This is a genomic window from Ruegeria sp. BHSA191 (genome assembly GCF_059613325.1).
This window is the reverse complement of sequence record NZ_JBXWSH010000013.1, coordinates 55,915-103,735: the sequence shown is the minus strand read 5'-3', so window position 1 is coordinate 103,735 and position 47,821 is coordinate 55,915. Positions and strand designations below refer to the sequence as shown.

Below are 47,821 nucleotides of genomic sequence, written 5' to 3'. Positions count from 1 at the left end.
CTCGATCGCGCAGGTCCACAAGGCCAAACTGGCCAGCACAGGCGAGGACGTGGCCGTCAAGGTCCTGCGCCCCGGCATCGAACGCGCGTTCCGCAAGGATGTGGATGCGTTCTATTTCGCCGCCCGGATCGTCCGGCTTTTCGCCCCCGGTGCGCGCCGTCTGCGCCCGATGGAAGTGATCGAGCATTTCGACGGCGTCGTCCGCGGCGAACTGGATCTCCGGCTCGAAAGTTCGGCGGCTTCGGAATTTGCCGCCAACACGCAGAACGACGAAGGCTTCTGGCTGCCGCCCGTGGTTTGGTCTCTGTCCGCGCGCCGGGTCATGACGCTCAGCTGGGCCGATGGTATCCCGCTGGGTGACAACGCCGCGCTGGACGCCGCCAATCACGACCGCCGCGACCTGGCCAACCGCGTGCTGCGCCTGTTCCTGCTGCACGCCCTGCGCGACGGCTTCTTCCACGCCGACATGCACCAAGGCAACCTCAAGGTCGCCGCGAATGGGGACATCATCGCCTATGACTTCGGCATCATGGGCCATATCGACGAATACACCCGCCGCGTCTATGCCGAAATCCTCTTCGGCTTCATCCGCCGCGACTACAAGCGCGTGGCCGAGGTGCATTTCGAAGCAGGCTACGTCCCGGCCGACGAGGACGTTGATGAATTCGCCCGCGCCCTGCGCGCAGTGGGCGAGCCGATTTTCGGCATGGATGCCACCCATATCTCGATGGGCCGCCTGCTGAACTACCTGTTCGAGGTGACCGAACGCTTCGGCATGGAAACCCGCACCGAACTGATCCTGCTGCAACGCACGATGGTGGTGGTCGAAGGCGTCGCCCGCTCGCTCGACCCGCATATCAACATCTGGGAAGTCGCCCGCCCCGTGGTCGAGGACTATATCAGGCAGTCCATCGGCCCCCGTGCCGCCCTACGGGATTTTGGAAAAACAGCGCTGGTTCTTGCGCGATTCGGCCCACGCCTGCCTGATCTGGTCGAGAACGCCCTGATCGCCCAGACCCGCAACGGTGATCCATCCGGTTCAGATTTCTGGCCCAAGGCCATTCCCGCCGCGATCGGAGCAGCCGCCGGGGCAGTGGCCGTCCTGATCCTTTCGGGCTTTGGCTGAAAGGCGCCGTCGCTTCATCTGGCCAAAAATATCCTCGGGGGGAATCGCGCCCCGGCGCGATGGGGGGCAGACAGCCCCCCTGCCCAGCCCAGGATCAGAGCCGTTCGATGGCGATGGCAATCCCCTGCCCGCCACCGATGCACATGGTGATCAACCCTTTCGACCCGCCGATGCGTTCCAACTCGTACAGAGTCTTCAGCGTGATGATCGCCCCGGTGGCCCCCACCGGATGACCCAGGGCGATGGCCCCGCCATTCGGGTTCACCTTTGCCGGATCCAGCCCCAGTTCCTTGTTCACCGCCAGCGCCTGGGCGGCAAAAGCCTCGTTGCTTTCGATCACGTCGAAATCGCCCGCCGACAAGCCGGTCCGTTCCAACAGGTTGCGCACGGCCGGAACCGGGCCGATTCCCATTACCTCGGGACGAACACCAGCATGGGCATAACCCAGGATGCGCGCCTTGGGCGTCAGGCCGGCTTTCTCGGCGGCACCCGCCGTGGCCAGAACCATTGCCGCCGCACCGTCATTGATGCCCGAGGCGTTGCCCGCGGTCACACGCCCATCCTTCTGGAACACCGGCCGCAGCCCGGCCAGGGCCTCGGCCGTGGTGGCCTTGGGATGCTCGTCGACCTTGAAATCGACCATGTCGCGCTTGACCTTGACCTGCACCGGCGCGATCTGGCTGTCGAAATAGCCCGCCTCGATCGCGGCCGCGGCCCGTTGCTGGCTGGTCAGCGCAAACGCGTCCATCTCCTCGCGCGTGATCTGGTGCTCATCGGCCACGTTCTCGGCGGTGACGCCCATGTGCCCGGTACCAAAGGGGCAGTTCAGCGCGCCCAGCATCATGTCCAGCGACTTGATGTCGCCCATCTTGGCACCCCAACGCGCCTGCGGAACGATATAAGGGCTGCGCGACATGTTCTCGGCGCCGCCGGCCACGGCAAACTCGGCATCCCCCAGCATCAGCGACTGCGCCGCTGACACGATGGCCTGCGCACCCGACCCGCACAGCCGGTTGACGTTCATCGCCGGGGTGCCGTTCGGAATGCCCGCCTGCATCGCGGCAACGCGCGACAGGTACATGTCGCGCGGCTCGGTGTTGATGACATGCCCGAACACCACATGCCCGATCTGGTCGCCTGCGACGCCGGATTTCTCAAGCGCGGCCTTAGTCACGACGGTGGCCAGATCGATCGGCGCGGTCGCGGCCAGCGACCCTCCGAACGTACCGATTGCGGTGCGGGCACCATCCAGAATCACGATGTCGGTCATGTCTCTCTCCTCTTGGATTTGCGCGCAGTATGCACCCGCAGTATGGGCCTGTCGCGCGGGACGTTCCGTCATCGGCGGAATTGACAATTCCCGCCCGGACGCGCAAAAAATTCCGCCATGACGGAAAACTCAGACGATATCCTGACACGCCTGCCCGCCCGACTGAAAGAGGCCCGGCGCGCCAAGGGGCTGTCACTGGAAGCGGTGGCCAACCTCAGCGGCGTGTCCCGGTCGATGGTCAGCCAGATCGAACGCGGCGAAAGCAGCCCCACCATTGCGACATTGTGGAACCTGACACGTGCGCTGAACGTAGACTTTGCCGGGCTTCTGGATGAAGAGGTTCAGGGCGACACAATCGAAGTACTGAAACAGTCCGATGTGCCCAGTATCGACAATATGGGGTATGGCTGTCGGATCGGAATCCTTTCCCCGCCAGAAGATGCCGGTGGGCACGAAGTGTACGATATCTGGTTCGAGCCGGACGGAAAACTGATCAGCCAACCGCATGCAAAAGGCTCTCGTGAACATTTGACTGTTTTGATGGGATCGGTCGAGATTGAATCCGGCACTGCAACTGAGGTTCTGCATCAAGGCGACACAGGGCGTTATGCAGCGGATGTTGCGCACTCGATCACTGCGCATAATGGACCGGCACGCGTTTTTCTAATTGTGAAAACCGGTCGATAGGATCGACCGGCCGCCTGAACAGGCGGCCAGTCCGGATTGATAAATTATTCCTCGTCGGGTAGGTCGTTTGCGCCGCGGGTTCCTCCACGGTTGGAAACCTGGCCGTCTGTACCGGTAATGCTGCTGAGGCTGCTTCCAACATTGCCCCAGCCGCCATTTCCGCCGCCGCTCACCGCCGAAGCGGTTCCTTTGCCTTTGCTTCCAAAGTCTCGACCAAGCGTGGCCGCACCACCTGAAACAGCCCCGGCCATCGACTGAGCAAGCCCACTGTTACCACCACCGGTATTGCCTTTGCCAGGCCCCGCGAAAGCCGCTGTTGCACCGAACATCAGAGCCAGCGCCGCGGCTGATGAAATCTTAATCATATCGTTTCCCTCCCAGTTGATATGCAAATGAATACGCGGCGTGGAAAAAAGCGGATCACATTGAGTTCAGCAAAAAGTTATCACTTAAAGCTTCCTTCAATCCGTAATGTAAGAAAATTTTCCGTAATACTGAAATTCTCCTATTTCGGAAACACATCCGCTATGATAGACACCCGGGAGCTATGGAGGCCCAGATGGCAAATGCATTCCTATCTCACATCACGGACACCCTCTCGCAGATCAAGGCGGAAGGCCTGTACAAGACGGAACGAATGATCACCTCGCCCCAGGGCAGCGAGATCACGGTGGGCGGACGTCAGGTCATCAACCTGTGCGCCAACAATTACCTGGGTCTGGCCGACCATCCGGCGCTGATCGAGGCCGCGAAGAGTGCGATGGAGCCCAAAGGGTTCGGCATGGCCTCGGTCCGGTTCATCTGCGGCACGCAGGACATCCACCGCGAGCTTGAGCATCGGCTGGCCAAGTTTCTGGGCAAGGACGATTCGATCCTGTTCGCGGCCTGTTTCGACGCCAATGGCGGGTTGTTCGAACCCCTGCTGGGACCCGAGGATGCCATCATCTCGGACAGTCTGAACCACGCCTCGATCATCGACGGGATCCGACTGTGCAAGGCCAAACGCTATCGCTACATGAACAATGACATGAACGACCTCGAAGCCTGGCTGAAACAGGCGCGCGAGGACGGTGCCCGGCACATCATGATCGCCACCGACGGCGTGTTCTCGATGGATGGCTACCTGGCCAACCTGCCCAAGATCCGCGAACTGGCCAACAAATACGACGCGATCGTGATGGTCGATGACTGCCACGCCACCGGCTTCATGGGGCCGCGCGGCGCAGGCACGCCGGATCATTTTGGCGTGGACGTGGACATTCTGACCGGGACATTGGGCAAGGCACTTGGGGGGGCAATCGGCGGTTATATCGCCGGGCCGCAGCCAGTGATCGACCTGCTGCGGCAGCGGGCGCGGCCCTATCTGTTCTCGAATTCGCTGCCGCCGTCCATCGTCGCTGCCGGGCTCGAGGCGATCCGCCTGGTCGAAGACGGCGACATGCTGCGCAAGCAGCTGTTCGGCAATGCCAAATACTGGCGCGCCGGGCTGGAAAAGCTGGGGTTCGACCTGCTTCCGGGTGAACATCCGATCATCCCCGTAATGCTGGGCGAGGCGCAGTTGGCGCAGGACATGGCCGCCCACCTGTTCGACGAAGGGGTCTATGTCTCGGGCTTCTTCTTTCCGGTGGTCCCGCGTGGCCAGGCCCGCATTCGCACCCAGATGAACGCAGCGCTGACCCGCGACGAGCTGGACCGCGCCTTGGCGGCCTTTGGCAAGGTCGGCAAAGAATTGGGGGTGATCTGATGCGGCCCAACACGATGAAGGCGCTTGAGAAGTCCAAGCCCGAAGAAGGGCTGTGGATGGTGCAGGCCCCGGTCCCCGAGATCGGCCCCGACGAGGTTCTGATCCGCGTGAAGAAGACCGGGATCTGCGGCACCGACATCCATATCTGGAACTGGGATGAATGGGCGGCGCACACGGTGCCCGTCCCCATGATCACCGGCCACGAATTCGCCGGCGAGATCGTCGAGCTGGGCCGCAATGTGACCGGGTTGAAGATCGGCCAGCGCTGCTCGGGCGAGGGCCACCTGATCGGCACCGACAGCCGCCAGAGCCGCGCGGGCAAGTTCCACCTCGACCCGGGCACGCGCGGGATCGGGGTGAACGAACAGGGTGCCTTTGCCCAATATCTCAAGCTGCCGGCCTTCAACGTGGTGCCCCTGCCCGACGACATTCCGGACGAGATCGGCGCGATACTCGACCCGCTGGGCAATGCGGTGCACACTGCGCTGAGTTTCGATCTGCTGGGCGAGGACGTGTTGATCACCGGCGCGGGCCCGATCGGGATCATGGCCGCCGCGGTGGCCCGCCATGCAGGCGCACGGCATGTGGTGATCACCGACATCAACCCCGATCGGCTGGCGCTGGCGCAGCATGTCGTACCCTCGGTCCGGGCAGTGAATGTGGCCGAGGAAGACCTGCAATCGGTGATTTCCGACCTGGGCATGAGCCAGGGTTTTGACGTGGGGCTGGAAATGTCGGGCTCGCAGGCGGCGCTGGACCAGATGGTCGAGGCGCTGGTGATGGGCGGCAAGATCGCCCTGCTGGGCATTCCGCCCGGCAAATCGCCCGTCGACTGGAGCCGCATTGTGTTCAAGGCGATCACCATCAAGGGCGTCTACGGCCGCGAGATGTTCGAGACCTGGTACAAGATGATCGCGATGCTGCAGAACGGGCTGGATGTCAGCCGGGTCATCACCCATCGCTTTGCCGTCGATGATTTTGCGCAGGGCTTTGCCGCCATGAAGTCGGGAAAATCGGGCAAGGTGGTGCTGGATTGGACCTGACCCTCTGGATAGTTGCCAACGCACCTTCTAGACAGGTGCGCACACATGCCGGGGAGGAAATGAGATGGCCGACAAAGCCAAGGGCGACCGCCCGCTGGAACGCGGAATCGAAGACACGCTGGTGACCGATTTCGCGGATACCCACCGCAAAAGCTATGGCGACTTCCTGCAGCTCAAGACCCTGCTGAACCTGCAAAAAACCTTTCAGGACCCGGCCCAACCCGATGAAATGCTGTTCATCATCATCCACCAGGTCAGCGAGCTGTGGCTGAAACTGATGCACCATCAGCTGGTCGAGGTGCGCCGGTTCCTGCAGCAGGATGAGTTCGGCCCTGCGATGAAGAACCTGGACCGGATCAAGGCGATCCAGCGGCAGTTGATCGCCGCGTGGGAAACCCTGCTGACCATGACGCCCGCTGACTATATGACCTTCCGCAGGGCGCTGGGCAATTCATCCGGCTTCCAAAGCTATGGCTATCGCCAGATCGAATTCATCCTGGGCAATAAGGACACCGCCACTCTGAAGGTGCACGAGCACGACCCCGAAGTGATGGAGATGCTGACCGCCGCCCTGGTCAAGCCGTCGCTGTATGACGAGGTTTTGCACATACTGGCGCGGCAGGGGTTTGACGTGCCGCAGGACCTGTTGGACCGGGACTATTCAAAGACCTATTCAGGTGATCCGCGCATCGTGAAAATCTGGGCCGAGATCTACCGGAACACTGGCCGGTACTGGGACCTGTATGCGCTGGGCGAAAAGCTGATGGATGTGGAATCGCTGTTCCAGCGTTGGCGCTTCGACCATGCGACCGCCGTCGAACGTGTGATCGGCATGCAGCCCGGCACCGGCGGCTCCAGCGGCGTGGCCTTCCTGCGCAAGGCGCTGGACTTGCGGTTTTTCCACGATCTCTATGACGTACGCAGTGACCTGATGTATGGCGGACAGGGCTGAGCCATGCTGTATCGCGGATTTCCCCAAAGCGAGCTGGAACGCGAATACGCGCCCAGTTCGATGATCGGCGGCGACCTTGCGCCCTATCTGGCGGCCTATTCGGCGCTAAGCGCACAGGCACGGTCGCAACTGACGGTGCAAGAGAACCTCGGCTATGGCGAAACGCCCGCGCAGGTGCTGGATTTCTTTCCCGCCCGAACGCCCGGCGCACCGCTGCATGTGTTCATCCATGGCGGCTATTGGCAGGCGCTCAGCCAGCGCGATTCGGCGATGATGGCGCCCGCGCTGGTCGAAAGCGGGCAGGCCTTTGCAACGGTGAACTACACGCTCGCCCCCGACGCGCGGCTGGGTCAGATGGTCGATGAATGCCGGACCGCGCTGCTATGGCTGGCCACCCGGGCCAAGTCGCTGGGGTTCAACGCCTCGCATGTCACCCTTTCCGGGCACAGCGCCGGCGCGCATCTGGCGGCGATGGTCATGGCGACATCGGCCGACCAATTCGCCCGGATAGGCTTGCGGGTGCGCGAAGTCATCCTGATCAGCGGCGTCTACGACCTGGAACCGATCAGCCTCACCCCGGTCAACGATCCGCTGCAGTTGACCCCGGTCGAGCTGCACGACCTGTCCCCCATCCTGAACCTGCCGGCGCCCGGGCCGCGCTATCGGGTCACGGTGGGCGAGCGGGACACCGGCGAGTTCATCCGCCAGAGCCGCGACTATGCCGAAGCGTTGCGCAAGGCCGGCCATGCCGTCAGCTTTGATCTGCAGCCGGGCACGCACCATTTCGACATCATCCTCAAGGACGCGACGTTTCTGAACGACCACCCCTGAAAACGAAAACGGCGGCCCCTGGGGACCGCCGTTTCTTTCGATTTCGGCCGGATCAATCCAGCGTGCGGGTCACTTCCTCGCGCTCGAAGATCTCGATCACGTCGCCGGGGCGGATATCGTCGTAGTTCTCGAACGCCATACCGCATTCCTGACCCGACTGAACCTCGGCCACTTCGTCCTTGAAGCGTTTCAGAGTCTTCAGCGTGCCTTCGTGGATCACCACGTTGTCGCGCAGCAGACGCACGCCGGCCGAACGGCGGGCAACACCCTCGGTGACCAGACAGCCGGCAACCTTGCCGACGCCGGTGACCTTGAACACTTCCTTGATCTCGGCATAACCGATGAACTTCTCGCGGATCTCGGCGCTCAGCAGGCCCGAGGCGGCGGCTTTGACGTCATCCACCAGGTCGTAGATCACCGAGTAGTAGCGGATTTCCACACCCTTCTGGTTGGCGGTGTTGCGCGCCGAGGCATTGGCCCGCACGTTGAAGCCAAAGACCGGAGCCCCCGACGCTTCGGCCAGGCCGATATCGGTTTCGGTGATGGCGCCGACGCCCGAGTGCAGCACGCGCACGCGCACCTCGTCGTTGCCGATCTTCTCCATCGCCTGCACGATCGCCTCGGCCGAGCCCTGCACGTCGGCCTTGACCAGAATGGGCAGCTCGGCCACGTTCTCGTCTTCCTTGGCCTTTTGCATCAGCTGTTCCAGCGTGGTCGCGGCACCGGCGGCGGCGCGCTTGTCCTTGGCGACCTGCGCACGGTACTCGGCGATCTCGCGGGCCTGCGCCTCGGTCTCGGTCACGTTCAGAACGTCACCGGCCTCGGGCGTACCGTTGAGACCCAGGACCTCGACCGGAACCGAAGGCCCGGCTTCCTGGACGCGCTCGCCTTTGTCGTTGATCAGTGCGCGGACCTTGCCGTACTGCTCGCCTACGACGAAGATGTCGCCTTGGCGCAGCGTGCCCTTCTGGACCAGCACAGTCGCAACCGGGCCACGGCCCACGTCCAGCTGCGCCTCGATCACGGCACCTTGTGCGGCGCGGTTCGGGTTGGCCTTCAGCTCGAGGATCTCGGCCTGCAGCGCGATGGCTTCCAACAGATCGTCCAGGCCCTGGCCCGTGATGGCCGAAACCTCGACATCCTGAACGTCGCCGGACATCTTCTCTACGATCACCTCGTGCTGCAGCAGGTCGGTGCGCACCTTGTCCGGGTTGGCTTCGGGCTTGTCGATCTTGTTGATCGCCACGATCATCGGAACACCGGCAGCCTTGGCGTGATTGATCGCCTCGACGGTCTGCGGCATCACCGCGTCATCGGCGGCAACCACCAGAACCACGATATCGGTCACCTGTGCCCCGCGCGAGCGCATCGAGGTAAAGGCCGCGTGGCCCGGCGTATCCAGGAAGGTCAGCGTGGTGCCGTCGTTGGTCTGCACCTGATAGGCACCGATATGCTGGGTGATTCCACCGGCCTCGCCCGACACGACCTTGGTGTTGCGGATCGCATCCAGCAGCGAGGTCTTGCCGTGGTCGACGTGACCCATGATGGTGATGACCGGCGGACGCGGCTGCAGGTCTTCTTCCTTGTCCTCGATATCGGCGATGACGTCTTCGACATCGGCGTCGGACACGCGCACGACCTTATGGCCGAATTCCTCGATGATCAGTTCGGCGGTGTCGGCGTCGATGCTCTGGTTCTGCGTGACCATCATGCCCATGTTCATCAGCGACTTGACGACGTCAGCCACACGTTCCGCCATACGGTTGGCCAGTTCCGAGACCACGATCGTCTCGGGCAGCTGAACCTCGCGGATCACCTTTTCACGCTCGACCGATCCCCCCATGGCCTTCTGGCGCGCGCGCTCCTGCTTGCGCTTCATCGCGGCCATGGACCGCTGACGCCCACCTTCGCCGCCCGAAAGCGCCTGGTTCAGGGTCAGCTTGCCTGAACGGCGGCCATCGTCACGGCCTTTGCCACGGCTCTGGCGCTGTTCGCGCTCGCGGTCGGTCTTGCGCGGCGATTCGGCAGGCGCCTTGCCCGCCGGCGCGGCCTTGGCCTTGGGCGCCTCTTTCGCTGCGGCGGCCTCGGCGGCCGCACGCTGAGCGGCCGTATCGGCCTCCTTGCGCTGGCGCTCTTCTTCTTCCGCCTTCTGGCGCGCCTTTTCTTCGGCCTCGCGCTGTTCGCGCTCCTTGGCCTCCTGTTCGGCGCGACGGCGCTCGCGCTCTTCGGCGCGCGCCTTTTCTTCGGCCTCACGCTTGGCGGCCTCTTCGGCCTCGCGTGCCTTTGCGGCCTGCAACGCCTTCAGGCGCCGCGCCATTTCGGCGTCGGAAATCCCGGCCGGCCGACGCGAAGGATCACCCGCCGGCGCAGCGCCGCCGCTGGGTTTGGTCGCTCCCGGCTTGGGAACCACCACGCGTTTGCGTTTGGTTTCCACCACGACATTCTTGGTCCGTCCGTGGCTGAAACTCTGTTTCACGTTCCCGGGGCGTGCCCCGCCACGCAGACCCAATGTCTTTTTGCCGTCACTATCGCTCATAAAGCTTCTTACCCTTCCGCGCGGCTCTTGCCGCCGTCATCCGTTTCGCGCAAGCCACGCAGGCGCTGCGCTTCCTCTACAACACGTTTGGCGAGTCCGCCAGAGGCGAGCGCCGCATGAATCACCGTTTGGCGCCCAAATGCCTGTCCAAGCTCGTCCGCGGTCAGCCAGCCGATGTATTTGCCGAAATGCGGCGTGCTCAGCTTGGACTTGCCGCGCCCCGACCCGTCAACCGCCTGGATCAGCACCCAGGCCTGTTCCCGGTCCAGCCAGGTCTTGACCTTTTCATAGCCCGCGACCGCGTCACCCGACTTGCGCGCCAGACTGATCAGCTCGACCACCCGGCGCGACAATTGTCGTTCGACCTCGTCCACCAGGTTCTGCGGCACGGTGACCTGCGCCTTGAACCCGCGCGCAAACAGCTTCTTGCCGACAGCCGTATCCAGCGCCTTGCGATCTGCCGAGACATAGACCCCACGCCCCGGCAGTTTCGCCGCGACGTCCGGAAACACCTGACCGTCCGGGCCGGTTACAAAGCGGATCAGGCCGAATTTCGGCTGCACCTCGCCCGTGGCGATGCATTTCCGCTCTGGCCCGTCGGACCGATCTTTATGGACGCCACCGCGACTCATTCACGTCATCCGAGGCCCGAGATCAGGCCTCGGCCTCCTCTTCCACCGTTTCGCCCTCAGCGTCTTCCTCGGGCTGCTCCAGCTCGGCGGGATCGACCCAGCCCAGCATGACCCGCGCGGTCATGACCAGATCCTGCGCCTCTTCCAGCGACACGCCGAAGGGTTCCAAGATACCGTCATCTTTGACCCGCTGGCCATCAACCGTGGTCCAGCCGCCGGCCAGTTCCCAATCGGCGCAGGTGGCGAAGTCCTCGAGCGTTTTCACGCCGTCCTTGGCCAGTGCCTCAACCATCTGGGGTGTCAGGCCTTCGAATTCAATGAGGCTGTCCTCGGCGCCCAGCGCGCGGGCGTTGTCCAGCGCCGCCTTGGCCTGGGCCTCGATAACGTCGCGGGCGCGTGCCTGCAGCTCATGCGCGGTGCCTTCATCGACGCCGTCGATCACCAGCAGCTCGTCCAGTTCGACATAGGCGACCTCTTCGAGGTTGGTGAAGCCTTCCGAAACCAGAAGTTGGGCAAAGAATTCGTCCAGGTCGAGGCTGTCCATGAACAGCTTGGTCCGCGTCTCGAACTCCTTCTGGCGGCGGGCCGATTCCTCGGCCTCGGTCATGATGTCGATGTCCAGACCGGTCAGCTGGCTGGCCAGTCGCACGTTCTGACCACGCCGGCCGATCGCCAGAGACAGCTGTTCCTCAGGTACGACGACCTCGATCTTGCCGGCTTCCTCGTCCAGAACCACCTTGGAAACCTCGGCCGGCTGCAGCGCGTTCACCAGGAAGGTCGGCTGATCCTCGTTCCACGGAATGATGTCGATCTTTTCGCCCTGCAGCTCGTTCACGACAGCCTGCACGCGGCTGCCGCGCATACCGACGCAGGCACCGACAGGGTCGATGGAATTGTCATACGAGATCACGGCGATCTTGGCGCGCGATCCGGGGTCGCGGGCCACGGCCTTGATCTCGATGATGCCGTCATAGATTTCCGGTACTTCCATCTTGAACAGCTCGGCCATGAACTCGGGCGCGGTGCGCGACAGGAAGATCTGGTGACCGCGCGGTTCGCGACGGACCTCCTTGATGTAGGCGCGCACCCGGTCATTGGGGCGATAGCTTTCGCGACCGATCTTGTCGTTGCGGCGCAGAACCGCCTCGGCCCCGCCCAGATCGACGATCACGTTGCCGAATTCCTCGCGCTTGACGGCGCCGTTGATGATGGTGCCGACACGATCCTTGAAGTCTTCGTACTGGCGGTCGCGCTCGGCCTCACGGACCTTCTGCAGGATGACCTGTTTGGCCGACTGCGCGGCGATCCGGCCCATTTCCACGGGCGGAACCTCTTCCTGGAACACGTCGCCCACCTGCGGACCGGTCGAGAAATCCTCGATCGGCTGTCCGTCGCGCAGCCAGACCGCGCGGCCACCCTTGCTGGGCTCGAAATAGGCGCGCGCCTGATCGACGGTCATCTCGGCCTGATAATTCTCAAGCTCTTCCTCATCGACCACGGTGCGGACGCGGGTAAAAGTCGCCTTGCCGGTCTTGCGGTCGATCGACACGCGGATGTCCATCTCGGCGCCGTAACGGCTCTTGGCGGCGCGGGCGAGCGATTCCTCCATCGCTTCGACGACCAGACCGGGGTCGATCATCTTTTCGCGGGCCACGGCCTCGGCGGTCTGCAACAGCTCAAGCTGGTTTGCTGAGGTGATTGCCATCAGTTCGTCTCCTCTTCGGACCCTTCGGTCTCAATCTCGTCGAAAGCGTTTTCGTTCAGGGCGCCGGCATCCTTGCGCTGGCGCAGCATTTCCTTGATCAGGTCATCGGTCAGAACCAGCTTGGCATCGCTCAGCCAGTCGAATTTCAGACCGATGGTGATGGTTTCATCCCCTTGCGGGATGTTGATGAGAACCTCATCCCCCTCGACGCCTGCCAGTTCCCCCTTGAAGCGGCGGCGGCCGTCGATCAGCTCGGCGGTTTCCAGCTTGGCCTCGTAGCCCTCGAACGTCTCGAAATCCTTCAGCCGCGTCAGCGGGCGGTCGATGCCGGGGCTGGACACCTCGAGCGTGTAGGCGTCAAGGATCGGGTCCTCGACATCCAGCGTGGCGCTGACCGCGTTCGAGATCTCGGCGCAATCATCCACCTCGATGCCACCATCGGGCTTGTCGGCCATGATCTGCAGCGTGGTCTGCTTGCCGCTCATCAGGCGGATGCGGACCAACTCATACCCCAGATCCTCGATCACCGGAGTGATGATCTCGGCCAATCGTCGGTCGATCGCCGCCTTGGCTATCAGGTCGTTTGTCATATGGTGCTCTACCCTTCGATCGGGCACAAAAAAACGGGCGCGCGGCCCGTCGAATTTTCCGGTGGAGCCTCGGACCAGAAGTCCGACACGCCGCTGTTGCAATTGCATATACGCAGGACGACCCGAGTCTGCAACCCCTGCCGTCAACCAACCGACAATCGGCGTCGGTTTTCAGGCCGGGTTCAGGCTATCCACCAGCGTTCCGCGATTCGCCCATCGTCCAATGGCGCGCCCCGCCCGATCCGGCGCGGCAGGCCAACGGAGCCGGAGATCGCCAGCGACATCTCCGATTCGCTGGGGAAGAACCGCACATCACCCAAACCACGCAGCCCTTGCGCCGCCGGCAGCACCGACACGTCCACATAACGGTCGCGCAGCGCCTCGGCGCGCACGGCCGGGTCGGGGATCACGATGATGTCGACCGCCTCCAGCCAGCCGGCATGACCATCCTTGTAGTGGCCATCTACCCGGCGCCCGCGGAAATGGCGCCCGTCTTCGGCGCGTTCGACCCGGTAACACCCGGTGCCGTTCGCCTGCTGCAGCGGCGAAACGCTCTGCCCATCGCGGGTGATGACAAACCGGGTATCGGCCAGCAGGAAAGGCAGGCCGGGGTTGGCCTCGGCCAGTTGGATCTGGATGCGGTCCGGCGCCAGGGCTTCGGTGCGCCCGACCTCGGACAGGACCGCAAGAACATCCTCGGCCGTCAGTGCCGCACCGTCGTGAAACACCGCATCCGCACGCAGGTCGAACGTCCAGACCCGGGCCTCGGAATCGGTCTGCCAAGCGGTTGCCAACTCGCCGCGCAGAGTGCCGTCCGGCGCGATCTCGGTCAGGGTGTCGAACACCGCACCCCGGGCCAGCCGGTCCAGGCTGTCGTCACGCGGCACGGCGATGCGCAGCACGCCGCCCAATTTCGGCGTATCCGCCAGCGAGGCCCCCGTCGCGGCCAGCAGGGCTGCGGCGGCACCCGAAGTGAACAGAGCACGGCGGTCGATGCGGGTCATGCCACCTCCTGCGCGGCTCGGTCCATGACGCGCACCAGTTCGGCGCTGATCCCGGGTTCCGACAGGGCGTGACCAGCCTGCCGCACCATCTTCAGCTCTGCCTCGGGCCATTTCTCGGCCAGGCTCCAGGCCGCCTGCGGGGGGCAGATCATATCGTAACGGCCCTGCACGATATGGCCGGGAATATGCGCGATCCGGTCCATCTGATCCAAAATCTGACCGTCATGTTCCAGAAACGCCTTGTTGATGAAATAGTGATTCTCGAGCCGCGCGAAGGTGCGGGCATATTCGCCGGGGCTTTCACCGACGGCCCCGTTCGTGTGGATCGAGGCCAGCGCGTTTTCCCAATGCGACCAGGCGCGGGCGTACAGTATCTCGGTCGCCCGATCGCCCGAAAACAGCCGCTTGTTGTAGGCGCCGATGGTGTCGGACAGCTCCGAGTCGCGCAGCAACGAGGTGAAGCGCGCCCATTGCTCGGGCCAGAACTTGCCGGCCCCGCCGCCATAGAACCAGTCGAGCTCCGCCTGCGTGGCCAGAAACACGCCGCGCAGAACCAGGCGGGTCACCCGGTCGGGATGGGTCTGGGCATAGATCAGCGCCAGCGTGGCGCCCCAGCTGCCGCCGAATACGATCCAGTCGTCGATCTCGAACAGTTTCCGCAGACGCTCGATATCGGCCACCAGGTGCCAGGTTGTGTTGTTCTCGACCGAGGCCGTGGGCCGCGACCGGCCGCAGCCGCGCTGGTCGAACAGAATCACCCGGTAGACCTCGGGGTCGAAATAGCGCCGCATGGCCGGGCTGCAGCCGCCGCCGGGGCCCCCATGCAGAACCACCACGGGAATCCCGTCGGGATTTCCGCATTGTTCCACATAGATGCGGTGCCCGTCGCCCATATCCACCACGCGCTGGTCGAACGGATCGACCGGCGGGTAAAGATATTGCACTGCGCGCTTTTGGTCCGGGTATTTGTCCATTATGGCCCTATATAGTCCTTCAGCGTAAAAGAGCACACGGAGACAGGAATGCAAGCGCATCCGAACACGGTTGACCCGTCCGAGATCGCAAAATTCGAGGCCATGGCCGCCGAATGGTGGGACCCGCACGGGAAATTCAAACCTCTGCACATGCTGAATCCGTGCCGCCTGGACTATATCACACAGCAGATCGCGGGCGAATTCGACCGGGACCTGACGGCAGCGAAACCGTTCGAGGGCCTGCGCTTGCTGGATATCGGCTGCGGCGGCGGGCTGCTGAGCGAGCCGATGGCGCGGCTGGGCGCCGATGTCGTAGGCGCCGACGCGGCCGAGCGCAACCTGCCCGTGGCCCGAATCCATGCCGAACAATCCGGCCTGCAGATCGACTATCGCCACACCACCGCCGAGGCATTGGCCGACGCGGGCGAACAGTTCGACGTGGTCCTGAACATGGAGGTGGTCGAGCATGTGGCCGATCCGCTGGCCTATCTGACCGCCACGCAACAGCTGCTGAAACCCGGCGGGCTGGAAATCTGTTCCACCATCAACCGCAACCCGAAATCCTATGCGATGGCGATTTTCGGGGCCGAGGTCGTCATGCGCTGGCTGCCGCGCGGCACGCATGAATGGTCCAAGTTCATCACCCCGGACGAGCTGTTCGATCTGCTGCGCCAGGCTGGTCTGGACCCGGTGGACCGCAAGGGGTTCGTGTTCAACCCGATCACCTGGAGCTGGTCGATCTCGGACCGGGATCTGAGCGTGAACTACGTCACCGCCAGCGTGAAGCCGGGCTGAGGCCTATTCCTCTTCCAGTTTCATGCGCAGGTCGCGCAGAACCGGCAGGGTCGCGCGCACACGCTCAAGGCCCAGTTCGCCCACGACCCGGTTGATCAGAGGTGCGATAGCCGAGATCGCCTGATCGCGCGCCCGTCGGCCTGCGGGGCTGATCGCCACCATCTTGCGGCGGGCATCGTCCCAATCGGGGCGGATGTGGATGTATCCGGCCCATTCCAGTTTGGCCAAGGTGTTGGTCATCGCCCCACGGGTCACATGGAATGTGCGGGCCAGTTGGGCAGGCGTCCGCTCGCCCCCCACGAACACCAGGTGGTTCAGCACCGAGAAATGCGAGATTTCCATTCCCTTGGGCAGAACCCGGCTCAGCCGGTTCCGCAGCAATTGGTCCGCAGTCAGGATCTCGCTGAACAGCGCGACCGCCAGGGCGTTGGTTTCGTCAGTCATTACCCGGCTCTGGATCAGGGCCCGTCGAACGGGCGAACATGTGTCAGGGACGGCACGCGCCGCCATGCCTCTGTAACAGACCTATCATCCAGATCAAAAAAGTGAATGCCGGTCTGAGTGCCTGCGTCGATCAGCACCTCGCCCCAGGGCGATACGACCATGCTATGCCCATGGGTATGGCGCGTTTTGCCTCGGGTTTTGGGGTGTTCCCCGGTCTGCGCGGGGGCAATGACCCAACAGCCGGTCTCGATGGCGCGGGCGCGCAGCAGCGGTTCCCAATGGGCCGCGCCGGTCACCGGAGAGAACGCCGCCGGAACCGTCAGGATCGTGGCCCCGCCCTGTGCCAGCGCGGCGTGCAGATGCGGGAACCGGATGTCATAGCAGATGGTCATGCCGACCTTGCCGAAGGCGGTCTCGGCGATGACCGCCCGCGACCCGGGGCGATAGCTGGCCGATTCGCGAAAGGTCTCAGTCTCGGTGACCTGCACGTCGAACATGTGGATCTTGTCATAGCGCGCCACGATCCCGCCCTGCGGGTCGATCATAAAGGACCGGTTGGCGAACCGCCCGTCGGCGTCATGTGTCTTCAGCCCCAGCGATCCGATCAGCAGCCATACGCCCAATTCCGCCGCCTGTTCGCGCAGGCCCGCCAGGGTGATGTCGTCTTCTTCGTGCTGCAGCACCTCGCGCTGGCGCGTTGCGCTGGTCGAGACGCAGTTGGTGACCTCGGGCGTCAGGATGAACCGCGCGCCCCGGTCCGCGGCCTCGGCCATCATGGCACGCACCATGTCCAGGTTCGCGGCCGGGTCGTCCGACGAGGTGATCTGCAGCAGGGCGGTTTTCATCAGGCGGCCAACAGTGGGTCCAGCTTGCCGGCCTGTTCGAGTTCGTACAGGTCGTCGCAGCCACCGACATGGGTGTCACCAATGAAGATCTGCGGCACCGTGCGCCGTCCGCCCGCCCGCTGGATCATCTCGGGCTTGCGTTTGGGGTTCATCAGAACGTCGATCTCCTCATAGGCGACGCCTTTCTGATTCAACAGCCGTTTGGCCGCGTGGCAAAAGCCGCACAGCGGCGATGTATAGATGACAACCGGTTTCATGGTCCGTTCCCTTGGATTTCGCGCAATCTAGGGGGAATTAGGCATCCTTGGCAACGCGCGCCAGTACCAACACGGAAATATCATCCGCCCCGGCCACCCGGCAGGCGCGGGCGCAGGCCGCCAAGGTCGCGCCCGATGTCATCACGTCATCGACCAGCAGCACGTGGCGCCCCTTCAGGCGGTCCGCCCGCCTCGGATGCACGGTGATCGCATCGCGCAGCGTTTCGGCCCGCTCGGCGGCCGTTTTCCCTTCCAGCGCAGGGGTGCGCCGGCTGCGTAACAGCAGGTCAGGGCAAACCGGCAGCCCGACCGTCTTGCCCAGATGCTGCGCCAGCAGCGCCGACTGGTTGTACCGACGCTTCAACAGGCGCGACCAGTGCAGTGGTACCGGCGCAATCAGCATGCCCGGCCGGACCAAGGCCCGCCCGGCCCCGGCCATCCATTGCGCCGCGGGTCTGGCGAGTTCCGTCCGGTCGCCATGTTTCAGTGCCAAAACCAGCGCCCGCGCCTTGCTAGCGTACAGCAGCGCCCCGCGCCCCTCGGACCAGGGTGGCGGCTGACGCATGCAGTCATCACATTCGACCCGGTCGCCGTCGTCCTCGCCCGGCAACGGGACGCCGCAGCTGGCACAGACCATCCCCCCGATGAACGGCGTCTCGCGCCAGCATGGCCCACACAGCCCGAAATCCGACTCGGTCATCTCGCCGCAACCGATGCAGCGCGGAGGGTACACGACCTCGATGGCGGTTTGAATCCGCTGCCATATGCGATAACTGCGCCCTATGGACCAATCCGCAGCCAAGACACCCTCATTGTTTGACCGATCCGCCCTGGCCGCGCATCGCGCCCGGGCCCGGGACGACGCCCTGTTCTTGCACCGCGCCGCCGTCGACGAGGTGCAGGATCGCCTTGCCGTGGTTAATAAAACCTTTACGGCGCCCGCGATCGTGACCCCTTTTGCCCAGGTATGGGCAGGCGTTCTGAACGGCACGCGCATCGTGCCTGATGACGAGGTGCTGGACCTGTCCTCGGGCGCGCATGATCTGGTGATCCACGCCATGGCTTTGCATTGGGCCAATGACCCGGTTGGACAGCTGATCCAATGCGCCCGCGCCCTGAAACCGGACGGGCTGTTGCTGGTGGTCTGTCTGGGCGGCGAGACGCTGCACGAATTGCGGGCAGCGCTGGGTCAGGCCGAGATTGAGGTGACCGGCGGGCTCAGCCCCCGTGTCGCGCCGATGGCAGAACTGCGCGACCTTGGTGCCCTGCTGCAACGCGCCGGGCTGGCCCTGCCCGTGGCCGACCGGGTGCCGCTGACGGCGACCTACCGCGACCTGTGGCACCTGATGGCCGACCTGCGCGCCATGGGCGAGGCCAACGCGATGACCGAACGGTTGAAATACCCCACGCGCCGGACCGTGTTTCAACGCGCACAGCAGATCTATGCCGAAAGCTTCACCGCCCCCGACGGGCGCCTGACGGCAACTTTCGAGCTGGTCTGCCTAACCGGCTGGGCACCGGATGCCAGCCAGCCCAAGCCGCTGCGGCCCGGTTCGGCCCAGGTCAGCCTCGCCCAAGCCTTAGGCACGAAAGAAGGCAAACTGTCCGATTGACCCCGCGGTCGATCCGATTAATTCAGGCACTTACGGAAAAACTCAGGAAAGCCACCATGTTCGATGCCATCCGCCCCGCGCACGCGCCCGCAGATCACCCCAAGATCAAGATGGGCCGTGTCGGCATCCTGCTGGCCAATCTCGGCACGCCGGACGATTACAGCTATTGGCCGATGCGCCGCTATCTGAACGAGTTCCTGTCCGACCGTCGGGTGATCGACTATCCGGCCTGGAAATGGCAGCCGATTCTGCAGGCGATCATCCTGACCAAACGTCCTTTCAGCTCGGGCGCGGCGTACAAATCGATCTGGAACCACGACAAGGGCGAAAGCCCGCTGATGACCATCACCAAGGACCAGACCGCCAAGCTGCGCGCGGCGATGCAGGACCGCTATGGTGACAAGGTCATGGTGGATTTCTGCATGCGCTATGGAAACCCCTCGACCAAGTCTAAGGTCCGCCAGATGGTGGCCGAGGGCTGCGACCGCATCCTGTTCTTCCCGCTCTATCCGCAATATGCGGGCGCCACGACCGCCACCGCGAACGACCAGTTCTTTCGCGCGCTGATGGAGGAGGCCTGGCAGCCCGCCAGCCGCACGGTGCCGGCCTATTTCGACGAGCCGGCCTATATCGACGCCCTGGCGCAGTCGGTCGAGCGCGCCTATGCGGCCATGGAGAACAAGCCGGACGTTCTGGTGTGTTCCTATCACGGCATGCCGGAACGCTATCTGATGCAGGGTGATCCGTACCACTGCCAGTGCGCCAAGACATCACGACTGCTGAAAGAACGGCTAGGCTGGGCGGATGATCAACTGGTGACCACCTTCCAGTCACGATTCGGACCCGAGGAATGGCTGAAGCCCTACACCGTCGACCACGTCGCGGAACTGGCCCGGCAGGGCAAAAAGAACATCGCCGTCATCGCCCCGGCGTTTTCGTCGGACTGCATCGAAACGCTGGAAGAAATCAACGAGGAGATCCGCGAGAGCTTTGAAGAGGCAGGCGGCGAGACCTTCACCTATATCCCCTGCCTGAACGACGAGGACGCGCATATCGCGGCCTTGGGAAAAGTGATCGCGGACAACCTGAAAGGCTGGCTGGACTGAACCGGCCTCGGAAAACGCATGAAAAAAGGCGGTGGACATCCACCGCCTTTCTTTTTTGTCGTTGTCCGCTGGACTTAGCTTGCGGCAACAGCTGCTGCGACGACGACCAGCAGGATCAGCGGCAGGATGATGCCCTGCGACGAGCCCTGGGTTTCTTCGACAACAACCGGTGCTTCCACAACCGGCTCTTCCAGGTTGCCGGCATATGCGGTCGAAGCGGCAGCGGTCAGAGCAGCAGCGAGAACGAGTTTCTTCATGTTAACCTCCAAAGTTTGCGTGGCCCCGGGATACTGGAGCCCCGCACCTATGACTTACCTCGTGGTTTTTTCTAAGCAGCAAAGCGTCGAGAATGCAATTGCAACTTGTGCCACCGGCGGCTTGGCGCGCGAAAATGTCGTCAAATTAGCAACACTTGCGTGCCGACCTTGGTCAAAGCGTACAATTCGGCGATATGTTCGTTGAACAGGCCGATGCACCCGTTCGACGACCGCCGCCCGATCTTGCGCGTGTCGTGGGTGCCGTGGATGCGGTAATATTTCCAGCTCAGATACAAAGCATGCGTTCCCAGCGGGTTGTCAGGTCCCGGCGGGATATAGTCGGGCCATTCCGGGTTTCTCTTCTTCATCGAAGGCGTCGGCGACCAACTGGGCCCCACAACCTTGCGGATGACGCTGGTACGGCCACGGCGGGTCAGTTCCTCGGTCAGCGGAACGGAGGACGGGTACAGCTTGTACACCGTCTGATCCTCGGACCAGTAGTGCAACGCGCGCGAAACCGTATCGACCAGAATCGCCCCGTTTCGGATGTTCGAGAAATAGGGCTGCCACTCCATGGCGCGAAACCCGGAAACATTGCGCCGGACCGGCGGTTCGGGTTCGGGCGCGGGGCGCAGTGGATCGCCGGGGATGAACTGCGCGATCGCCGGGCTGGCCAACAGGGAAGTGCCCCCGGCCAGGAACCCGCGGCGCGAAGTCAGGTGAATGTCTTTCTTGGCCATGCCAAAAGGTCCTTTGATAATCAGTATTGAAATTCGCAGGCAGTTTATTGCCAGAATGCTTCAGTCGCAAATCAAACCGGCAGAAATACGCGAACATCGGCAATTGGGCCTTTGCGCAATGCGCGCGCGCAGGCTATCCCTTTTCGGAACAACGAACTGGGCCTATGATGACGCGTATCTTTTCCTTGCTGCTGATCTGCCTTGTCGCGCTTGCGGCATGTACTGAAACTTCGGGCACTTCGTCGCTAGGGGCGGACGGACGACCGCTGCCCAAGGCCTACAAGATCCGCGGCAACCCCGAGAAGCTGCAGTTCCGCATGCTTGATTCTGTCAACGCGCTGCGCCAGGCCTCTGGCCTGCAGCCCGTTCAACTGAATGCTCAGCTGAACGCGGCCGCCGCAACCCACGCCAAGGACATGGCGCGCCAGAATCGCCCTTGGCACTTTGGGTCCGACGGGTCCTCGCCGCTGGACCGCGCGGTGCGCGTCGGCTATCTTGGGACGTTTCGCGGCGAGGCCATCTCGGAGACCTACGAGACCGAAACCGAGACCCTGGCCGCCTGGATGCAGGAGCCCGGCCCGCGGTCGGTCATAATGGATCCGAAGGCAACGCAGATGGGCTTTGCCTGGCACCAGGAAAAGGGCGGAAAGCTCTGGTGGGTTCTGGAAATGGGCACCGGCGGCTGACCTTGCCGCGCGCGGCCAGCCCACGAGGGCCACACCGCCACGTCAGCGGGATCAGGCCGCCTGCACCGATTGCGCAGTGGTCAAAATCGCATACAGCTTGACCGGATCAGGATTGGCCCGCAGCTTGCTGCAGACAGATGTGTCACGCAGCGTCCGCGAAACCAAGGCCAGCGCCTTGAGGTGCTCGACACCGGCATCCTCGGGGGCAAACAGGGCAAAGGCCAGATCCACAGGCTGCCGGTCGACTGAACCGAAGTCGATCGGCTTTTCCAGCATCACGAACACGCCCGCCACGGCGTCCAGGCCCGACAGACGGGCATGCGGCAGCGCCACTCCGTGTCCGACACCGGTCGGGCCGAGGCTCTCACGCTCGAGCAGATTATCGACCACGGTCTGAGCATCCAGCCCCAAGGCGCTGGCGGCGACTTCCCCGATTTCCTGAAACAGGCGCTTCTTGCTGGATGCGGCGGACAACACGCGCACCGCTTCGGGCTTCAATATGCTCGAAAGCTCCATTATCTTGCTCCACGGCATTGCCCCCGCCGGTGCGGAGGCAGTGCCTTTATCCTTGCCTGTTACGGATCGATCCAGCCGATGTTTCCATCGTCGCGACGATATACGACATTCAATCCGTCCTTGTTTTCGTTCCGGAACACCAGCACCGGCGCGCCCGCAAGTTCCATCTGCATGACAGCCTCACCAACGCTGAGCGATGGGATCTTGGTTTCCATCTCGGCAACGATGATTGGCTGCAAGGAGTCGGGTTCCTGCTCCGGCTCCGAATCGTTCGAGGCGAGGATATAGGACGACGCCCCGAAGAGTTCAACCGGCTCGGACCGCTCGCGGTGGTGGTCCTTCAGGCGGCGCTTGTAGCGGCGCAACTGCTTCTCCATCTTGTCACAGCACGCCTCGAATGCCGCGTAGATCTCGGTGGCATGGGCCTTGGCCTGAGCCGTCAGGCCGGTGGACAGATGCACGGTGGTTTCACACACATATTCATGCGCTGAACGGGAAAAGACGACGTTGGCGTCCGTTGCGCGCTGGGCATATTTGCCCACAACCTCGCCCAGTTCGGTCTGCACGTGGGTCTGCAGGGCCGCACCGATGTCGATCTGTTTGCCGCTGATTTGGTAACGCATGTGATCTCCTTCACAATTCACACCCCTGTTTGCGCCGCATCATGCGGCAGGCTTGTTGTTATGGGGTGGGGGGTCGAGACGCTGTACGGGGTTGCCGATCATCGCGCCCTTCAACGAAGGGGGATCGAGATCCAGACTGAATCCACGCAAGCGCCATATCCCAATTCAGCCAACAGGCGGCAGCAGAGTCAATCAAAACACGAGCACAGATTCGAGAAAACTGTCGCGGAATCCCTCCGTCATCTGACAAGTTTATGAAATTCTGAAGTTTTCGCCCAAATAGACGCGGCGCACGTTCTCGTTCTCGACGACCTCGTCCGGGGTGCCCGACATCAGAACCTGCCCGTCATGCAGGATATAGGCGCGATCCACGATTTCCAGGGTTTCGCGTACGTTGTGGTCGGTGATCAGCACGCCGATTCCCCGCTTTTTCAAATCGGCCACAAGATGGCGGATGTCCCCTACGCTTATTGGGTCCACCCCCGCAAACGGTTCATCCAGCAGCAGATATTTCGGATCGGCCGCCAGGCAGCGGGCGATTTCGACCCGCCGCCGCTCGCCGCCCGACAAGGCCAGCGCCGGCGCCCGCCGAAGGTGCTCGATCGAAAAATCTGACAGCAGTTCCTCCAGCCGCTCCTTACGCCGATGCGCATGTTTGACCGAGATATCCAGAACCGCGGCGATGTTGTCCTCGACGCTGAGACCGCGGAAGATCGACATCTCCTGCGGCAGATAGCCGATTCCCATCCGCGCCCGCCGATACATCGGCAACGTTGTGACGTTCTGACCGTCCAGCGTCACCGAGCCAGCCTCGGGGAAGACCAGCCCGGCCACGGAATAGAAGGTCGTGGTCTTACCCGAGCCATTCGGCCCCAGCAGCGCCACGACTTCGGACCGGTCCAGCGTCATCGAGACATCCCGGATCACCGTCTTCTTGCGATAGGATTTCCGCAGCTTGTCGATCTTCAGCCCGGACGCCCCTTCAGCAACGGACAGTTTCGGCCCCGCCATCAATCACCGCCCGACTTGAGGATTGTCTTGACCCGGCCGGTCATGGTCGCGGTTCCGTCCGCCAGATTCGCGACCATCCGATCGCCGCTGATCGTGCTGGGCCCCTGGCTGAGCAGAACGTTGCCTGTCATGACGACAACCCCGCTGTCGATCGTGTATTCCGCCCAATCCCCCTCGGCCGCATCCGGTGGGCTGACCAGCAGAACGTTGTCGGACGCCTCGAGGCGCTCGATCCCCGAGCGGTCCTCGTTGTAGATCACCAGAACCCGATCGGCCGACAGGCGCATCTGGCCCTGCACGACGACGACATTGCCCAGAAACTCGGCCGACCCGTCCTCCTGGTTGACCTTGAGCGTCTCCGACGTGACCTCGACCGGCAGGCTGGGGTCTGCTGCGGCTGCCCCGAACGCCACCTGGGCTTCCTGGGCGCCCGCCGGGGCCGCCACAAAGGCCAATGCGGCACACAAAGGAACTATTCGAAAATCAAACACGGGTTATCTTTCGGTCTTTTTCGGCTCGTATATCAGCTTCACGCCGTCTGTAAAAACAATATGGACGGGGCCGTCGGAATTTTCGGCACCGAAGGTCATCCGCCCGGCCGTGAAGTTGCCGATCGGCCCGGTCCCTGCAACCTGCCCTGGGGTGTCGCCTCGAATCTCGTCTAGCGAGGTGTTCAGAAGATCGGTCGTGACCCGGATACCATCGGTCGTGGTGATGACCACATCGTCGGAGAAGGTCGCCGTGCCCTTGTCGGGGCGGATCAGGCCGGTGTTGGAATCAAGGGTGATGACGCGGCCGCCGTTCAGGCCAAGCTGCCCCTTGAACTCGGCCGCCGTGGGCGCCTCGTCCGCGGTCCCGCGGCTGGCGCGGACGGCTTCCACCTGAATATCCTCGCCCTTGCGGGTGACGCCGCGATAAATTGGCTGCGTCACAAGCTGATTGTTCAGGCGTTCGTCGATATCCTGCTGCGAAAACGGAACCGCCACCTTTGTCTCGATGCTGCGCGACAGCAGAAACACCATCGACAGCAGCAGGATGGCCGCCAGCGGCAGCAGAACCTTGAGGAACTGCACCATGCGCGAATAGCGATCCATCCCGGCCCTCACTCAACCCAGCCCGACGCGCAGGCAGTCGTGGATGTGCAACAGCCCCTGCGCCCGGCGCGGCTGCTCCGGGTCCACTACAAACAACGAGGTGATCTTGCGCGCGTTCATGATCGCCACCGCCTCTTCGGCCAGCGCGTCGGGCGCGATGGTCGTGGGGTTGGCAGTCATGACCTGGGCCGCCGTGTTGTTCAGCAACCCGTCCATATGCCGGCGCAGGTCGCCGTCGGTGATGATGCCGACCAGGGTGCCCTCTGCATCGGTCACGCCGACCACGCCAAAGCCCTTCTGGCTGATCTCGATCAGCGCGTCGCTCATCGGGGTGTCGGCCGACACCAGCGGCAGTGCGTCGCCGCTATGCATCAGGTCGCGCACCGCGCTCAGCTGCGCACCCAGCTTGCCGCCGGGATGGAAGGCGCGGAAATCTTCGGGCTTGAAATCGCGGTATTTCATTAACGCGATCGCCAGCGCATCGCCCATAGCCAGTGTCAGCGTGGTCGAGATCGAGGGCACCATGCCGTATCCGCAGGCCTCGCCCAGCGCGGGGATCAGCAGATGCACGTCAGCCTGCTTCATCAGCGTACTGTCCAGCCGGCTGGACAGGCCGATCAGCGGAATCCCGAACCGCCGGGTAAAGGCCAGCAGGTTGGCCAGCTCGGGCGCCTCGCCGGAATTCGATATCGCCAGCACCACGTCATCCTTCGACACCATGCCCAAGTCGCCGTGGCTGGCCTCGGCCGGATGCACGAAATAGGCGGGCGTGCCGGTGCTGGCCAACGTGGCCGCGATCTTGTGCCCGATATGACCCGACTTGCCGATGCCGCTGACGATCAGCCGGCCCTTGGCCTGCAGGATCAGCCGCACCGCGTCGGCGAAACGGTCATCCAGCCCTTCGGCCAGAACCTCGAGCGCGCGGGCCTCGTCGGTGACGACCTGCCGGGCGGTTTTCAAAAAGGAGTCGGTATCGGTCATGAGTGCGCAAAAATGTCGGTTTCGGGCCAGCCCGCCAGATCCAGCCTGGCGCGCATCGGCAGGAAGTCGAAACAGGCCTGCGCCATCTCGGTCCGGCCCTCGCGTTCGAGCCGCGCATCCAGCGCCGCGCGCAGCTGGTGCAGGTACAGAACGTCCGAAGCGGCATAGTCCAGCTGCGCCCCGGTCAGGGTCTCGGCACCCCAGTCGCTCATCTGCTGTTGTTTCGAAATGTCGATGCCCAGCAGCTCTTGGCACAGGTTCTTCAACCCGTGCCGGTCGGTATAGGTGCGCACCAGGCGGCTGGCGATCTTGGTGCAATAGACCGGCGCCGCCAGCGCGCCGAAAGCGTGGTACAGCGCGGCGATGTCAAAGCGGCCGAAGTGGAACAGTTTCAGCACCTCGGGGTTTTCCAGCATGGCGCACAGGTTCGGGGCCTCGGTCTGACCCTTTTCCACCTGCACGATGTGGCTGTGGCCGTCGCCGCCCGACATCTGGATCACGCACAGACGGTCGCGATGCGGGTTCAGGCCCATGGTTTCGCAATCGATGGCCACGACGGGGCCCAGGTCCAGCCCGTCGGGCAGGTCGTTCTTGTAAAGGTAGTTCGCCACGAATGTTTCCTTTGCACGGTGGTGTCACCGAAATAGGGTGTTTGACCCGCAAACTCAACGCCATCCGCCCCATGGCGGTACTCGGGTGTCATTGCGGTTGAGGCATCTACGTCCGGCGCATAGGGTCGGGTCATGACTCAACCGTCCTGTGCCTCGTCTGAACAAACTACCGCCCGCCCGAGCGACGGTGGCCCCCACGACGCGCGCCGGGCCGTTTCAGGGTTTGCGCGGTGCTGAACATTCTGCGGAACCGGACGTACCGTCACCTTCTGGCCGCGCAGGTGGTGGCGCTGCTGGGCACCGGGCTGGCGACCGTGGCGCTGGGGTTGCTGGCCTATGATCTGGCCGGCGAGTCCGCCGCGATGGTGCTGGGCACGGCCCTGACCATCAAGATGATCGCCTATGTCACGATTGCACCCATCGCCGCGGCTTTTGCCGAAAGGCTGGACCGCCGCCGCATGCTGGTGACGCTGGACATGGTGCGGGCCGCGGTCGCGCTGTGCCTGCCTCTCGTGACCGAGGTCTGGCAGGTCTATGTGTTGATGTTCGTGCTGCAATCGGCCTCGGCCGGGTTCACGCCCGCGTTCCAGGCCACGATACCCGATGTTCTGACCGACGAGCAGGATTACACCAAGGCCCTGTCGCTGTCGCGACTGGCCTATGATCTGGAGAACCTTGTCAGCCCGATGCTGGCAGCGCTGCTGCTGCTGGTCGTCAGCTTCGACAGCCTGTTCTGGGGAACGGCGCTGGGCTTTGCGGCCTCGGCCTTGCTGGTGGTCTCGGTGGTCCTGCCCTCGCCCACGCCCCGTCAGCCACGTGGGGTCTTTGACCGAACAACACGCGGTATTCGCATCTATCTGCGGACACCGCGCCTGCGTGGCCTTTTGGCGCTGAGCTGGACCGTCGCCGCCCTCAGCGCGATGGTTCTGGTCAATACCGTGGTGATCGTGCGCAGCGACCTGAGCCTGCAGGACAGCGCCGTGGCGATCGCCCTGGCCGGGTTTGGCGGCGGGTCGATGCTGGCGGCTTTCGTGCTCCCGGCGCTGCTGGAGCGTCTGCCGGATCGCCGCGTGATGCTGGCCGGCGCAACGCTGGCGACCGCGACCATGGCTACCGCTGCGCTGCTGTCCGCGGTGGTGCCGATGTCGCTGGCGATGCTGACCACGCTTTGGGCGCTTGTGGGTTTCGGCTATTCCTGCACGCTGACCCCATCCGGGCGGCTGCTGACCCGATCCGCCCATCCCGAGGACCGCGCGGCCGTGTTCGCCGCCCAGTTCACCCTGTCACATGCCTGCTGGCTGGTTCTGTATCCGCTGTCGGGCTGGCTGATGACGCAACATGGGGCGACAGTGGCGATGGCCGCGCTGACCGTTATGGCCTTGGGCGGCCTGATGCTGGCCGCCTGGACCTGGCCCGCATTCCAGCCGCGGTCCATCGCGCATGACCACCCGGACCTGCCGGCCGATCACCCGCATCTGTCCGGGCCCGATCCGCATGCGCACCCAATTATCATCGACGACCTGCACCCCCGATATCCGCACAAACCTTGAGGGCGACCGCCCTATTGCCGTAGACCCGAACCACTCGACCGACAGCCGAAAGCCCCATGGACCAGCTTGACCGCCGCATCATCGCCGCCCTACAGCACAACGCGCGCGCCTCGACCACGCAGATCGCGGCGCGTCTGGGCGTGGCCCGGACCACCGTGCACGAACGTATCCGTCGCATGGAGGAAACAGGCGTGATCGCGGGCTACTCGGTCCTGCTGGGCCGGACCGACGACACGCCCAGGGTGCAGGTCGTGGTGCTGCTCGAAGTGCAGCAGAAAGAGACATCGCGCATCATCAAGCGGCTGGAAGCCTATCCCGAGGTCAAGCTGTGCCTGTCGATCAACGGCGAATTCGACCTGCTTCTGTCGGCCGAAGCCCCCCGGATCGAGGATCTCGACATCTTGGTGGACGAGCTGGCCAAGATCCCCGGCGTGCTGCGCACCAATACCAGCGTCGTGTTCGGTCGCAGGATCGACCGGAGCTGATCGGCGCTAACCCTCTGTAAACCGAAAGCTGGCTAGCTTGGCCCGGTCAGAAGAATCCCGGACCGGCAGAATGCCAGAACTCAAGATCGTTTTCCTCTCGCTGTGGGTGCAGGCCATGGTCGCCACGGTGGCCTTGGCCATACCGGACATGCGCACCGCCGACATCTGCGACCAAGCGGCCCGGCGTGCCGCCCGGGCCGAGGGTGTCCCGCTGGATGTCATGCAGGCTATCACCCGGGTAGAAACCGGGCGCCGCGTCGATGGCAGCCTGCACCCCTGGCCCTGGACCGTAAACCTTGAAGGCAAGGGATACTGGTTCGGGTCCGAGGCCGAGGCCAAGGCCTATGTGTTCGAGGTGTTCAAATCGGGCGCCCGCAGCTTTGATGTGGGCTGTTTCCAGATCAATTATCGCTGGCACGGCAAGGCGTTTCGGTCAATCGACGCGATGTTCGACCCCGATCAGAATTCTGCCTATGCGGCGCAGTTTCTCAAACAGCTTTATGCTGAACATGGCGACTGGTCGGCCGCTGTCGGCGCCTATCACTCACGCACCCCAGAATATGCTCGCAGATATGTCACCCGGTTCCAGACGGTTCTGGCCGCGCTGTCCGACACGCCCGAACCGGCCGCCAGTCAGGCGGTCGACCCGTTCCACCGCTCCGCGCTGCCGTTGATCCCGCTCGGCCCCTCCCCTGCCAAGGTCGACCGCCCCGCCCTTGGATCACTTGTTCCGGTATCCGGGACCGCAGTGGCCTTCATCACGTTCGATCAGGAGTGACGCGTGCCGAAACTTGACCCAAGGACCTTGTTTTCACCCACGGTTCTTCTGGCGCTGGCGCTGATGACCGTGATCGTGATGATGATTCTGCCTATGCCGTCCTGGGTGCTCGACATCGGGCTGGCGGCCTCGTTCGCACTGGCGATTTTGATCTTCACCCTGACCCTGTTCATCGAGCGCCCGCTGGATTTTTCGTCCTTTCCGACGATCCTGCTGGCCTCGCTGATGCTGCGGCTGTCGCTGAACGTGTCCTCGACCAAGCTGATCATCGGGCAGGGCCACACCGGCCCCAACGCCGCCGGCGACGTGATCGAAGGCTTTGCCCAATTCGTGATGAGTGGCAGCATCTTCCTGGGTCTCGTCGTGTTCGGTGTGCTGCTGATCGTGAATTTCATGGTCATCACCAAGGGCGCCGCGCGCATGGCCGAGGTCGGTGCAAGGTTTGCGCTGGACGGGATGCCGGGCAAGCAGCTGGCCATCGACGCCGACATGTCGGCCGGTGCGATCGACCACCAGCAAGCCAAAGAACGGCGCGAGCTTGAACAGCAGGAAACCACGTTTTTCGGCTCGCTGGACGGGGCGTCGAAATTCGTCAAGGGAGATGCGGTCGCCGGGCTGCTGATCACTCTTCTGAACCTCGTGATGGGGCTGATCATGGGGGTGATCGTGCATGGCATGCCGGTTGCATCGGCGTTCGAAACCTATGCCATCCTGACCGTGGGCGACGGGTTGGTGTCGCAGATTCCAGCCGTGATCATCTCGATCGCATCGGCCCTGTTGCTGGCGCGCGGCGGCACGCAGGGCGCGACCGACAACGCGTTGTTCTCGCAACTGGGCCGGCATCCGGCGGCGCTGGGCACGGTTGCGGTGCTGATGGCGCTGTTCGCGCTGGTGCCGGGCCTGCCCTTCCTGCCCTTCATTCTGGGCGGGGCGGTCCTAGGCTATGCCGCCTATCACGTTCACAAGAAACAGAAGGCCGAGGCCTTGGCCGCGCGATCGCCGGCTCCCGAAGCCCAGGCGCCGTCCGCGCAGGCGATCGGCGATGTTCTGGACCTGGACGATGTGCATTTGGAGTTCGCGCCCGATCTGGTCAGCATGGTTCTGAACCCCGGAACCGGTCTGGATGCGCGGATCGCCAACATGCGGACCTATGTCGCCTCGAGCTTCGGCTTGATCCTGCCCGAGATCCGCCTGACCGACCGTGCCGATCTGCCGATGGGCACCTATGTGATCAAGGTGCAGGGGGTCGAACAGGCCCGCGGCGTGCTGCACCCCGACCTGATCCTGGCGCTTGTGCAGGAAGGCGCTGATCTTCTGCCCGACGGCAATGATGTGACCGAACCGGTCTATGGTGCCCCGGCCCGGTGGATCCTGCCCAAGGACCAGGAGGCCGCCGCCCTGAGCGGTGCCACCATCGTGACCCCACCCGAGATCCTGGCCACACACCTTCTGGAGATCATCAAACAGAATTTCTCGCGCCTGCTGACGCTCAAATCCTTGCGCCGCCTGCTGTCCGAGATGACCCGCCTCAGTGATCCCGCACGGGCTGAGGCCAACCGCAAACTGCTGGACGAACTGATCCCCGACAAGGTTCCGATCGACACGCTGCATGCGGTGCTGCGGCTGCTGCTGGACGAGCGGGTCTCGATCCGCAACATGGCGCTGATACTCGAAAGCGTGGCCGAGGCGCGGATGACCACGACCCAGCCCGAAGCCATCTGCGAAATTGTGCGCCAACGGCTGGGCTTCCAACTGGTGGCCGAACTAAAGCGCACAGACGGCTCGATACCGCTGATCCAACTGGCACCGGAATGGGAAGAGACCTTCGCGACCTACCAGATCGACGCGCCTGGCGCCGGATCGGATGTGGCGCTGCCGCCCAACCTGTTCAACAAACTTGCGGACGGAGCCGTGCAGGCCTTGGCCAGAACTGCGGATCAGGGGTTGCATCCGGCCCTGGTCACATCCACCCGCCGCCGCAGATTGTTGCGTACGATCCTGCAGGCGCGCGGTGTGTCGAACCCGGTTCTGTCGTTCGAGGAAATCGGGCTCGAGGCGCGGCCAGCATTGGTCGGGACGGTGCCGGCATGATCGCCCTGCCTCCGACGCTGCTCGACCAGTTGGGAGCCGGGCTTTTGCTGGCTTTCGTCGTGTTTCTGCGCGTTTCGGCCTTTGTGTCTCTGCTGCCCGCCTTCGGCGAGCGCAGCATTCCCCCCCGTGTCAAACTGGGCGCAGCCATCGCCTTCACCCTGCTGATCGCTCCGGCGGTACCGGGGCCGGAAGTTTCTGCAGGCCTGCTGCCGCTGGTGAAGGCAATCCTGACGGAGACCCTGATCGGGCTGTTTCTAGGTTTTGGTCTGCGGTTGTTCGTGCTGGCGCTGCAAACCGCCGGTTCGATCGCGGCCCAGGCAACCTCGCTGTCCCAGATCCTGGGGGGTGCTGCGGCCGAGCCGGTGCCCGCCATGGGGTATCTGATGACACTGGCCGGGCTGGCATTGGCGACGGTGATGGGCCTCCACATCCGCGCGGCGCAATTCCTGATCTACAGCTACGCGCTGTTTCCGATCGGCAGCGCACCCGCAGCATCAGATCTGTCGCAATGGGGCGTGGCCCAGATTTCCCGCAGCTTTTCCCTGGCCTTCGGGCTGGCAGCCCCATTCGTCATCGCCTCGCTGATCTACAACCTGGCCCTGGGTGTCATCAACCGGGCCATGCCCCAGTTGATGGTTGCCTTCGTGGGAGCGCCCGCGATTACCTTCGCCGGCCTGTTTCTTCTGTTTGCCGGAACGCCCATCATCCTGTCCACCTGGAGCGACGCCATGCTCGCGTTTCTCAACGACCCGGTCGGAGCCAGCCCATGAGCAGCCAGGACGACGACAGCGACAAGTCGTTCGAAGCCACACCGCAGAAGCTTCGGAAGGCACGCGAAAAAGGCGAGGTGGTCAAGTCCAATGACCTGTCCGCCGTGGCGGCCTATGCCGGGCTGACGATCGCACTGATCGTTGTCGGCCACTACTCTGCAGAGCACTTGGGCTCGGCCTTCGTCGTTTTGATCGACCAGTCTTTCGCCCTCGGCCCGCTGCTGGTCACCGGATCGTCCAGCGGGCCGGTGGGAGGATTGATGGCGGTCGTTGCAAGCTCGGCCGGTGCGCTGCTGGCCGTGCCCGCCATCGTGGTACTTCTGAGTCTTCTGGCGCAAAGGGCGCTGGTCTTTGCCCCCAGCAAACCGAAGCCGAAACTGTCACGCGTTTCCATCCCGTCAAACGCAAAAAACAAGTTCGGCCGCGGAGGTTTGTTCGAGTTTGCCAAAAGCTTTGCAAAGCTGGTCATCTACAGCGTCTGCCTGGCATTATTTCTGCACGCAAACCTGTCCCAGATTCTGTCGGCCGCAGCGGCGGCGCCCAAGGCGTCGATCATTTTGCTGATGAACCTGCTGCTGCGCTTTCTCTTCATCGTGGTTGCCGTGACGCTCGCGATCGGCGCCATCGATTATCTTTGGCAATACGGCGAACACATGCGAAAGAACCGGATGTCGCGAAAGGAGCTGCAGGACGAAACCAAAGAGTCCGAAGGCGACCCCCACCTGAAGCAGCATCGCAGACAGCACGCACAGGAAATCGCGACCACGCAAATGATGGCGGACGTACCAAAGGCCGACGTGGTCATCGTCAACCCTACGCATTATGCCGTTGCACTGAAATGGTCGCGCGCGCCCGGAACGGCGCCCGCCTGCGTGGCCAAGGGGGTCGATGAAGTTGCGGCGACGATCCGAAAAACCGCGATCGAGGCCGGCGTTCCCATCCATTCCGACCCGCCGACGGCGCGCGCGCTGCATGCGACGGTCGAAATCGGTCAGGAAATCCCGGAAAACTACTATCGCCCCGTCGCCGCGGCCATCCGCTTTGCCGAAGCCATGCGCAAACGCGCCAGGAAAGGTATCTGATGAAGGCAGACAAGCTCTCGGACCTTGTTGCGGTGACCGCTGCCGCCTTTGAAAAGGAACATCAAAAGCTGCGCCCGATCCTCGAACAGGAGGCCCGTGTTCGAAACCGGATCTCGCAACTGGACGCACAGCTGGCACAGGTCCGTTCGACGGCCGCCGACGCGACGGGCTACAGAATGGCCGGCGCCGACGTCATTTGGTACGGCTGGGAGGCATCAACACGCAGGCAACTGAACGCCGAGCTGGCTCGGATCCGGTCGCAGAAGCTTGCGATGATGGACGGGTTGCGTCAGGCCTTCGGGCGGAAACAAGCATTGGAGAAACTTGTGGAACGGCAAGCGACCGCGCTGCGGCGCGCACACCTGCGAAAAACCGATTGAGGCGACACCGCCACGACTGGAGAGGAGCCGTCAGGTATCCTGACGGCTCATGCTGACGATCAACACGCGGTTGACTTCATCCCCAAGGTCTTTCCTGGCGGCCTCCAAAAGAGATCGGCGCAAGGTTTCCATGTTGTCCGAATGGGTGAACGCCCCGTCAAACCCCCCCATGTTCGCATGGTCGAACAACACCTGAAGGAACGCGTCACGTAACTTCGGTTCGAGCCTGTAGAACGTGTCTTCGTTGCCGGGCTGGGCTTCGAGGCTGAGCGACACAGTGACCAGGGCGGAAATCCTGTCATCCTCCACCAACGGCACAACGAACTGCTTCGTCAGCTTGAGGAACTCATAGCTCGCTTCCTCGCCTTTCTTCCCGTGCGCATTGTCATCACGGGAACCCGCCAGCGCAGTTTGGGTCTGTGGTATTTCCTCTTCGGCTTGGGGGGGGGCCTTCTTTGCGCTCTCTCCATTTCCCTGGGCTTCAGCCGACTTGTTCGGCGCAAGGAAAAGGCCGGCTGCGGCGCCCGCGCCCAGCCCCACGACCAAAAACATGATGGGCAACAGTTTTTTCATCTCGCGTCACTTTCAAAACGGCAACAGGGCGTCCAGAACCTGCTGCCCGTACCTGGGCTGCTGGACATCGGTGATCTGGCCGCGGCCACCGTAGGACACGCGGGCCGAGGCGATCTTGTCGTAGGTGATCTCGTTCTGGCGCGAGATATCCTGCGGTCGCACATAGCCCGAAACCAGAAGTTCCCGCAGTTCGAAGTTCACCCGCAACTCCTGTGACCCGGAGATCGACAGAACGCCGTTGGGCAGCACGTCCACGACGGTTGCAGCCACGCGCAGCGTCAGCTTTTCCTTTCGCTTGACCGATCCCTTCCCCTTGCTTGAGGATGCCGAGTCGATGGAAACGGCCTCATCCAGGGATGCGCCCTCCGGCAAGTGACCGGCCGCCCGCTGCGGCAGGCCGAACAGGCCCGGTATCTTCAGCTCGTCCGACCCGCTGCGCGAGCGGCTGGTGTCATTCGAAAATTCCGCTTTTTCGTCCAATTCGATCACAACCGTGAGGATATCGCCCTTTTTCATCGCACGTTGGTCGCCCAGCAATGATTGCTGACCACCGCTCCATAGCGACGCACGATCGACCGCGCGCTGCGGTTGCGTGTGCAGAGGCAGGCCGGGCCACAGCATGGCGACATGTTCAGGCGATTCCGTGTTGGGCGACAGGCTTGGCGGCTTGCCCAGATGGTCCAGACGCCCGCAGGCGGCCAATGCCAGGATGGCAAGAAGCAGTGTTGAGACTTTCATGATCAGTTCACCTCGATTTGGCCATCCGGCTGGATTTCGCCCGACACCGTCGTGCGGGATGACAGGTTCATGACCCTGATCCGCTCGCCGGCGGCCCCCCGACCCAAAGCTCGGCCCTCCGCGGCAATGGTCAGGCCGTTCCGGGAAAACTTCAGCGTCACCAGGTCATTTCGGTCCACGATTGCCGGCGGGCCAACGTCAGATGGGTGAATCGGACGACCCGGATAGAGCGCTGTTCTTGCCTCTTTCCCGACCAACTGCTCCAAGGACCGGGCTGCACCGGCCACATCGCCCGGCTTGGTCTGCAGATCCGTTTCCGCGATGATTTCCTTGGGCCGGATCGTTCGGGTCGGCACGACGATATCGGCGAACGCGGAAAGCGGGCTGAGCAAACACAGGGAAAGAAGCACCACCTTCATCAGCGCACCTGCGTCGTCGCGCCCATCATCTGATCGACGGCCGAGATCACCTTGGCGTTCATTTCGTATCCACGCTGTGCTTCGATCAGTTCGGTCACTTCGCGCACCGCATCCACCGAACTGTCTTCCAGATAGCCCTGCCGAAGCGTACCCAGACCATCTTCGCCCGGTGTTCCCACGATTGGCGCACCCGAGGCTTCGGTTTCCTTGAACAGGTTGCTGCCGATCGCTTCGAGCCCTTTGGCATTCGAAAAACTCGCCAGCGTGAACTCGCCCAATAACTGCCCTTCGGCGGTGTCGTCGAAATAGGCATAGACCTCGCCGGCGGCGTTGATCGAGATTGACCGGGCATCGTCCGGAATGGTGATTTCCGGTGCGACGGCGAACCCGTCCGACGTGACGATCAACCCTTCGGCCGAACGCTTGAGGCTGCCATCGCGGGTGTAGGCCGATTGCCCGTTGGGCAGCGTCACTTCCAGATATCCACGCCCCTCGATGGCGATGTCCAGATCGCTGCCCGTAGCCGAGAGCGCACCCTGGGCCAGTTGCACGGTGACCGCCGCCGGACGAACCCCCAAACCCAGTTGGATTCCCGTCGGCAAAACAGTTCCGTCCGAGGCGTTGACCGTTCCGGCCCGCGCCATCTGTTGATAGTGCAGATCCGCGAACTCGGCGCGCCGTGCGTTGTAGCCGGTGGTGTTCATGTTCGCCAGGTTGTTCGAGATCGTCTCAACCCGCATCTGCTGGGCCGACATTCCGGTCGCGGCAATCTTGAGAGCTCGCATTTCACATTCTCCTGCTGCTTGAGATCAGCGCATCAAGGTTTTAAGGGCGCCGCGGACTCGATCGTCCTCGGCCTCGAGAAAACTCTGGCCCAGTTCGTAGGCACGCTGAATCTCGATGAGCTTGGTAACCTGATCGATTGCATTGACATTCGACCCTTCGAGAAACCGGTTCAGCACCACTGGTTCCTCCACCGGCTCGACTTCGCCTTCAGGCCGAAACAGTGTACTGGCTTCGCGCACCAGCCGCGTCCCGTCCGTGGGGCGGTAGACCCCGATCTGGCCCAACAGCTGCCCATCGATGCTGAGCGTTCCATCGCCCCCGACATCGATCGTCGCTGCGTCGGGCGGAATGAAGACAGGCGCCCCGTTGCTGTCCAGAACCCGATATCCGTCGGGGGTGACCAGATCTCCGTTGGCGTCGGGCGCAAAGCTGCCCGCTCGGGTCAGACGGTTGCCGGACGGGGTTTCGATCAGGAAGAAACCGTCACCCTCGATGGCAAAGTCGAACTGACCGCCAGTTTCCGTCAGAATCCCCTGCTGGAACGAAGTGTTGCGCACCTGCGCGCGACTCATGGACAGCGACGGGCCGCCCGACATATCCCGAACGAACTCGGAGAACACCAGCCCTTGCTGGCGATAGCCGGTGGTATTGGCGTTGGCGATGTTGTTCGCCACGATGCGCATTTCGCTCATCAGCCCCGACTGCCGGGACAAAGTAACATAGGCGGTATCCATCAGCGGCCTCCTGCAATCAGCGGAACCAGTGTCGACGTGAAGAAGGTGACCAGCGTCTGGGTCATGAACCCCATCGAGATCCAGAAGACGATCACGATGGCCACCAGTTTCGGAACGAAGGTCAGTGTCATTTCCTGGATCGAGGTCAGCGCCTGGAACAGGCCGACCACCAGGCCGGTGACCAGCGCCACCGTCAGGATCGGAACCGAGGTGATCACCGCGATCCACAAGGCCTGGCGCACGATGTCATAGAACAAACCTTCGCTCAGCATGGCTCAGACCGGCATCCGAAGAATTTCCTGGTAGGCCTCGACCACCTTGTTGCGCACGACGACCGCCGTTTCCACGGCAAGTTCGGTCTGGGCCAAAGCCTGCACCAGCGCATGTGGATCCGCCTGGCCGACCATCGCGTCCTTCGCCACGCTTTCGCTGTGTTTCAGCGTCGCGGCAAAATCCTGGAAGGTGGCCCGCAACCCTTGTGCGGCGCCGGACCGCTCCGGGTCGGCCTGTGTGGCCGGACGGGCGTGAGCATAGTTCTGTGCGGCGTTGATCGTTCGGATATCCATTCTGGTCGTCCCTTATTTTCTCAGCAATTCCATCAGGCTGGATGACATCTGTCGCGCTTGGTCGAACATCTTCAGGTTGGCCTCGTAACTGCGCTGCGCTTCGCGCGCGTCAGCGATCTCGATCATCAGATCCACGTTCGACCCCTGATAGTGGCCGCTTGCATCCGCCAGCGGATGGCTGGGGTCATAGATCTGCGACAGCGCTTTCTGGTCCGGCTGGACGCGCCCGGTTCGGACCAGATCGACACCTTCGTCGTTCACCGCCTCGAACGAGACGGTCTTGCGGCGATAGCCCGGCGTGTCCGCGTTCGAGATGTTCTCGGACACATGCCGCAGCCGCGCCGACTGGGCCCGCAATGCGCTGGCCGTCACTTTGAGGGAATCCGAAAAATCACTCATGTCCCGCTCCTCATGCTTTGCCCAGGCTGGTGCGCAGGATGCCGATCGACGATTTGTAGATGGCCAGAGCCCGGTCATGCTGGCGCTTGACCTCGACGGCCTTCAGCATCTCCTCCTCAAGCGAGACGCCGTTGCCGTTGGGGTCGACGGCCCCCGCGCGGACCTGTTCGGCCCACAGCCTGCCATCCATACCCACGCCGTTCAGGTGGCCAGGCCGTGTGGCGACCATCGCCGGCGTGGATGACGTGTTTTCGAATGCTTTGGAAAACGGCTCGATATCGCGGGCCCGATAGCCGGGCGTATCCGCGTTGGCCATGTTGCGCGAGACCACGGCCTGCCGCTGACCGGCATGGGTTGCCATGGCGTACGCAACTTTAAAGACGTTCAGGTCCGAGAACATCGGGGCTTCTCCCTCGATCAATTTCAATCAAGGCTTAACCCCGATTCCTTTAGAAACCGTTTTCAGAAACCAGTTGGAGCCAACACCATGTCAGACCTCGATCCGTCGATCCTGAAGCCCCTGTTCGACCGGCTTTCACCGGCGCGGCGCATGGGTCTCGTCAACGGTGTCACCCGCGGAGTGATCGAAATCGAGGGTCTGGAGAACGCGGCCCGAATCGGTGACCACCTCACCTTGCAGCGGCAATCCGGTCCGGATCTGGCGGGTGAAGTGCTGCGGGTCGAAAGCGGCGTCGTTCACATGCTCCCCGCCGGCGCGCCCGATGGCGTCCGCCTGGGCGATCGCGTGTTTCTCGAGCCGACCCCGGTCTTTGCCCCCGGTATGCACTGGCTGGGCCGGGTCGTGGACCCGTTCGGGCAGCCGCTGGACGGCAAACCGCTGCTGCCGGGCACGACCCCACGCGACATCATGGCCGCGCCCCCGCCGGCGGTCGATCGCAAGCCGCTGGGTGAACGCATGGCAACCGGGCTGGCCGTTCTGAACACGGTTCTGCCCATCGTACGCGGGCAGCGCATCGGCTTGTTCGCGGGATCCGGTGTCGGCAAATCGACTTTGCTTGCCACCATGGCCAGATCGATGCAGGCCGACGCGGTGGTCGTGGCCCTGGTCGGCGAGCGGGGTCGCGAGGTCAACGCGTTCGTCGAGGAGGCCCTTGGGGCGGACGGGCTGAAGAGATCGGTCGTCGTGGCCGCGACATCGGACCAGTCGGCCCTGGCCCGGCGCCGCTGCGCCTGGTCGGCCATGACCGTTGCCGAATATCTGCGCGATCAGGGGTTGAACGTTCTGTTTCTAGCGGATTCCGTCACCCGTTTTGCCGAAGCCCACCGCGAGATCGCCGCCGCCATGGGCGAGGCGCCATCGTTGCGCGGTTTCCCGCCCTCGACCACACCACTGATCGCTGGCCTGTGCGAACGGGCCGGCCCCGGCACCGCGAAACAGGGGGACATCACCGCCGTTTTCAGCGTGCTGGTGGCCGGGTCAGACATGGATGAGCCGGTGGCCGACATCCTGCGCGGGGTTCTGGACGGACACATCGTCCTGAGCCGCGAAATCGCGGAACGTGGACGTTTCCCGGCCATAGATCTCAGCCGCTCGGTGTCGCGGTCACTGCCGAACGCCGCCACGGACGAGGAGAACCGGATGATCGCCGAGACCCGCAGCCTGGTGGGCAGCTATGAACAGTCCGAGGTTATGATCAAGGCCGGGCTGTACACGCCGGGCACCGATCCCCTGCTGGATCAGGCGGTGCGCGCCCATGACGAGCTGGATGGATTCTTCGCCAAGCCGGACCCCGACGGGATCCAGAACAGCTTTGACCGCCTGGCCGTCATCCTGCGCCGCGCCAAGGCCGGAACTGCGCTCCAGCACTGAGACCGTTTCTTAGAATTTTAATTGTTAAGAGGACCTTAAGCCCTTTCCGATAGTTCTGAACACTGGGTGAAAAAGGGTGGTGGAGATGGGTGCGCAAACGAATGCGCCGCCGATCATCATCAAGAAGAAGCGCGCATCAGGTGGCGATGGCCACCATGGCGGTGCCTGGAAAGTCGCGTATGCCGACTTTGTCACGGCGATGATGGCCTTCTTCATGTTGATGTGGCTGCTGAACGCAACAACCGAAAAACAACGCAAGGGACTGGCGGACTATTTCTCGCCGACGATTCCGGTGCACCCGGTGTCGGGCGGTGGCGACGGCGCCTTCGGGGGCGAGAACATGTTTTCGGAGAAGACCATGGTGATGGATGGCTCCGGGGCAACGAACAAGAATCCGACCGAAGCGAAACGGGCCCGCGGATCGACCGGGGTCGATTCCCTTGGCGACGGGCGCGGCGCCTTCGAGGATTTTTCGACGCTCGAAGCGCAGTTGTTGGGCCGGGCCGGTGAGAGCCTGGTCTCGAAGAAGGCTCTCAAACACATCGTGACGCGGGTCACCGATGAAGGCCTGGTCGTCGAACTTTTCGCGACCGAGTCCGAACCGCTGTTCGAACCGGGTACCGACACGCCGACGCAGATGATGCGCGCGTTGATCCTGCTGGTCGCGCGGTCCTCGGATCTTGTGACCAATGCGATTGCGGTGGACGGCCATGTCCGATCTGCTCCGGTGGTTCTGGCCCAGGATCCTGCGTGGGATCTATCCACGTCCCGCGCGCAGGCGGTCCGCAAATTGCTGCAGGACGATGGTGTCGATGCCCGCAGGCTGGACCGCGTGACCGGCCATGCCGACCGGGAACTGGCCGTCGAAAACCCGATGGCCCCGCGAAACGACCGGATCGAGATCGTGTTCCTGCGCGACCCATGACCGGAAATGATGCGTGGCATTTTACCTGTTAGCGCGCTGTTAAGGCCCGGCGCGTTAGCTGTTGCGGAAAGATTAGACGCAACAGAAGGGCGTGCCGATGACAATTTCATCTTCGCTGAATGCCGGCGTGGCCGCATTGAAGGCCAATGCCAACCGGCTTGCGACCATTTCGGACAACATCGCCAACTCCTCGACCTACGGATACAAGCGGGTTGAAACGGATTTTCATTCCATGGTCACGTCCGGACAGGGCGGCAGCTATTCCGCCGGCGGCGTGCGCACGACCAGCCAGCGCCTGATCGACCAGCGCGGATCCCTCGTGACCACCAACAATTCCACCGATCTGGCCGTGCGAGGCCGCGGCATGCTGCCGGTTCGGTCCAGCTCTCAGATCGGCACATCGTCAAACGAGATGCTGCTGACCACGACCGGCTCGTTCCGGACCAATGCCGAAGGTTACCTTGTTACCGAATCGGGGCTGGTACTGCTGGGCTGGCGGGCCAATCCCGACGGTTCGATCCCCAACGTCTCACGCGACACGCCCGCCGCGCTGGAGCCGGTGCAACTGAGCGTCAATCAGCTGTCGGGCTCGCCAACGACCGAAATGAACCTGCGCATGAACCTGCCGGCAACGGCCACCGATGCTGGTGCGCCCGGCGATCCACAGCCCCTGTCGGTCGAATATTTCGACAACCTCGGCAAGCCCGAGACCGTGGATATCGAGCTTGTGCCGACCGTCCCGACCACTGGCTCCAGCAACCTATGGACGATGACCCTGCGGGATTCGGCTTCGGGCGGGGCGATCATCGGAGAATACGTTCTGACCTTCACCGACAGCCGCACCGCAGGCGGAACCCTGGCCAGCGTCACTGCGGTTTCGGGTGGGGCCTATGACCCCGCGACCGGAAGCTTCGTGGTCAACGTCGCGGGCGGGCCGATGGAGGTCAATGTCGGGCTGATCGGCGACCCTGACGGCATCACGCAATTGTCCGACACGTTCGCCCCGGTCTCGATCACGCGCGACGGTTCCGCCGTCGGCACGATGTCGAGCGTGCAGGTTGACGAAAATGGTTATGTCTATGCGCTGTACGATACAGGAGTGACGCGGCGGATGTACCAGATCCCGCTGGCGGATGTTCCAAACCCCAACGGCCTGACCGCGCTGGACAGCCAGACCTATGCCCCCTCGCGCGAAAGCGGCACCTATTTCCTTTGGAACGCGGGCGAGGGCCCGACCGGTGAACTGATTTCCTTTGCCCGTGAAGAATCGACAACCGATGTCGCCACCGAACTGACATCGATGATCCAGACGCAACGCGCCTATTCGTCCAGCGCCAAGGTGATCCAGACCGTGGACGAGATGCTTCAGGAAACCACGAACATCAAACGCTGAGCCTGACCTGAGCACCTGAAAGGAGCGGTCCCATGAGCATGTCAACGGCATTGAACAACGCCCTGGGCGGGCTGAGCGCGGCCAGCCGTGGCGCCGCCGTCGTATCCGGCAATATCGCCAACGCGCTGACCCCCGGCTATGCCAAGCGAACGCTGGAATTGGCCACAAGTCAAATCTCGGGAAACGGGGTGCAGGTTGTCGGTGTCACCCGGCACCACGACCCGGTTCTGGCCGCCAATCTTAGGGCAGCGGATGCCGATCTGGCACTGAATTCGGCCATCGCCGATTTTCACGCTGCTTTTGAAACGCTGGTCGGCAAACCCGGCGACGCGGCCTCGGTATCGGCGCGGCTGGTCGGCTTCGAAAACAGCCTGATCACTGCGGCCAGCAATCCCGGCTCGGCCGAGCGGTTGGATCAGGTCGCGCGCGCCGGCGACGATCTGGCCCGGGCTCTGAACGCTGCGTCAGAGGGGCTGCGGGACATGCGATCCGATGCAGACCGCAAGATCGGAAGCTATGTCGATACGCTGAACGCCACTCTGAAGGACATCGAAGACCTGAATGCCCGTATTCCGGCCGTTCAGAACGCCGGCGGCGACATCAATGGCCTTCTTGACCGACGGCAGGTTCTGATCGACCAGGTCAACGAGCTGATTCCCGTGAACTTGGTGGCACGGGACAACAACCGCGTGTCCTTGTACTCGGACGGAGGCCTGATCCTTCTGGAAGGGCGCGCAGCCGAGTTCACGTTCACGACGACGGGCGACACCAAACCCCACATGACGATTGGCAACGGGCTGTTGTCCGGCCTCGAGATGAACGGGCAACCGGTCCGCACCAGCGGCGAAACCGCGCAGATTCGGGGCGGCGCTCTCATGGCTCAGTTCCAGATCCGGGACGAGCTTTCGATCGAAGCGCAGGCCCAACTCGACGCCGTTGCTCAGGACTTGATTGAACGCTTCGAAACGCCAGGCCTGGACCCGACGGCCCTAGCAACCGATCCTGGCCTGTTTACTGACGACGGGGCCCGGTACTCCGCAACCGCGCCCGCAGGATTGGCCTCGCGCCTTGAATTGAACGCCGCGGTCGATCCAGATGCAGGGGGGAACAGTTGGAAGCTGCGCGCGGGTCTGGGTGCCGCCACCCCGAACAATCCCGGCGACGCCACGCAACTGCAGGCCTTCAGCGCAGCGCTGAACCAGGCGCGCCCGGTCTCCATGCCGGATTTCGGCGCCGGCAATCTGCGCGCGGCCGAACTGTCCGAGGCGCTGCTGTCCAAGGCCGGCACGAATGCGCAAACGGCCCAGTCCCGTCAGACCTATGCGGCCAGCTTACACCAGCAGATGGAACAGTTGGTCGCGGAACAAGGCGTGGACAGCGACGCCGAGTTGCAGCGGATGATGCAGATCGAACAGGCCTATGCCGCCAACGCCCGGATCATCTCGGTCGTCGATGAACTGATGGAAATGCTGCTGAGGATGTGAACATGACATTGAATGCCATCGGAGATCTGGCACGCGGCCTGACCCTTAGGACCCGCAGCACCGAGATCAAGTCGCAGATTGAAACGCTTTCCTACGAAATGTCTACCGGCCAAGTGGCGGATGTTTCCGGCCGGCTCGGCGGAGACTATTCTCACCTTCTGGATCTGGACCGGAAGATCGCGCAGCTGGGCGCTTTCTCGATTGCCACCTCCGAGGCCCGCCTGTTCTCGGACGCAATGCAGCTAAGCCTATCGACATTCAGCGATTCGCTGGGCGAAGTATCCGGGTCTCTTCTGGCGTTCGGCACGTCGAACCAAGCCGTGACGCATGCCCAGGCCGCGGATCAGGCGCGCAATGAGCTGGACAGCATGATCTCGGCGCTAAATACGCGGGCCGGGGGGCGCAGCCTGTTCGCCGGCACCGCCACGGACGCGACGCCGCTGGAATCAGCCGAAACCCTTCTGAGCGCGTTGCGCACGCAACTGGCCGGCTTGACAACTCTGGCCGACATTCGCCAGGCCGCCCAGACCTGGTTCAACGATCCAGTCGGCTTCGAAGCGGTCATGTACCGCGGGTCGAATGCGACATTGGCGCCGATGCAGGTCTCGGAAACCGAGAGGGTCGAATTGCCGTTTACGGCAAACGATCCAGCCATGCGCGATGCCTTGCGCGATGTTGCGGTGGCAGCGTTGGCCTCGGATCCCAGCCTGGGTTGGCCACCGACCCTGCAGACCGCCTTGTTCGCTGAACTTGGGGTCGATCTGGCCAACGCAAAAGACGATACGACGACGATGCGTGCCCAGGTCGGCGCGGTCGAGGCCCGGATCGAACAAGCCGCGACGCGCAACTCGGCCGCCAAGACCAGTTTCGAGTACGCCAGAAACGAAATCGTGGCGGCGGACCCTTACGAAACTGCCGCCAAGTTGCAGACCGTCCAGTTCCAGCTCGAGAGCCTCTATTCGGTCACCGTCCGCAATTCAAACCTTTCACTGGTGAACTTCCTGAGATGAGAATCCTGGCTTTTGTTTTGATGCTGCTTCCTTCCGTTGCATTCTCGGGTGCCGTGCGCCTCAAGGATCTGGTCGATTTCGATGGAGTGCGCGGCAACGATCTGGTGGGGTACGGCCTGGTCGTCGGGCTGAACGGCACCGGGGACGGTTTGCGCAATTCCCCGTTCACCGAAGAGATCATGTCAAACATTCTCGAACGGTTGGGCGTCAACGTGAATGGCGAGGATTTTCGGCCAAAGAACGTGGCCGCGGTTCTGGTGACCGCGACACTGCCCCCGTTTTCGCGGGTCGGAAGCCAGATCGATGTCACGGTTTCGGCCATTGGCGATTCCAAAAGCCTTTTGGGCGGGACCCTTGTGATGACCCCGCTGAACGCCGCCGACGGACAGATCTACGCGGTGGCCCAAGGGACGGTGCTGGCCGGTGGGGCCGTGGCCGAGGGCGAGGCCGCATCCGTCACCCGAGGAGTGCCGACGTCGGGTGTGATACCCTCGGGTGCCCGGGTCGAACGCGAAATCGACTTCCAGCTCTCGGGCCTGACGCAACTGCGCCTTGCTCTTCGCGAGCCGGACTTCACGACCGCCGGCCGCATCGAGGCGGCGATCAACCGCGAGTTCAACCGCCCGGTCGCGATCATGCGTGATTCCGGCACCGTCGAGCTGAGCATCGCCGAAACACGGGCGGCATCGACTGCCCATGCGATCGGTCAGATCGAAAACATCCTGATCGAGCCCGAGTCCAAGGCCCGGGTCGTCGTGGACCAGCGTTCGGGAACCATCGTGATGGGGCAGGATGTCCGCATTTCACGTGTTGCCGTCTCGCAGGGCAACCTGACCTTGCGGGTCGAGGAGGCCCCGATTGTCGTTCAACCCAACCCCTTCGCCGAGGGTCAGACGGTCGTGGTTCCGCGCACCGTTGCCGGGCTTGAGGAAGAGGAAGGCACTAGCTTGGCCGAGATTCCCGAGGCGACCACTTTATCAGAGGTGGTCGCGGGCCTCAATGCACTGGGCGTTTCACCGCGCGACATGATCGACATTCTGAAAACGATCAAGGCCGCGGGCGCGCTCCATGCCGAATTCGTCGTCAGATGAACTCTGCCGGTTTTCCTGTCGCGCCGACGCCGCTGGACTGATCGAACCCTATTTCGATTTCCGTCCCTCCCACCAGCGACGCAGGCCGGAACGCCGTTCCTCGATTGCGTCGCCCACGGCGTAAAGCCCATCCTCGGCTTGCTCAAGCAAAGGGTCTATCCGCGCTTCGCGGAACCGCCGCCAGCGTACCCAGATTGCCCAAACGAGGCCAAAGAAGACTGTCAGGAAGACAATGTTGAACCAGGGGATGATCCGCACGTCGGGGCCTTCGACATCTTTGATCGAGATGGCATTCGGAAAGATCGTAAGAAACTCGTTCCGCCATCCGTAGTGGGTCACGACGACCCATTCCGGATCGTCCTTTGAAGAAATCGCATCATTGGCTTCGGTATACAGGTTCGCGGTATCGAACTTGAAATAGGGCGGCCACCCCCACCCTGTGTCCTCATTTCGGTAGACGATCGGCCTGCCGTTCGCCCGCACGGCCTGAATGAACTGGACATCCCTGCTCGAGAGGTTGGTAGATTGATCCTCTGGCTCGGACCAGAACATGCGTGTCCAATCGTTCAGATCCTGCCGCTCTTCATAGGTGTTCACGATGCGCACGATGTCATGCTGCGGCAGGGCATAGTGAAGAATGGCGCCGACAGTGGCCCAAAAAACCACGATGATTGCCCATTTGGCATAGACCATTCCCAAGACCTCACAAGTAGTTCACGACATAGATTACGGCAGCGATGGCGACCCAGGGTACAATATAGACGCCGAGGATCAGTTTGCGGCGGAAAGACCTGTCATAGGCCCTCAGTCCACGTTCGACGAAAGCCTCCTTGCCGCCCGTCTTTCCCTTTTCGTCCCACCTTTCCTCAAGCTTGCGTCGACGGGCCCGTCGCGCATATAGCGACAGCACCGTATAAGCAATCGTCTGTACCACGAGTAGACCGACAAACAGGCGCAAAGCTCCGATCATTTCACCCTTTCCCGCCCGCAAACCGTGCCGACACCAGGCCGCCTGTCCCCTCGGTTCCCGAAAGAACTGTGCAGCACCCGATCCGGAATTGTCCACCGCATTTCGCGGTTCCGCACGCCGCACTGAATTCGTATTTTTGATCAAATCTGGATTGATCGACTCGTGCCGGTGGCGCTAGACATGACCAGCGCCACCTGTTTGGGTATGCGCAAACCCTATACCTGCGCCGGAGACCGCCCCATGCTGGACACCACGACCGACCTGAAATCGCTGTTGAAGAACCCCGACCTTCTGGTCACCAAGGCCTATATCGGCGGTCAATGGGTCGATGGTGACCACGGTACCTTTGTTGTCACCAACCCTGCCCGCGGCGACGTGATCGCCGAAGTCGCGGATGTCAGCCGCGCCCAAGTGGCTGGCGCAATCGCCCAGGCCGAGGCGGCACAGAAGGAATGGGCCAAGCTGACCGGCAAGGAACGCGCCGCGATCCTGCGCCGGTGGTTCGACCTGATGATGGAAAACGCCGAGGACCTTGGCAAGATACTGACCGCCGAACAGGGCAAACCTCTGGCCGAGGCGGTGGGCGAGATCGCCTATGGCGCTTCTTTCATCGAATTCTTCGGCGAAGAGGCCAAGCGGGTCTATGGCGAGACCATCCCCGGCCATCAGCGCGACAAACGGATCATGGTGCTGAAACAGCCGATCGGGGTAGCGGCCTCGATCACGCCGTGGAACTTCCCCAACGCGATGATAACACGCAAGGCAGGCCCGGCACTGGCCGCCGGCTGCGCCTTTGTCGCGCGCCCGGCCACCGAAACGCCCCTGTCGGCGCTGGTGCTGGCGCTGCTGGCCGAACAGGCCGGCATTCCGGCGGGCGTGTTCAACGTGGTCCCCTCGACGCAGGCCAGCGAGATCGGCAAGGAGTTCTGCGAGAACCCCGGTGTGCGCAAGCTGACCTTTACCGGCTCGACCGAGGTGGGCCGGATCCTGCTGCGCCAGGCCGCGGACCAGGTCATGAAATGCTCGATGGAACTGGGCGGCAACGCACCGTTCATCGTGTTCGACGACGCCGATCTGGATGCCGCCGTCGAAG

At 63.0% G+C, this 47,821-nt stretch carries 56 protein-coding genes (1 of these 56 cut by a window edge); 24 read left to right on the top strand and 32 right to left on the bottom strand.

Annotated features, from left to right (window positions below; translation table 11 throughout):
- On the top strand, positions 1-1,126 hold a 1,126-nt coding region (locus AC2FNS_RS13430), incomplete at its 5' end, for an AarF/UbiB family protein (RefSeq protein WP_496803879.1).
- A 94-nt stretch (positions 1,127-1,220) separates the two neighbouring features.
- Here AC2FNS_RS13430 and AC2FNS_RS13425 read toward each other — a convergent pair.
- Complete coding sequence (locus AC2FNS_RS13425; RefSeq protein WP_480722334.1) at positions 1,221-2,396, bottom strand: acetyl-CoA C-acyltransferase family protein; 1,176 nt, start codon at positions 2,394-2,396, stop codon at positions 1,221-1,223.
- Between the two features lie 117 nt (positions 2,397-2,513).
- On the opposite strand from AC2FNS_RS13425, the gene AC2FNS_RS13420 reads away from it, so the two are divergent.
- Positions 2,514-3,083, top strand: a complete 570-nt coding sequence (locus AC2FNS_RS13420) for a helix-turn-helix domain-containing protein (RefSeq protein WP_496712199.1) — start codon at positions 2,514-2,516, stop codon at positions 3,081-3,083.
- A 44-nt stretch (positions 3,084-3,127) separates the two neighbouring features.
- Here the strand turns inward: AC2FNS_RS13420 and AC2FNS_RS13415 are convergent, their stop codons facing one another.
- Positions 3,128-3,448 carry a hypothetical protein gene (locus tag AC2FNS_RS13415; RefSeq protein ID WP_496683782.1) on the bottom strand — a complete coding sequence of 107 codons (321 nt, stop codon included), beginning with the start codon at positions 3,446-3,448 and terminating at the stop codon, positions 3,128-3,130.
- Positions 3,449-3,642: 194 nt separating this feature from the next.
- Between AC2FNS_RS13415 and AC2FNS_RS13410 the strand changes: the two genes are divergently transcribed.
- The 4 genes from AC2FNS_RS13410 (at position 3,643) to AC2FNS_RS13395 (ending at position 7,653) form a co-directional block, all read left to right on the top strand.
- Positions 3,643-4,827: a glycine C-acetyltransferase gene (locus tag AC2FNS_RS13410; protein ID WP_496712200.1), complete on the top strand. Its 1,185-nt coding sequence runs from the start codon at positions 3,643-3,645 to the stop codon at positions 4,825-4,827.
- Between the two features lie 14 nt (positions 4,828-4,841).
- On the top strand, positions 4,842-5,870 hold the full coding sequence (tdh, locus tag AC2FNS_RS13405) for an L-threonine 3-dehydrogenase (protein ID WP_496683816.1): 1,029 nt from the start codon (positions 4,842-4,844) through the stop codon (positions 5,868-5,870).
- 64 nt (positions 5,871-5,934) lie between these two features.
- The gene (locus AC2FNS_RS13400; protein ID WP_496797685.1) at positions 5,935-6,822 is read left to right on the top strand and encodes a tryptophan 2,3-dioxygenase; all 888 of its coding nucleotides are present in this window, start codon (positions 5,935-5,937) and stop codon (positions 6,820-6,822) included.
- Between the two features lie 3 nt (positions 6,823-6,825).
- The gene (locus tag AC2FNS_RS13395; RefSeq protein WP_496712203.1) at positions 6,826-7,653 is read left to right on the top strand and encodes an alpha/beta hydrolase; all 828 of its coding nucleotides are present in this window, start codon (positions 6,826-6,828) and stop codon (positions 7,651-7,653) included.
- Positions 7,654-7,705: 52 nt separating this feature from the next.
- On the opposite strand, the gene infB is transcribed toward AC2FNS_RS13395, so the two are convergent.
- The 6 genes from infB to pip all read right to left on the bottom strand — a co-directional run bounded on the left by infB (position 7,706) and on the right by pip (position 15,094).
- Positions 7,706-10,189 (bottom strand): translation initiation factor IF-2, encoded by a 2,484-nt coding sequence (gene infB, locus AC2FNS_RS13390; RefSeq protein ID WP_496712204.1) that lies wholly within the window; start codon positions 10,187-10,189, stop codon positions 7,706-7,708.
- 8 nt (positions 10,190-10,197) lie between these two features.
- Positions 10,198-10,821 carry an RNA-binding protein gene (locus AC2FNS_RS13385; protein WP_496680463.1) on the bottom strand — a complete coding sequence of 208 codons (624 nt, stop codon included), beginning with the start codon at positions 10,819-10,821 and terminating at the stop codon, positions 10,198-10,200.
- Between the two features lie 22 nt (positions 10,822-10,843).
- Positions 10,844-12,526 carry a transcription termination factor NusA gene (nusA, locus tag AC2FNS_RS13380; protein ID WP_496727650.1) on the bottom strand — a complete coding sequence of 561 codons (1,683 nt, stop codon included), beginning with the start codon at positions 12,524-12,526 and terminating at the stop codon, positions 10,844-10,846.
- The gene (rimP, locus tag AC2FNS_RS13375) at positions 12,526-13,116 is read right to left on the bottom strand and encodes a ribosome maturation factor RimP (RefSeq protein WP_496797495.1); all 591 of its coding nucleotides are present in this window, start codon (positions 13,114-13,116) and stop codon (positions 12,526-12,528) included. Before rimP ends, nusA begins: the two co-directional genes overlap by 1 nt.
- Positions 13,117-13,298: 182 nt before the next feature.
- Entirely contained in the window at positions 13,299-14,120 is an 822-nt protein-coding gene (locus tag AC2FNS_RS13370) for an ABC transporter substrate-binding protein (RefSeq protein WP_496712766.1), read from the bottom strand.
- Complete coding sequence (gene pip, locus AC2FNS_RS13365) at positions 14,117-15,094, bottom strand: prolyl aminopeptidase (protein ID WP_496712764.1); 978 nt, start codon at positions 15,092-15,094, stop codon at positions 14,117-14,119. The genes AC2FNS_RS13370 and pip overlap by 4 nt, the downstream gene beginning before the upstream one ends.
- Positions 15,095-15,142: 48 nt before the next feature.
- Here pip and ubiG point away from each other — a divergent pair, with 48 nt between their 5' ends.
- A complete protein-coding gene (gene ubiG, locus AC2FNS_RS13360) occupies positions 15,143-15,889 on the top strand; it encodes a bifunctional 2-polyprenyl-6-hydroxyphenol methylase/3-demethylubiquinol 3-O-methyltransferase UbiG (protein WP_093963628.1) in 747 nt (248 codons plus the stop codon).
- 3 nt (positions 15,890-15,892) lie between these two features.
- Here ubiG and AC2FNS_RS13355 read toward each other — a convergent pair whose 3' ends face one another.
- The 4 genes from AC2FNS_RS13355 to AC2FNS_RS13340 are packed head-to-tail and all read right to left on the bottom strand — an operon-like array spanning position 15,893 to position 18,237.
- Entirely contained in the window at positions 15,893-16,333 is a 441-nt protein-coding gene (locus tag AC2FNS_RS13355; RefSeq protein ID WP_093963629.1) for a MarR family winged helix-turn-helix transcriptional regulator, read from the bottom strand.
- Positions 16,334-16,347: 14 nt separating this feature from the next.
- Entirely contained in the window at positions 16,348-17,178 is an 831-nt protein-coding gene (locus AC2FNS_RS13350) for a carbon-nitrogen hydrolase family protein (RefSeq protein ID WP_496803878.1), read from the bottom strand.
- Positions 17,178-17,435, bottom strand: a complete 258-nt coding sequence (gene grxC, locus AC2FNS_RS13345) for a glutaredoxin 3 (protein WP_005979317.1) — start codon at positions 17,433-17,435, stop codon at positions 17,178-17,180. Before grxC ends, AC2FNS_RS13350 begins: the two co-directional genes overlap by 1 nt.
- A 37-nt stretch (positions 17,436-17,472) precedes the next feature.
- On the bottom strand, positions 17,473-18,237 hold the full coding sequence (locus AC2FNS_RS13340) for a ComF family protein (RefSeq protein WP_496712760.1): 765 nt from the start codon (positions 18,235-18,237) through the stop codon (positions 17,473-17,475).
- Between AC2FNS_RS13340 and AC2FNS_RS13335 the strand changes: the two genes are divergently transcribed.
- Both AC2FNS_RS13335 and hemH read left to right on the top strand, forming a co-directional pair.
- On the top strand, positions 18,218-19,048 hold the full coding sequence (locus AC2FNS_RS13335; RefSeq protein WP_496797496.1) for a methyltransferase domain-containing protein: 831 nt from the start codon (positions 18,218-18,220) through the stop codon (positions 19,046-19,048). The two genes, AC2FNS_RS13340 and AC2FNS_RS13335, sit on opposite strands and share 20 nt — an antisense overlap.
- 56 nt (positions 19,049-19,104) lie before the next feature.
- Positions 19,105-20,154, top strand: a complete 1,050-nt coding sequence (gene hemH / locus AC2FNS_RS13330; RefSeq protein WP_496712756.1) for a ferrochelatase — start codon at positions 19,105-19,107, stop codon at positions 20,152-20,154.
- A 74-nt stretch (positions 20,155-20,228) separates the two neighbouring features.
- Here the strand turns inward: hemH and AC2FNS_RS13325 are convergent, their stop codons facing one another.
- The gene (locus AC2FNS_RS13325) at positions 20,229-20,411 is read right to left on the bottom strand and encodes a hypothetical protein (RefSeq protein WP_010442520.1); all 183 of its coding nucleotides are present in this window, start codon (positions 20,409-20,411) and stop codon (positions 20,229-20,231) included.
- A gap of 140 nt (positions 20,412-20,551) precedes the next feature.
- Positions 20,552-21,151, bottom strand: a complete 600-nt coding sequence (locus AC2FNS_RS13320; protein WP_496803877.1) for a L,D-transpeptidase — start codon at positions 21,149-21,151, stop codon at positions 20,552-20,554.
- Positions 21,152-21,318: 167 nt separating this feature from the next.
- Here AC2FNS_RS13320 and dalA point away from each other — a divergent pair, with 167 nt between their 5' ends.
- A complete protein-coding gene (gene dalA / locus AC2FNS_RS13315) occupies positions 21,319-21,837 on the top strand; it encodes a divisome-associated lipoprotein DalA (protein ID WP_496680474.1) in 519 nt (172 codons plus the stop codon).
- Between the two features lie 51 nt (positions 21,838-21,888).
- On the opposite strand, the gene ptsN is transcribed toward dalA, so the two are convergent.
- From ptsN to AC2FNS_RS13280, 7 genes are all read right to left on the bottom strand, one after another.
- Positions 21,889-22,353, bottom strand: a complete 465-nt coding sequence (gene ptsN, locus AC2FNS_RS13310) for a PTS IIA-like nitrogen regulatory protein PtsN (protein WP_496680476.1) — start codon at positions 22,351-22,353, stop codon at positions 21,889-21,891.
- Positions 22,354-22,412: 59 nt separating this feature from the next.
- Positions 22,413-22,976 (bottom strand): ribosome hibernation-promoting factor, HPF/YfiA family, encoded by a 564-nt coding sequence (hpf, locus tag AC2FNS_RS13305; RefSeq protein ID WP_496680477.1) that lies wholly within the window; start codon positions 22,974-22,976, stop codon positions 22,413-22,415.
- A gap of 252 nt (positions 22,977-23,228) precedes the next feature.
- A complete protein-coding gene (gene lptB, locus AC2FNS_RS13300) occupies positions 23,229-23,987 on the bottom strand; it encodes an LPS export ABC transporter ATP-binding protein (RefSeq protein WP_496680478.1) in 759 nt (252 codons plus the stop codon).
- Positions 23,987-24,478, bottom strand: coding sequence for an LptA/OstA family protein (locus AC2FNS_RS13295; protein WP_496712754.1), 492 nt, complete (start codon positions 24,476-24,478; stop codon positions 23,987-23,989). The genes lptB and AC2FNS_RS13295 overlap by 1 nt, the downstream gene beginning before the upstream one ends.
- 3 nt (positions 24,479-24,481) lie before the next feature.
- A complete protein-coding gene (gene lptC, locus AC2FNS_RS13290; protein WP_496680480.1) occupies positions 24,482-25,081 on the bottom strand; it encodes an LPS export ABC transporter periplasmic protein LptC in 600 nt (199 codons plus the stop codon).
- A gap of 12 nt (positions 25,082-25,093) precedes the next feature.
- On the bottom strand, positions 25,094-26,062 hold the full coding sequence (locus tag AC2FNS_RS13285) for a KpsF/GutQ family sugar-phosphate isomerase (RefSeq protein ID WP_496687520.1): 969 nt from the start codon (positions 26,060-26,062) through the stop codon (positions 25,094-25,096).
- Positions 26,059-26,673 (bottom strand): ribonuclease D, encoded by a 615-nt coding sequence (locus AC2FNS_RS13280; RefSeq protein WP_496680484.1) that lies wholly within the window; start codon positions 26,671-26,673, stop codon positions 26,059-26,061. Before AC2FNS_RS13280 ends, AC2FNS_RS13285 begins: the two co-directional genes overlap by 4 nt.
- 230 nt (positions 26,674-26,903) lie before the next feature.
- Between AC2FNS_RS13280 and AC2FNS_RS13275 the strand changes: the two genes are divergently transcribed.
- The 7 genes from AC2FNS_RS13275 to AC2FNS_RS13245 all read left to right on the top strand — a co-directional run bounded on the left by AC2FNS_RS13275 (position 26,904) and on the right by AC2FNS_RS13245 (position 33,809).
- Complete coding sequence (locus AC2FNS_RS13275; protein WP_496712752.1) at positions 26,904-28,223, top strand: MFS transporter; 1,320 nt, start codon at positions 26,904-26,906, stop codon at positions 28,221-28,223.
- A gap of 56 nt (positions 28,224-28,279) precedes the next feature.
- Complete coding sequence (locus tag AC2FNS_RS13270; RefSeq protein WP_496680486.1) at positions 28,280-28,708, top strand: Lrp/AsnC family transcriptional regulator; 429 nt, start codon at positions 28,280-28,282, stop codon at positions 28,706-28,708.
- Between the two features lie 70 nt (positions 28,709-28,778).
- Entirely contained in the window at positions 28,779-29,486 is a 708-nt protein-coding gene (locus AC2FNS_RS13265; protein ID WP_496712750.1) for a lytic transglycosylase domain-containing protein, read from the top strand.
- 63 nt (positions 29,487-29,549) lie between these two features.
- Entirely contained in the window at positions 29,550-31,577 is a 2,028-nt protein-coding gene (flhA, locus tag AC2FNS_RS13260; RefSeq protein WP_496712773.1) for a flagellar biosynthesis protein FlhA, read from the top strand.
- Complete coding sequence (locus AC2FNS_RS13255; protein WP_496712748.1) at positions 31,574-32,347, top strand: flagellar biosynthetic protein FliR; 774 nt, start codon at positions 31,574-31,576, stop codon at positions 32,345-32,347. Before flhA ends, AC2FNS_RS13255 begins: the two co-directional genes overlap by 4 nt.
- Positions 32,344-33,429 (top strand): flagellar type III secretion system protein FlhB, encoded by a 1,086-nt coding sequence (gene flhB / locus AC2FNS_RS13250; RefSeq protein ID WP_496712746.1) that lies wholly within the window; start codon positions 32,344-32,346, stop codon positions 33,427-33,429. The genes AC2FNS_RS13255 and flhB overlap by 4 nt, the downstream gene beginning before the upstream one ends.
- Positions 33,429-33,809, top strand: a complete 381-nt coding sequence (locus tag AC2FNS_RS13245; RefSeq protein ID WP_496712744.1) for a hypothetical protein — start codon at positions 33,429-33,431, stop codon at positions 33,807-33,809. Before flhB ends, AC2FNS_RS13245 begins: the two co-directional genes overlap by 1 nt.
- 30 nt (positions 33,810-33,839) lie before the next feature.
- Here AC2FNS_RS13245 and AC2FNS_RS13240 read toward each other — a convergent pair whose 3' ends face one another.
- The 9 genes from AC2FNS_RS13240 to AC2FNS_RS13200 are packed head-to-tail and all read right to left on the bottom strand — an operon-like array spanning position 33,840 to position 38,424.
- Positions 33,840-34,382 carry a flagellar basal body-associated FliL family protein gene (locus AC2FNS_RS13240; protein ID WP_496803876.1) on the bottom strand — a complete coding sequence of 181 codons (543 nt, stop codon included), beginning with the start codon at positions 34,380-34,382 and terminating at the stop codon, positions 33,840-33,842.
- 12 nt (positions 34,383-34,394) lie between these two features.
- A complete protein-coding gene (gene flgH / locus AC2FNS_RS13235; protein WP_496712740.1) occupies positions 34,395-35,120 on the bottom strand; it encodes a flagellar basal body L-ring protein FlgH in 726 nt (241 codons plus the stop codon).
- 2 nt (positions 35,121-35,122) lie between these two features.
- Positions 35,123-35,539 carry a flagellar basal body P-ring formation chaperone FlgA gene (gene flgA / locus AC2FNS_RS13230; protein ID WP_496712739.1) on the bottom strand — a complete coding sequence of 139 codons (417 nt, stop codon included), beginning with the start codon at positions 35,537-35,539 and terminating at the stop codon, positions 35,123-35,125.
- Positions 35,539-36,324, bottom strand: a complete 786-nt coding sequence (flgG, locus tag AC2FNS_RS13225; RefSeq protein ID WP_496680495.1) for a flagellar basal-body rod protein FlgG — start codon at positions 36,322-36,324, stop codon at positions 35,539-35,541. The genes flgA and flgG overlap by 1 nt, the downstream gene beginning before the upstream one ends.
- Before the next feature lie 24 nt (positions 36,325-36,348).
- The gene (locus AC2FNS_RS13220) at positions 36,349-37,059 is read right to left on the bottom strand and encodes a flagellar hook-basal body complex protein (RefSeq protein WP_496712737.1); all 711 of its coding nucleotides are present in this window, start codon (positions 37,057-37,059) and stop codon (positions 36,349-36,351) included.
- Positions 37,059-37,331 carry a flagellar biosynthetic protein FliQ gene (locus AC2FNS_RS13215; protein ID WP_496712736.1) on the bottom strand — a complete coding sequence of 91 codons (273 nt, stop codon included), beginning with the start codon at positions 37,329-37,331 and terminating at the stop codon, positions 37,059-37,061. The genes AC2FNS_RS13220 and AC2FNS_RS13215 overlap by 1 nt, the downstream gene beginning before the upstream one ends.
- 3 nt (positions 37,332-37,334) lie before the next feature.
- Positions 37,335-37,625 (bottom strand): flagellar hook-basal body complex protein FliE, encoded by a 291-nt coding sequence (gene fliE, locus AC2FNS_RS13210; RefSeq protein ID WP_149775969.1) that lies wholly within the window; start codon positions 37,623-37,625, stop codon positions 37,335-37,337.
- Positions 37,626-37,637: 12 nt separating this feature from the next.
- Positions 37,638-38,024 (bottom strand): flagellar basal body rod protein FlgC, encoded by a 387-nt coding sequence (gene flgC / locus AC2FNS_RS13205; RefSeq protein WP_496712734.1) that lies wholly within the window; start codon positions 38,022-38,024, stop codon positions 37,638-37,640.
- A 10-nt stretch (positions 38,025-38,034) separates the two neighbouring features.
- Positions 38,035-38,424 carry a FlgB family protein gene (locus AC2FNS_RS13200; protein WP_496680501.1) on the bottom strand — a complete coding sequence of 130 codons (390 nt, stop codon included), beginning with the start codon at positions 38,422-38,424 and terminating at the stop codon, positions 38,035-38,037.
- 87 nt (positions 38,425-38,511) lie between these two features.
- Between AC2FNS_RS13200 and AC2FNS_RS13195 the strand changes: the two genes are divergently transcribed.
- From AC2FNS_RS13195 to AC2FNS_RS13170, 6 genes are all read left to right on the top strand, one after another.
- A complete protein-coding gene (locus AC2FNS_RS13195; RefSeq protein ID WP_496712732.1) occupies positions 38,512-39,855 on the top strand; it encodes a FliI/YscN family ATPase in 1,344 nt (447 codons plus the stop codon).
- An 85-nt stretch (positions 39,856-39,940) separates the two neighbouring features.
- The gene (locus tag AC2FNS_RS13190; RefSeq protein WP_496680505.1) at positions 39,941-40,780 is read left to right on the top strand and encodes a flagellar motor protein MotB; all 840 of its coding nucleotides are present in this window, start codon (positions 39,941-39,943) and stop codon (positions 40,778-40,780) included.
- A gap of 97 nt (positions 40,781-40,877) precedes the next feature.
- Positions 40,878-42,173, top strand: a complete 1,296-nt coding sequence (locus AC2FNS_RS13185) for a flagellar hook protein FlgE (protein ID WP_496687488.1) — start codon at positions 40,878-40,880, stop codon at positions 42,171-42,173.
- A 32-nt stretch (positions 42,174-42,205) separates the two neighbouring features.
- Positions 42,206-43,657, top strand: coding sequence for a flagellar hook-associated protein FlgK (gene flgK / locus AC2FNS_RS13180; RefSeq protein ID WP_496712730.1), 1,452 nt, complete (start codon positions 42,206-42,208; stop codon positions 43,655-43,657).
- Between the two features lie 2 nt (positions 43,658-43,659).
- A complete protein-coding gene (locus AC2FNS_RS13175) occupies positions 43,660-44,667 on the top strand; it encodes a flagellin (RefSeq protein WP_496712729.1) in 1,008 nt (335 codons plus the stop codon).
- Complete coding sequence (locus AC2FNS_RS13170) at positions 44,664-45,758, top strand: flagellar basal body P-ring protein FlgI (protein WP_496712727.1); 1,095 nt, start codon at positions 44,664-44,666, stop codon at positions 45,756-45,758. Before AC2FNS_RS13175 ends, AC2FNS_RS13170 begins: the two co-directional genes overlap by 4 nt.
- 48 nt (positions 45,759-45,806) lie before the next feature.
- Here the strand turns inward: AC2FNS_RS13170 and AC2FNS_RS13165 are convergent, their stop codons facing one another.
- Both AC2FNS_RS13165 and AC2FNS_RS13160 read right to left on the bottom strand, forming a co-directional pair.
- Positions 45,807-46,451 (bottom strand): DUF1523 family protein, encoded by a 645-nt coding sequence (locus AC2FNS_RS13165; RefSeq protein WP_496712725.1) that lies wholly within the window; start codon positions 46,449-46,451, stop codon positions 45,807-45,809.
- 10 nt (positions 46,452-46,461) lie between these two features.
- Positions 46,462-46,728 carry a hypothetical protein gene (locus AC2FNS_RS13160; RefSeq protein WP_496680516.1) on the bottom strand — a complete coding sequence of 89 codons (267 nt, stop codon included), beginning with the start codon at positions 46,726-46,728 and terminating at the stop codon, positions 46,462-46,464.
- Between the two features lie 240 nt (positions 46,729-46,968).
- Between AC2FNS_RS13160 and AC2FNS_RS13155 the strand changes: the two genes are divergently transcribed.
- Positions 46,969-47,821, top strand: the 5' portion of a protein-coding gene (locus tag AC2FNS_RS13155; protein WP_496712771.1) for an NAD-dependent succinate-semialdehyde dehydrogenase. Its footprint extends 623 nt past the window's final position; only the first 853 of its 1,476 coding nucleotides appear in the window; it begins with the start codon at positions 46,969-46,971; its stop codon lies off the right edge, out of view.

What these genes read in the sequence shown, in the direction of transcription:
- AC2FNS_RS13425 (WP_480722334.1), bottom strand. Translation starts at nt 2,396, where the DNA reads ATGACCGACATCGTGATTCTGGATGGTGCCCGCACCGCAATCGGTACG.
- AC2FNS_RS13420 (WP_496712199.1), top strand. Translation starts at nt 2,514, where the DNA reads ATGACGGAAAACTCAGACGATATCCTGACACGCCTGCCCGCCCGACTG.
- AC2FNS_RS13415 (WP_496683782.1), bottom strand. Translation starts at nt 3,448, where the DNA reads ATGATTAAGATTTCATCAGCCGCGGCGCTGGCTCTGATGTTCGGTGCA.
- AC2FNS_RS13410 (WP_496712200.1), top strand. Translation starts at nt 3,643, where the DNA reads ATGGCAAATGCATTCCTATCTCACATCACGGACACCCTCTCGCAGATC.
- tdh (WP_496683816.1), top strand. Translation starts at nt 4,842, where the DNA reads ATGAAGGCGCTTGAGAAGTCCAAGCCCGAAGAAGGGCTGTGGATGGTG.
- AC2FNS_RS13400 (WP_496797685.1), top strand. Translation starts at nt 5,935, where the DNA reads ATGGCCGACAAAGCCAAGGGCGACCGCCCGCTGGAACGCGGAATCGAA.
- AC2FNS_RS13395 (WP_496712203.1), top strand. Translation starts at nt 6,826, where the DNA reads ATGCTGTATCGCGGATTTCCCCAAAGCGAGCTGGAACGCGAATACGCG.
- infB (WP_496712204.1), bottom strand. Translation starts at nt 10,189, where the DNA reads ATGAGCGATAGTGACGGCAAAAAGACATTGGGTCTGCGTGGCGGGGCA.
- AC2FNS_RS13385 (WP_496680463.1), bottom strand. Translation starts at nt 10,821, where the DNA reads ATGAGTCGCGGTGGCGTCCATAAAGATCGGTCCGACGGGCCAGAGCGG.
- nusA (WP_496727650.1), bottom strand. Translation starts at nt 12,526, where the DNA reads ATGGCAATCACCTCAGCAAACCAGCTTGAGCTGTTGCAGACCGCCGAG.
- rimP (WP_496797495.1), bottom strand. Translation starts at nt 13,116, where the DNA reads ATGACAAACGACCTGATAGCCAAGGCGGCGATCGACCGACGATTGGCC.
- AC2FNS_RS13370 (WP_496712766.1), bottom strand. Translation starts at nt 14,120, where the DNA reads ATGACCCGCATCGACCGCCGTGCTCTGTTCACTTCGGGTGCCGCCGCA.
- pip (WP_496712764.1), bottom strand. Translation starts at nt 15,094, where the DNA reads ATGGACAAATACCCGGACCAAAAGCGCGCAGTGCAATATCTTTACCCG.
- ubiG (WP_093963628.1), top strand. Translation starts at nt 15,143, where the DNA reads ATGCAAGCGCATCCGAACACGGTTGACCCGTCCGAGATCGCAAAATTC.
- AC2FNS_RS13355 (WP_093963629.1), bottom strand. Translation starts at nt 16,333, where the DNA reads ATGACTGACGAAACCAACGCCCTGGCGGTCGCGCTGTTCAGCGAGATC.
- AC2FNS_RS13350 (WP_496803878.1), bottom strand. Translation starts at nt 17,178, where the DNA reads ATGAAAACCGCCCTGCTGCAGATCACCTCGTCGGACGACCCGGCCGCG.
- grxC (WP_005979317.1), bottom strand. Translation starts at nt 17,435, where the DNA reads ATGAAACCGGTTGTCATCTATACATCGCCGCTGTGCGGCTTTTGCCAC.
- AC2FNS_RS13335 (WP_496797496.1), top strand. Translation starts at nt 18,218, where the DNA reads ATGGACCAATCCGCAGCCAAGACACCCTCATTGTTTGACCGATCCGCC.
- hemH (WP_496712756.1), top strand. Translation starts at nt 19,105, where the DNA reads ATGTTCGATGCCATCCGCCCCGCGCACGCGCCCGCAGATCACCCCAAG.
- AC2FNS_RS13325 (WP_010442520.1), bottom strand. Translation starts at nt 20,411, where the DNA reads ATGAAGAAACTCGTTCTCGCTGCTGCTCTGACCGCTGCCGCTTCGACC.
- AC2FNS_RS13320 (WP_496803877.1), bottom strand. Translation starts at nt 21,151, where the DNA reads ATGGCCAAGAAAGACATTCACCTGACTTCGCGCCGCGGGTTCCTGGCC.
- dalA (WP_496680474.1), top strand. Translation starts at nt 21,319, where the DNA reads ATGACGCGTATCTTTTCCTTGCTGCTGATCTGCCTTGTCGCGCTTGCG.
- ptsN (WP_496680476.1), bottom strand. Translation starts at nt 22,353, where the DNA reads ATGGAGCTTTCGAGCATATTGAAGCCCGAAGCGGTGCGCGTGTTGTCC.
- hpf (WP_496680477.1), bottom strand. Translation starts at nt 22,976, where the DNA reads ATGCGTTACCAAATCAGCGGCAAACAGATCGACATCGGTGCGGCCCTG.
- lptB (WP_496680478.1), bottom strand. Translation starts at nt 23,987, where the DNA reads ATGGCGGGGCCGAAACTGTCCGTTGCTGAAGGGGCGTCCGGGCTGAAG.
- lptC (WP_496680480.1), bottom strand. Translation starts at nt 25,081, where the DNA reads ATGGATCGCTATTCGCGCATGGTGCAGTTCCTCAAGGTTCTGCTGCCG.
- AC2FNS_RS13285 (WP_496687520.1), bottom strand. Translation starts at nt 26,062, where the DNA reads ATGACCGATACCGACTCCTTTTTGAAAACCGCCCGGCAGGTCGTCACC.
- AC2FNS_RS13270 (WP_496680486.1), top strand. Translation starts at nt 28,280, where the DNA reads ATGGACCAGCTTGACCGCCGCATCATCGCCGCCCTACAGCACAACGCG.
- AC2FNS_RS13265 (WP_496712750.1), top strand. Translation starts at nt 28,779, where the DNA reads ATGCCAGAACTCAAGATCGTTTTCCTCTCGCTGTGGGTGCAGGCCATG.
- flhA (WP_496712773.1), top strand. Translation starts at nt 29,550, where the DNA reads ATGACCGTGATCGTGATGATGATTCTGCCTATGCCGTCCTGGGTGCTC.
- AC2FNS_RS13255 (WP_496712748.1), top strand. Translation starts at nt 31,574, where the DNA reads ATGATCGCCCTGCCTCCGACGCTGCTCGACCAGTTGGGAGCCGGGCTT.
- flhB (WP_496712746.1), top strand. Translation starts at nt 32,344, where the DNA reads ATGAGCAGCCAGGACGACGACAGCGACAAGTCGTTCGAAGCCACACCG.
- AC2FNS_RS13245 (WP_496712744.1), top strand. Translation starts at nt 33,429, where the DNA reads ATGAAGGCAGACAAGCTCTCGGACCTTGTTGCGGTGACCGCTGCCGCC.
- AC2FNS_RS13240 (WP_496803876.1), bottom strand. Translation starts at nt 34,382, where the DNA reads ATGAAAAAACTGTTGCCCATCATGTTTTTGGTCGTGGGGCTGGGCGCG.
- flgH (WP_496712740.1), bottom strand. Translation starts at nt 35,120, where the DNA reads ATGAAAGTCTCAACACTGCTTCTTGCCATCCTGGCATTGGCCGCCTGC.
- flgA (WP_496712739.1), bottom strand. Translation starts at nt 35,539, where the DNA reads ATGAAGGTGGTGCTTCTTTCCCTGTGTTTGCTCAGCCCGCTTTCCGCG.
- flgG (WP_496680495.1), bottom strand. Translation starts at nt 36,324, where the DNA reads ATGCGAGCTCTCAAGATTGCCGCGACCGGAATGTCGGCCCAGCAGATG.
- AC2FNS_RS13220 (WP_496712737.1), bottom strand. Translation starts at nt 37,059, where the DNA reads ATGGATACCGCCTATGTTACTTTGTCCCGGCAGTCGGGGCTGATGAGC.
- AC2FNS_RS13215 (WP_496712736.1), bottom strand. Translation starts at nt 37,331, where the DNA reads ATGCTGAGCGAAGGTTTGTTCTATGACATCGTGCGCCAGGCCTTGTGG.
- fliE (WP_149775969.1), bottom strand. Translation starts at nt 37,625, where the DNA reads ATGGATATCCGAACGATCAACGCCGCACAGAACTATGCTCACGCCCGT.
- flgC (WP_496712734.1), bottom strand. Translation starts at nt 38,024, where the DNA reads ATGAGTGATTTTTCGGATTCCCTCAAAGTGACGGCCAGCGCATTGCGG.
- AC2FNS_RS13200 (WP_496680501.1), bottom strand. Translation starts at nt 38,424, where the DNA reads ATGTTCTCGGACCTGAACGTCTTTAAAGTTGCGTACGCCATGGCAACC.
- AC2FNS_RS13195 (WP_496712732.1), top strand. Translation starts at nt 38,512, where the DNA reads ATGTCAGACCTCGATCCGTCGATCCTGAAGCCCCTGTTCGACCGGCTT.
- AC2FNS_RS13190 (WP_496680505.1), top strand. Translation starts at nt 39,941, where the DNA reads ATGGGTGCGCAAACGAATGCGCCGCCGATCATCATCAAGAAGAAGCGC.
- AC2FNS_RS13185 (WP_496687488.1), top strand. Translation starts at nt 40,878, where the DNA reads ATGACAATTTCATCTTCGCTGAATGCCGGCGTGGCCGCATTGAAGGCC.
- flgK (WP_496712730.1), top strand. Translation starts at nt 42,206, where the DNA reads ATGAGCATGTCAACGGCATTGAACAACGCCCTGGGCGGGCTGAGCGCG.
- AC2FNS_RS13175 (WP_496712729.1), top strand. Translation starts at nt 43,660, where the DNA reads ATGACATTGAATGCCATCGGAGATCTGGCACGCGGCCTGACCCTTAGG.
- AC2FNS_RS13170 (WP_496712727.1), top strand. Translation starts at nt 44,664, where the DNA reads ATGAGAATCCTGGCTTTTGTTTTGATGCTGCTTCCTTCCGTTGCATTC.
- AC2FNS_RS13165 (WP_496712725.1), bottom strand. Translation starts at nt 46,451, where the DNA reads ATGGTCTATGCCAAATGGGCAATCATCGTGGTTTTTTGGGCCACTGTC.
- AC2FNS_RS13160 (WP_496680516.1), bottom strand. Translation starts at nt 46,728, where the DNA reads ATGATCGGAGCTTTGCGCCTGTTTGTCGGTCTACTCGTGGTACAGACG.